Genomic DNA, 56192 nt, shown 5'->3' with positions numbered 1-56192 from the left:
ACGACCTTGTAGTTGTTCTTCTTCGCCGCCTCGATCAGCGGCGTCGACCAGTGGTCGGCATGCGAATCGCCGAACAGCGCGATCGAGTGCTCGGCATTCTTGGCGCCGAACACGCAGGGCTTCGGCGTGACGGTTTCGTAGTCGAGAACGCAGCCGTCCTTGGCGCGCGCGGTGGAGGGCTGTGCGGCAGTTTCGGCAATGATGCGTTGTGAGGGGTCGAGATCGTGCACGGCAAGGCGCGCATTGGCGTAAGTTGCCACCACGCCGGCGCCGGTCAGCATTGCGGCGGGAATAAGCGCACGCGCCGCGTTCGCCATCAGCCAGACGTTGCGGCGGATCGGGTTCTCGATGAAACTATAGGTGAGGATCGACAGCGCCAGCGTCAATGCTGCGCAGGCAAGCCGCCCGGGCCAGGAGAGGTCGGGAACCATCATCGTCGCATAGACAATGACCGGCCAGTGCCAGAGATAAAGCGAGTAGGAAAGTTTCCCCACCCATTGCAAGGGCGGCAGCGCCAGCATGGCGCTAAGCCCACTTTGGACATTGCCGGAGCCGCTGAGCAGCAGCAGCACGGTGCCGGCCACCGGCACCACCGCCGCGACGCCGGGGAAGGGGGTGGCCTGTTCGCTGAAGGTCAGATAGGCCCCGGCGATCAGCGCCAGGCCAAGCCATGCCAGTGCTGCGCCCAGTTGCGGGCGCTCGCGCCAGAATTTTGCCGGCGCCATCGTCGCCAGGCCGCCGGCGGCGAATTCCCAGGCCCTGAGCGGCGAGAAATAGAAGGCCCAGGGCTGCGCCACGGTGGTGAGCCAGGCGCAGACGGCGAACGACACCGCGGCGGCGAGGCCGATCACCAGGATCGCCGTGCGCTTGCCCGGGCGCAGCCATGCCGCCAGCAGAAGCAGCGCCGGCCATACGAGGTAGAACTGCTCCTCGACGGAGAGCGACCAGAAGTGGATGAAGGGGTTGTTCGCCGCATCGGGGGCGAAATAGTCGAACGACCAGCGGATCAGCCATAAATTGATCGCATAGGCCGAGGCGAACATGGCGCCTTTCGAATAGAGCGCCTGTTCGTCCGGCGACAGGATGAAGTAACCCGCGACCAGCGTGGCGAAGATGACGAACAGCGAGGCCGGCAGCAGGCGCCGGGCGCGTCTTGCGTAGAACCGCCACAGGTTCAGCCTGCCGTCCTCGGCCATTTCCCGCAGCAGCTGGCCGGTGATCAGATAGCCGGAGATGACGAAGAAGATGTCGACGCCGGTGAAGCCGCCCGGCAGGTCCGACAGACCGAAATGGAACGCGACGACGCCCGACACCGCCAGTGCACGCAGCCCTTCGATATCAGGCCGAAACGATGCTGACACGGCAAAACCTCGTGTGGTCGTTGAAAAAGCCACCCGTTGCGAAGACTCGACGCGATGTACTGATATTGCAATGCAACAAATCTAACGCAGTGCAACATGAGTGGAGTTGGCGGAGTGCAGGGGTGTGCTCGTCGGCGGCTCGACCAGGAGGCGCCGCGGCGACGCTGCCATATGCACCCGGCGCGGCGGGGTGTTTTTTGAGCACAAGGAAGACAATTGGCCCGGCTAGCGGGCCCGCGTACCGATCTCAGGCTTAGAAGGAGCTCGCCGCTCGCGCGCCGGGCTCCTCCCCTTGGTCGTCACCATCACGCATGCGCTGGCGGATGATGACGAGAGTCCCAGACCGCCCAGGCCGATGCCGCAACCACCAGCACGCCGAGGACAACATGGGTCGCCATCGCGTTGGCGTTCGCCACGAAGCCGAGCAGCCAGGGCGAGGCGATCAGCCAGAGCCCGACGACAAGGTTCACCCACTCTTCCCATTCGGCGAATACCGAAAGCGCCGCGAGGGCCAGGGCGCCGAGCACGACTGCGGCAATCCAGGCGTTCCACGCAGGAGCGGTTTCAGCAGCGAAGCCGATGACCCAAGGTGAGATGAACAGGCACGCCGCAAGGATCAGATTGATCCAATCCTGGGCCTTCTTTCCTTCCATCAGATTGTTTGCCATGACAACCTCCATAGATGAAGCTTGACCAAAGCACTACGTCGCGTGCAACGCACGCTTAGTCATTGATATATCGTACTTTCGACGGCTTTCAAGGAGTGGCCCCGGAGGGCCGGCCCTGGCGTCGGTTCCGTACCGCGGCGATGCCGCGTCTGCCACCCGCCTGCGCAATTCAGAAGCGCCGGTTCCCGGAGGCTTCGGCTGCTCGGGAGGATGAGGGCAACGTCAAGCGTAGCGGCACGTGGCAAACCGTGCCATTGCTGCTGATAATACGGGCGGGCCCGCGTTGCTCATGTCAGGTGCTTCGGCTATTGACCGGCAGCCAATGCCGGCACAGTTCCAAACGGAGCCCGACCATGACAGAGAAGACCATCCTCAAATTCGGCGCAGTCGAAAACGCCGAGGCGGGCGATCTCGCGGGCTGGGTCGTGGTCGACGGCAACCCAACCATGAAGACCGCCGTCCAGCACACCACAGAGGACGGCAAGGTCATGTCGGGAACATGGCAGGCTACTCCCGGCACCTATCACGCGACCTACAGCGACTATGAATTCGTGCACATGATATCAGGCCGCATCGTCATCACGCCCGATGGCGGCGCGCCCGTCGACGTCGGTCCCGGCGATGCCTTCGTGGTCGAGGCCGATTTCAAGGGAACGTGGAAGATCATCGAGCCGGTGACGAAGCATTTCGTCGTCAGGGTCGGCTGAGGCCGGAGGCGAACCTATCGCGGCTTGCCGCGCCGCGTCTATTGATCCCGGGGCCTGTCGATCCCAGGGCCTGTCGATCCCGGCCACCGCAAGCGTGGTGCGGTCGAAATAAAAGGATAGAGTCCCCCCATTAGAAATCGAAATAGATCGCCGGCGGATACGGACTGGACGCATTTTTGTCGGCCGGCGCCGCCATCGTATCGGACGAGGCGTTGATCCCGCCGGTGGCCTTTTTGTCGAGCGGCGGCCGGGTTTTCTCGGCTGTGGCCGCTTTCGCATCTGTCGCAACGACTTTCGTTTTAGCCTCCACGGTTTGCGAAAGTGCGAGCACGGCGAGAAGTGCAGACAGGGCAAGTTTCATGGCGGCGTCCCTCAATGGTTAACGTAAGGTTAACCCCAGCCGCCGGCCCGAACACCGGCGCTGTGTGGAATGGCGTGGAATTCTCCGGAATTCCTGGAATATGGCTTGTGAAAAAGCGCGGCTGCAAGGAATCGGCGCGAGTTAGGCTTACGCAGCCGCGCCGACCGTAAGTTCAATCCTTGAAGCCGGTCGAGTCTAGCAGGGCGACCTGCTTGCCGTCGATGTAAAAGCGTACCACGTGCGCGCCGCCGTCGACTTCAATGCGCGTCGGCTCGATGGCCGGCGACGCAGAAGCCGCCTTGCCATATGTCGCTGCCGCGCGCGAGCCGGCAGCAGCACGCGACGGTCCATCCGGCCCGAAGGTCAGCAGCAGCAGTGCGGCGGATCCAGCCGCAACGGCAGTGAAGGGGATTTTGGGAGTCCGGGACATCGAATTATTCCTTCCTTGTTGCGGCGGCATCTACGCTGGTTTGTGCTGGTTGCGAGAGCTTGGCTTCGCCGTCGTTCAAATGACTGAGGAAGGGGATTGGTATTCAAGCCTAGATAGCGTGAGTTTCATAACTTGCCCTTGCCCTGCGCGACCTTAGTGCCGCCCGGCAGGGCGAAAAGGGTAGGCGCGTGGAGCGGCGTGGAATTCTGCGGATTTCCTGGAATATGGGACTTTAGGAGACGTCCGGCCCGCAATGAATGCGGTGGGAGCAAGTGCTGGCACATGTTATGCCTCGCGGTGGCATAAAGGGGCGGGTGGGATGGCACAGCATATCGCGCAGAAACTACGGTTGACTGCGGCCCTGCTGGGAACCGTCGCTCGCAAGGATTTGGCGGCGGCGTTCCGAGGCGTCAACCCGAAGACGGCGTTCGATCTCGGCCGTGCCGACAAATGGCTGCAGGGCCGCGCCCAGCCACGCGAGCTCAGCGTCTACGACGATTGGTCGAAGCTTCTCAAGCTGGAGCAGCCCGGCGCCTGGATCGCCGAGAGCGACCTGCCAGGTTTTACGGCGGCGATCTGCGCCCGCCACGGTATCGAGAGGGCCGAACTGGAACGCCGCGCCGGTGCGCAGTTCGAGACGGCATCCGGGCATGAGGAGCGAAGCCTTGGATTGGCCCTTGTCGGAACCTATGCATGTTATTCGCGCGCCTTGTCGCCCTATTATCGCGGCCAGTTGATCAGGGGCAGCCTGTCGATAGAAGCTGGGCCGGGGGCGCACCGCCTGACTGCCGCCTATCGCGAGGCATTGCCGACCGGGCAGCTGCTGCTCGGCGGGCCGATGACGCCGGCAAAACGCGGCCTTTATGCGCATCTGAAGGAAACCAGCGGCGAAGCCCAATTCTTCTTCTGCCTGTTTCCGCACTCGCGGCCCGGAAGCGTGCTTGGCGGCTATCTGTGCGGCACCTCCATCATCGGCCCGGAGCCGCAGCCGTCCCTCACCAGGATCCTGATGATCCGCTTGCGCAATCCGGCCCCTGAGACATGGGGCGGATATCTGCCGTCCGACGGGTCGATCGCCAGGGATTTGGCATCGCTTGGCCTGTCCATCGAGCAGACGGAAGCGGTGGACGGGCAGTTGGCGCAATTCCTCGCCGGAGACAGCGACGGCGGCGCCAACCAGATCCCGCCGGCCGAATTCCGGTCCATTCTCGACGTGTTCGACCGCCATTGGCTGCGTCAGTCGGGCCAGGCCTGACCACAGCAACGCGCCCGCCGGTGTCGTCCATCACTGTGGGGGGCCGCACCAAAGCAGGCGCGACGCCACACCGAAAGGCGGAACCTATCGCCATGTTCAGCGGTTGTGTCGAGGAAAGCAGCCCATGTCCCTCACGGTCCGAACCACGCTCTGCATCATTCGAGATGATCTGCACGCCCTGCGCAGGACGGTGGCAGCCCGTGGTCACATCGAGACGATCCAGGCCATCGATGCGCTGATCGGCGTCGCCGAAGCAGAGGCGGTCCAGGCCATCCGGCGTATCGACCAGCTTGCCTGATCGGCAGCACGCCAATTGGTGGGGGACCGGCTCGCTCAATCCGGGCGACGTCGGTCACTGCGGCAGCCATCTGTTTTACCAGATCAAGATCGAGACATTTCCGGACCGCAGCGTTCGGTAGGACCTATGGGCGGGTAGCGCCCAGCGTTTATGTCAAATGACTTATCGGGCGGAAGACGCAAAAAAACCCGCATTCCGGAGGGGGGTCGGGAAGCGGGCTCTTTAACGACCGAACGCTCGGGGCGTTCAGTATGTCAATTAACACATTGGCGAAGGGTTGGTTCCAATCGAAGCAGAGTAATTCGACAAGCTGGACTATCTTGCGTTTCAGCCCCCTTTGCGACCTAGCCGGCGTAACCTCGTCTTTGTGGGCGGCGAAGGCTGTCAGGATCTCGGCCTTCTCCGGCTTCGGGATTTTGAAGAAGTGCAGGTCCGCCCGAGTCCGCTGCGAGGACGCAGGCCGATCGGATCTACGGGGCAGTATCCGGAGATATTGCTGCCGGTGCGTGAACTCTTGACTTGGCTGGGATGATGTATCGAAACGACAAGCGGCTGCCGCGACGACGCCAGAAGTTCGCCTCGTCCGTGATTCCGGCCATGAAGTTGGCGACGATTCGATGACGCCAGTGCTTCTCGATGAGCTTCAGAATCACCTTTTCGCTTCGCCCGTTCGAACACGCGTCCAAAAAGCCCTACCTCGGAAGGCGTGAAAATGAGGGCCTTCTCGGATCTTGCGATTGATCGGCATGTCCACCCGCCTTTTTCGGGTGCGAAAACAAGCGCCGATCCTGACGTGCAGCTATGGGGACTAGGGTGGGCCGGCGCTCAGGGCCAAGTCAGTGGTTTCGATGCCGTTTTAATACCAGCGTCCACGGCCGTAAAAGCCGCCGCCGCCTAGCAGTAAAACAATAAGAACGATGACCAGTATTGTGGTGATATCCATGTTCGTCTCCTATGAGCGCGCCCGGCGGTGCTCGCCGTTCGCCGCTCTTGCCCTGAGCACTGGGTGAGTTGCGTCTGTAACCTCAACCAACGTTCCGCAAGCGTTCTTGTTCCAATGGACGGATCAAGCACAGCCGCTTCGCTCTTGGTTCGACACTTCATCGATCAATGAGAAAGAAGGCTTTCGAGCTTGGTGGCCAGCTCGTCAAAGCTGAACGGTTTGCGAAGGACGGCACGGTTGCTGAAGCCTTCGCGCATGTCGCGACCGCTGTTGCCGGTCGAATAGATGAAGGGCACACCGCGCTCGGCAAGCGCGTCGGCCACGGTATTGCTGTCGTCGCCGTCCAGATTCATGTCCAGCATGGCGGCATCGAAAATCTTGGCTTCGATCAGGGCGATCGCCTGTGCGATCGTGGCGGCTGAGGTGACGGACTCGCATCCAAGATCGCCCAGCATGTCCTCGATCATCATCAGGACCAGAATTTCGTCTTCGACAACGAGGAGACGGCGGCCAGAAAGCAGTTTATCCATCGCGAATTCCCGGTACCGGAATGTTCATCGTGCAGATCAACCCGTCCGGGCGATAGTCGAGTTGCACAGTGCCTTCGAGCTCGTGGGTCAAGCCGCGCTCGATCACGCGCGAGCCGAACCCCTGTCGCAACGGTGGCGCAACCAACGGCCCGTCCTTCTCTCGCCAGGAAAGGATAAGTCGGCGGCCCTCCGACATTGGCTCGGTCGTCCAGTCGATCCGGATAGAGCCCTTGCCATTGGAAAACGCACCGTATTTCACCGCATTGGTCGCGAGTTCGTTGAACGCGATGCCTAGCGCCAAGGCCGCCTTGGTTGTAAGGCGGATGTTCTCGCCGGCAATCACCAGGCGCTCCGCCCGCCCGTCGGTAACGCCGAACGGTTCCAGGGCATCGTGGAGTACATCGAGCAGCCCGGCGCTATGCCAATTTTCGCGCGTCAGCAGGTTGTGCGACCGGGAGAGTGCAAACAGCCGGGACTCGACGGCCTCGCGGATCACCTTTGGATCGGAATTCGCTCGCGATGCCTGCCAGACAATCGACTGCACCGTTGCAAGCGTATTCTTCACGCGATGGTTCAGTTCGTCGATGAGCATCCGCGATTGCGCCTGCTCCTCCTTGTGTTTGGTCAGATCGACGAAGGAGGTAAAGTACTGGACGATGGCGCCACTCTTGTCGTGGACAGGACTGGCGAAAAGGGCCGCGCAGAATTCGCTGCCATCCTTGCGCCTGTAAAGTATTTCCGTACCCGCCGCACCCGCCGCCGAACTGGCTTCGAACTCGACCCGGATGCGTTTCAGCGTGCTGACGTCGGTGCCGTCCGCCATCAGGAAATTGAAGGGCTGACCCAGGACTTCTTCCCTGGCGTATCCGGTCAAGGCGAGGAAGGCGTCATTGGCGAAAATAATGGGATTGCCGGGTTCCTTTGCATCGGTGAAAACCATAGCCATTCGCGTTGTCTCGGCGGCAACCACGAACGGGCCAAGGTCGTTGTGAAAGCCCTCGACTTCGGCTTCGGCGCCCTTCTGCTCTTCGGACTTGTCGACTATGCTGGACATGTTGAAGATCAATCCCGCCCGTTAGCTCATGGCAACGCGCCGTTCTTTCCAAGGCTTCTTTGATAGCTTGCTACGGGACCGAAGTGTGATCGACTCTTCGATCGCCAGCGTTCATACACAGGCTGACGACCCTGCTTTGTACGCTTCCGACAGTCGGTTAGCGAGTCATTCCGTCGCCGGGTTGCGGCTTGCTGCGTCATCTCGATCTTGATCACGACTCGCTGGAACGATTGGCTGGAGCCGGCGTTCCCTGACCGCTGGGACCGCGTCAATCGCGGCGAGTTTCCCAAATTGGGCGACCTTGCACCGAGCGGCGCCGGCACGCTACGCTGCCCGCGGTATGCGCGAGGTGAACGTCGCCCTGGTCACCGACACGCTGGTGCCCTTGGTGTCGCTGATGACCTCGATCTTGGCCTCCAGCTGCTTGACCAGCGCCTCGACGATGGCTGTCCCCAGCCCCGCGCTCGAAGGCTCGCCGGCGGCTTTCCCGGTGCCGTTGTCCGAGACCGTCAGCTTCCAGTCGTCGCCGTCGGTTTCGTAAGACACCTGGATCAGCGCGTTGGCCTTCTCCATCGGAAACGCATATTTGATCGCGTTGAGAACGAGCTCGGTGACGATGAGGCCGAGGCTCACCGCCTTCTGCGAGTCTATCCTACCGCCTTGTGCCGTGACGTTGACCGCGATCGGCTGGTCTTCACCAACCATCGAGACGGCCAGGCTGCTGCACAGCTTCGACAAATAGGACACGACGTCGATCTCTTCGACGCCGGTCGAGGTGTGGAGGTGGCGCTGCACTTCGGCGACCGACAGGACCCGCTGATGGGCATCCTTCAAATGCTGACGAGTTTCCTCCGATGTGACGGAGCGGGCCTTCAACAAAAGGATGCTGGCGATAATCTGCAGGCTGTTGGCGACCCGGTGCTCCATTTCGCGCAGCAGCACATCCTTTTGCCGCAGCAGGTCTTCGGTGCGGCCGAGAAGCTCTTCCTTTTCCCTCTCGATGGCACGGCGGGCCGTGATGTCGTTGAAGGCGAGCAGGATGGTCACGGCTGAACTGTGGTCGTAGAGAACCTTTCGGGCGTTGAGCAGCATTGTTCGCGGGCCGATATTCGGGAAATCATGCTCGACCTCAAAGCCGTCCATGGCGGTCTTCTCGGGGATGATCGTCTCCAGGAGCAGGCGCAGTGCCGGAATGTCCCACTGGCCGTCGCCGAGCGCATAGAGCAGCGAGCCGCGCGTCTGCTCGGGGTCGACCTTGAAGGTCTGGTAGAAGGAGCGGCTGGCCTCCAGCACGCGAAACTTCTCGTCAAGCACGAGGAAGGGCTCAGCGATCGTGTTGACGATGGCCTGGGCCAGCGTCTGCACATCTTCGATATTGGCAATTGGATAAAACAAGGCTTGCAGCCGATCTGGGGATTTTGCCCCTCTTGAGGGCCTATATACTGTTGCCGGGCCGATGTCGCGAAATGAATCAGCTGAACACCGGCCTGCCTCTGCCCTTGTGGAGTGAGCAGCCGGTTGGCGAAGCGCGCCCCCTGCTGCTCGCCGTCTGGCCTCCGGTGTGAAGGCGTGAAGGAAGCGAAGTTGCGCGCCGGCTCAATATGCCCGATCATGGTGATTGGCAGGGTGGAGGCATCAAGTGGCGGCCAATCGTCGAAACGGCATGCACCCGTCGGAGCCCGGGCTGGTGGGGATTGTTTCCGGTGCCATGGCCCTCCCGCGCATGTCACTGCCCACAGTCGCGACCGTCGTGGCGGCGGTTGCGGCCCTGTATTTCGGGCGCGAGGTTTTCCTGCCGATCGCAATCGCTCTGCTGCTTACCTTTGCGCTTGCACCCATGGTTTCCGCACTCAAGCGAGTCGGCATTCCCCGCCTTCCGGCCGTCATCACCAGTGTTGTGGGCGCATTCACGGTCCTTGCGCTGTTCTCCTTCATTGTCGCCACGCAGGTCAGCGAACTGGCGCAGAACATCCCGCTTTACCAGTCAAATATCCTGACCAAGATCCGATCCCTGAAGGAGACCGGCGTCGGCGGCGGCATCATCGCCAGGCTGGGCGAGGTGATCGAACGCGTTGGCCAGGAACTCGACAGGCAGGAAGCCTCACAGCCCGCCGCGGATCAGCCGCGGCGCGAGCCGGTGCCTGTCGAGATCATCGCGCGCGAAAGGCCGCTCCAGGTTCTCCAGAACCTGATCGGCCCGCTGATCAGCCCGCTGGCATCGGCCGGTCTGATCATCGTCGTCGTCATCTTCATGCTGCTCGAGCGCGAGGACCTGCGCGATCGTTTCATACGCCTCGTCGGCTATGGCGACCTTCATCGAACCACCGAGGCGCTCCAGGATGCCGGCAAGCGCGTCGGCCGGTATCTTCTCATGCAATTGGTCGTGAATATCCTTTATGCCATACCGATTACAGCAGGGCTTTGGGTCCTGGGCATACCGAATGCACTGCTGTGGGGATTGCTGGCACTGGCGCTGCGCTTTGTTCCCTATATCGGCCCTATCATTGGTGCGCTGCTGCCTCTGTTCCTGGCGCTTGCCGTGGCGCCCGGCTGGTCGCTCGTGCTGTGGACCGCCGGGCTGTTCGTGGTCATGGAAATGATCACCGGCAACATCGTCGAACCTTGGCTCTACGGTTCACGAACCGGGCTTTCACCATTGGCCATCATCGTTGCGGCGATCTTCTGGACCTGGCTCTGGGGTCCGCTGGGCCTGGTTCTGTCGACGCCGCTCACTGTCTGTCTCGTCGTGCTCGGCAGGCACGTGCCGCAGTTCGAATTCCTCGACGTTCTGTTCGGCAACGAACCGGTGCTCGAACCGCATGCTCGGCTCTACCAACGGCTGTTGGCCGGTGATCCAGAGGAAGCCACAGATCACGCCGAGGAGATCCTGGAGGAAAGATATCTGTTCGAATTCTATGACAAGGTCGCCATTCCCGCACTTCTGCTCGGCGAACAGGATCGGGTGCGGGGTGTCATGGGCGATGAGCAAAGACGACAGGTGGCGGCCAGTGCGCAGACGCTGGTGGCGAACCTCGACGATAGCGCACGGGAGGAAGCAGAGGAGGACAATGATCCGGCTGCGGCCGAGGAGCCTGGCTCGCGCAAGGACAAGGAGCCTCAGGGGGAGGACGAGGACGAGAACGACATCGAGTTGCCGGATGGCACCGACATGTCGGTGCTGTGTGCCGGCGGCCGCGGGGAACTTGATGATGCCGCCGCCGCCATGCTGGCGCAGGTGCTCGAAATCCAGGGGGCGACGGTCTCGAAGGCGAGCTTTGCCGATATGGATCCGGCGAGCATTCGCCGGCTCGAACTCGACGCTGTCGACACCGTTGTGGTCGGATTCCTGAACCGCGACTCCGTCAAGCACGCCCGTTTCCTGGTTCGTCGGCTGAAACGTGCCAAGTCGGCGCTGCGGGTAGGCATCGTGTTCTGGTCGGAGGGCGGCGACGACAAAGAGGCAGCCGTCAAATTGGCCAATGACATCAACGCCGATTTTGTCGCGCATGGCATGGTCGAAGCCGTTCTGGGCGGGTTGTCGAGCGATCCGCCGGTTGCGCTGAAGGTCGCTGCCAAGCGCCGCATGCGCCGCCGGCCGCGCCCTGCCAAGAAAGCGCCGCTTGCCGCTGCAAAATGAGCGCGGAACAGGGCGGCGAGAGCGCGGGCCTCATAATCATCTCTCGGCGCATTCAACGGCGATCAGAGCGTCCGCGATCGCGCCGGATGCTCCTGGCAGGGCAGCTTCTTCACGAAAAATGGCTCGAAGGCGAACTCTGCCACTCCGAGACTCGCGACAAACCGCGCATCCTGCTTGAAGGATCAGAGGTGGCATTAGTTGCCGATTTCGCGATACCCAAACTCGTCGTGATTCGGCGCTTTGTGCTCAAGGTCGCCTCGACGTGCGCCGGTCTGTCGGCAGTTACGGCGACGTGCAGATCGTCAATTTCGATTGGCAGGGACGGGATTTTGTCACAACGCTGTTGGAAAAAAGGTCGCGGCCGTGCAAAGTGACGCAAGGTTGAACTGAACTCTCAGCAAGACGGCCTGTGTTGCCGATGGCTCTGCCGCTCCGTGACGCGGGCTCGTCCTACTCCTGATATCGCGCAGCCGCTTCCAGCGTTGGCGGTGTCGAGCGAAGTGCATGACTGAGACTGAGGCTCCCACGCAAAGCACAGGCGACCAAGATGACATCAGATTCAGACAAGGCCGAGGCAGTTGAGCAATTGCTCGATACGCCTGACCTTGCCACCGCGCTGGAAAGCGAGCAGTTCAAAAAATTCCTTGACCAGGTTCCGATCGCTATCGCCGTGTCGGATTTGGGCGCGAAGGAGCGCGTCGTCTATGCTAATCCAGAATTCGAAAAAGTGTCAGGCCTGAAGGCAGCCGAGCTTACCCGGCAAAACTGGGGAGCACTTTCCGGCATTGGCATCCACCAGCAGAAGGGCCGGCCTCTGCCCGAGGCCTTGGTCGAGGAAACCGATTTCGTCGGCACCTTCCGGCTGGAGCGCGTCGGGGACAACCCGGCTCTTGTCGACGTTTATTCAAACATCATCGTGGACGACAACGGCACGAACTGCTTCCGACTGGTGGCTCTGGTCGACGTCTCATCCCATGGCGAAACTGAAGAAGCGCGCTTGGTGGAGGAGCGCGTCCGCGAGAAGGACACCCTGCTGCGCGAACTGCAGCACCGGGTGAAGAACAACTTACAGATGATCACCGCATTGATCCGTCTGGAAACCCGTAACGCGACCGAGCCCGACCAGAAAAGGTTTGAGAGGCTCGCCGGGCGCGTCGACGCTCTGGCGATCCTCTACCAGACGCTATCGGCAGACGAGCAGAAGGATGATGTCGATCTCGGCGTTTATCTTAGCCAGATCGCGTCCGCGGTGATGGGGTCGCATGCAGTTGAGGGGATCCGCCTCGACATGAAGGTGGATACCTATCCGGTGTCGATCAACGTCGCCATGCCAACGGGATTGGTCGTGAACGAATTGCTCACAAATGCACTCAAGCATGCCTTTCAAGGGCGTGAAGGCGGGACGATAAAGCTGCACAGCATCGCCGATGGCGACGGCTGCCTGGTCATAGTTGCGGACGACGGGATCGGCCTGCCGGAAGGGGAGACATGGCCCAAGCCCGGCAAGCTCGGCGCGCTGATCGCGCGCTCGCTGACCGAGAACGCCAAGGCACAGTTCAACGTCGCCTCGAGCCCCGGCGAAGGGACGAAGGTCACCATCGTCTTCACGCGATCGGCGGCAGCAAGCTGACAATTGCCAGAGGGCGGAACTTTTATGTCGCGGCCACCCGATTAAGGTGCCGTCATAGCCTTGCCTGCCGAGCCGCCTCCGTTTCGTGGGCATCAATGGCGCAGAGCAATTCGCAGTTTTCGCCCCGCACGCGCACAAGCCAGCCGGATGATCGTCAGTGCCGGAGTCGGCCACGACGTCGATCGCACATCGAATTGCTTCCTCCGAGCGGCGTGGAAGCTTGGCATCTTGGATGGAGGAACCAGCCGGCTGCTGTCGATACTCAAAGATATAAAGCCCGCCGCTTTTGTCGTTCGCCGCAGTAACCGCCACTTCGTCGAAATTGCGGTTGCAATGGGCAGCGTAACTGTTGGCCGCCACGCCGAAGGTAGCAGTCTGAACAAGTGTTGCTATCGCCCGACCGATAGCAATCTCGTCATGTCCAGTAACACCTCCAACTTCAGATACTCATCCACTCATCTGTGTGATCGGCTTTCGCCCCAGTGAAGATCAGCGCCCAATGCAAAAGATCCGCCGCACCTTGCAGCACGACGGGCCTCGATCGATTTCCAATCTGTTACCGCGACGCCTTGTAAAGCTTTGTGGCGATCTCGAACATCTCCTCTGGAGCGTAGTCAGGCGTAAACGCTGAAGGCTCGCCGACTAGCTCCTGAATCTTGCCGCCATCCGGCATGCCTTCGACCACCTCCAACTCGCCGGGCGGGTCGTCGGGAAGCGCCATTTCCCCGCTTCCCCAGATGCTCGCTATCTCCGCATAGTCTTGCGGGCTAAACGTATAAAGGCGGCGATGTGAGCCTTCATCGAGATACTTCTGGCACTCTGGAATATTGCCCAGTGGGATGTTTGGTGTCGGCAGCATCTTTTCGATTTCCACCCCCGTTAGATGTTTCAGCGCCAAGGCGTAAGCGTGCGCGTGAACCGACCCTCGGACTAAGAGATACCCACAGACCTCACGCCCGGTGGGATCGGAAACTGTCTCATACACTCTGAGCTTGTGAAGCCGCGCTCCGCATTCGAGATGGAAATTGTGGAGCAGATCGAAAATCACATTGCCCGTCGTTGTGACAAAATCCTTGTTCCAGCTAAGCCCATTGCTGTCGATGGGAACAGCGCCGCCCCCATGCGACAAAAATCCAGCCGCCAAGCGCATATCCTTCATGATTTCAAACGGAGTGTCACTGATGTCGGTGGGCCCAATCATGTCGCCGGGAAGGGAGTCCGGTCCGTTATTCAGCATTGCCACGCCGTTGCTGACGAGCTCGACGTGCCCAAGTTCCTCGGCCGTTATGGCCGCGACCAAGCTGTAAAATGGCCTTAGCTTGCTCTTTGAGCGGAAGTTGAAGCTCTGAAACAGGTAGTTTCCGAGCGTGGACATTTCACCATATTTACCGCCGAGCAGCTCCTGCAGCGCTGCTGCGGCGTTCGGATCCTGTTGTGCGGGGGGAGGCAGTTCGATCTGAAGTTTGTCAACTCGCAAAAACATGTCGTTCTCCTGTTAGATGCCTGCCGACCAACAGGAGTGATCGAAAGATGTTCCGTCGACTTATGAATTTCCCCCGTTTCGCGTCGCCGAGTCCGACAGCCACGGAATTCGCGGCACTACGCCGATCATGAGCTGCTGGCCCAACGCGGCGAAGCTTGTTACACCTCGAACGGGCGAAGGCCGCTGACGGGCGCATAGAAGCAAGGTTGCATCCGAAATGGCGCATCTAAAGGGAAAGGAAGCAGGTGGCGTTGCGAAGCACGGGTCCGTCAGGCCCTTCAACCAGCTCGGCCCCTTCGACACCCCCAATTCGTAATCCGGGTGCTCACGGGCATTGGGATAAGGCAGTCTGATGGGGGGGTATCTTGCCGACCGCTTCCATGGCGCCAATCAGGGATCGTACGACGACGTCCTCGCCGGTGCCAAAGCGAAGAACTCCAACTGATCGGACGTCAAATCACGCTCGGCAGTTTCAGATCGACGGCGACAGCACGCGAAGATTTATTCCCAAGGGCACCCGCTGCACACCAATGTGAAAGTGCGATTGTTGCAAGGAAACAGCGTTCCCCGGTGCAACCAGTTTGCGAGGGTCGCGTTGTGTCGATCTCGCAAAACGGCGTGTGTGCATGATGGGCAAGTTTCTACCGCTTTTGGTCCGCTTTGTAGATGGACGATCGATGCAGGTGACATCGATCAGCGAGGCTGAGCAAGCACTGGCCGGGCAATGGCCGAATAAAGAGGCAGACGTCTACAGGGAGGCTGCTCGCCTTCTCGCAGCGGCAGGGGAAGGAATCTGTAGGCCAGACATCGCCTTCAGTGCGTTTGAGAAGGCGGCTCGGCAGCAACGTCTGCTTAGACCCCATAAGCCAAGTGCGAGTCTTCGGATATTGGATTCTCTTAGCGCGCCAAACTAGTCGCGAGCTTGTCTGCGCGTGCTTCCGTTTCCGGGAGGAGAACGGTGTGTCATGGAGCCCTGAGTGCTCTCCGAGTGCTCTCCGTGACGTAGGTGAAACGGATGGATAATCACTTCGCAACGCATTCGGTCCTTTAGTCGATCTCGTCGCTGGCGATGCTCTGCACCCGCCCCCTCATCGCCTCATCAGCCAAGTCGGTCACTACGACCGCTGGATCACCGATTGTCTTGAGGCATGTGCGTAGAAGTCCAGGATTAAGAAAACGCGCGCCGCGTTTCCTCATGGGCCCCGTCATAGTGCCGCGCCAATCCGCTTCAGCGTTAACATTTGATATAGCCAGGATTTATACTCGGCGTACAAAGTTCGTATGGTCAAGATAAAGAGAAACCCCGACCCCGCCTCCGAGAACCACTCGTATGAGGTTGAGTTCTTCGCGAAAAAGCATGGTCTTTCGCTAAGGGCCGCCAAGGTCATTCTTTTTTCCAACGGGCCTTCGCGGACGATGTGTGACGCGGCGGCGAAGGCGTTTGTTGCGGCTGTTGCTGCGAGGGGGCCAAGACAAAAACACCGCGCTTCGAGCAGCAATGGTCTGGAGGCGTGACGGTAGAGGTGCAGTATCAATGCAGGCCTTTTCCTGGCCAATGGGCTTTGGCTCATTGTAGTCGCCGCACGGGTGAGAATTTGGCGTGCGACTCTGGCCCTCAGACATATCTCTTTGCCGCCGGAACAAAGCGATCATTGGCTTGTTAGCCTTCATTGCACACTCGTGCACTAACAAGGAAAAATCCATGAAAACGCGACACCTACTCGTTTCACTCGCTTCTGTTTCCATTGTTCTGGCAATGCCCGCTTTCGCTGCTGAAAACGCGCAGGACTTCGTCGACAAGGCCGCTGTCGGCGGCAGATTCGAAGTCGACTCGAGCAAGATCGCTCAGGACAAGGTCACCGACCAGAACGTCAAAGAATTCGCACAAAAGATGATCGAGGATCACAACGCAGCTAACGCCAAGCTGGAGTCGATCGCCGGCGAGCAGAAGCTGCAGCTTCCCGTCGACCTCGACGCCCGCCATAAGTCGGAGTTGCAGAAGCTTCGGGACGCCGCGGCGCCCCTTGATCAGCCTTACGTCGAGATGCAGCGGAGTGCGCATGCCGACGCGGTTTCTCTGTTCGAACAATATGCGAAGGACGGCGACAACGCACCGCTTAAGGCATTCGCCCAAGAGACATTGCCGACGCTCAAAATGCACAAGGAGATGATCGAAAAGATTGCCACAACAAGCACCGATTCTTCCTCAGCAGCGAACTCAACAACGCCGGCGGTCAAAACGACCGACACCCCAAGTCCATCCGCCCCAGTACCCGGCGCAAACAGCTTCACCGAGGACCAAGCGAAGGACCGTATCCAGGATGCAGGCTACTCGAACGTATCCAAGCTCACCAAGGATGACCAGGGCATTTGGCGCGGTCAGGCGAGCAAGGACGGGAAGAACACTCCAATAGCGCTCGACTATCAGGGCAACATCGTTTCTGGCAAGAACTGAAAAATCCAAGGAGAGACGCAAATGAAAACAGTAACTGGACTATTCGACAACTATGACGACGCATCCTATGCCGTCGACGAACTGGAAGCAGCGGGAGTCCCGGCTTCTGATATCAGCATCGTCGCAAACAATTCGAGCGGTTGGTATGGTGAAGACCGCTCTGAGGCCGCTGAAGATGCCGCCGGAGGCGCGGGAATAGGAGCGGTGGTAGGTGGCGCTGGGGGGTTGCTGACAGGGCTGGGCATCATGGCCATTCCGGGCGTCGGACCGGTCGTGGCGGCAGGATGGCTTGCCGCCACCGCCGTAGGTGCACTTGCCGGAGCTGCGGTGGGCGGTGCTGCCGGCGGAATCATCGGCGCCCTTACGGACGCCGGCGTGCCGGAAAGCGATGCACATGTTTACGCAGAGGGCATCCGACGTGGCGGGACCCTGGTCACGGCCAAAGTCGCGGACGAGCTCGTGCCGAGCGTCGAGCAGATCCTCAGTCAATCCAGATCTGTCGATGTAGCCGAACGTCGCAGGGACTACGAGGCGGGTGGTTGGACGGGATTCGACGCCGATGCGGGAGACTATACCCCCGACGAGATCGAGCGCGACCGTGCCCGTGACGGCAACCGCCTTTGATCGAGGAACCCCGCTGCCGAGAGGTAGCGGGGAATTCTCTCCCTCTTCATAGTCCTCAGAGTTGACTTTGCGGCCGCTGGATCCCTCCTACTGCATCAAGCCAGCCGCCCGCAGCGCGTCCTCGATGACTTTCGTAACATCGGCTTGCGAACCAACCGCATTGAGCGGCCGTCTTTCTTGCCGCGACAACGTGGTCCGCCCGCGGTTTTTCCTCCGTTTCGCGGCCGGCTGGAGTATGGTTCCAGAAAGGGTTGCGGCATCGGCGGAGATCTTTGTCCTTGAGCCTTGCGCTCCTGTCTCCATAATGCCCCAGAAGCAGGCGATATGGCGGGTCGAGGATATCCCTACATCCAGCATGAAAGGCCCCGCGCTGCCGAGGCCATTGTCGCCGGGCGTCTTCAGTGGTGCGCCATGGCCCATGCCCGCGATGCTGAATTTTTCGATCAGCTCTCTCCCGCTCGTGTCACACCAGACCTGCCGCATATGCCCATCGACGGTTTCCGAGCGTTTTGGGTTAGCGTCTGTGGAATGAACGCCTTGCCATTGCACCAGGATTGCATCAGCGTTGAAAGGGACAACGGTGTTGTCCGCTGTCCCATGCCAGATCGATACTGTCGGCCACGGACCTTTGTGTGATGAGGCCGCACGCACAAGCCGTGGCAGTTCCTGTTCAGACGGGCCGCCATGGCCGCGCACACGGTCGAAGGCCTCAGGAATCGTCGTCGCACTGCCATAGGCAAGGCCGGCGATGATCGCGCCGCCGGCGAACACATCCGGATAGACAGAGAGCATCACGGACGTCATGGCGCCTCCCGCAGAAAGTTTTGTAACAAAGATGCGCTCTCGATCGATCTTGTGCGCGACGACCAGTGCCTCAACCATCTGGCGTATGGATAGCGCTTCCCCGCTGTCGCGTCGGATGTCTCCTGGGACAAACCAGTTGAAACAGAGATTTGCGTTGTTGGCGCGTTGCTGCTCGGGAAACAGAACCGCGAACCCTTCCTGCTCAGCCAGTAGCGACCATCCGGAACCATGATCGTAGCCGGTCGCGCTCTGCGTACAGCCATGCAACACGACGACGAGTGCGGCGCCCTCGGGCAATTTGGCGGGAACATAGACGCGAGCCCGCAAAGCACCAGGATTGGAACCGAACCCGGTCAAATCGGATAACCGATCCTTATCGTTTGTCGCTTCCCACAGAGGTTGACGAGCGCGAAGGATCGTAAGACGGGCGATTGTATCCGGTATGTTTCGCAAATTGCTATCCTTGGTTGCCGTGGCCGACACAGCGGCGGTGGATTCAACGTAGATGCAGCAAATTGCTGCACTGCACAATGTTAATGAGAAGTCAGGAATTTTCGTAGGTATGCCTTCGGCTACCGGCGCGTTCACGTGCGCCGCGCATTTCTTGCGGGTCATGGAACTTACGCATCAAATGTAATTGCCCACCCGCTACGAGAGCCTACAAATCCCATTGTCGCCGGGCGATGTCGTGGCATCCGGTGAGCGAACATCGTACTTTTGCCAATTCGAGGCCGGAGGTTTTGATGAGATTGTTCGAGCAAGCCCCGGTTTCACCCGAAGAGCTAAGCTCCTCGCAAAGGGTTTTCGACCGGATATGTCCGGCCTTTGATAAGAGTGATCCACCCGAAGGCGTCGAGTCCGTAACCTGTACGTTGATAATGCTTTTTCAGAACGGGCTGAAGGGTGAAGCGATGCTGTGGCTGAGATGGAAAAGCGAGGGCGTTTTTCGGAGGAGCGTCGCAGCGCTTGAGCTAGCGCCGTTTGGTCGCATCGACCACAAGTAGTGCTCCAGGATTTATCCCTTCCCCAGTGCACGGGCTTCGCACAGTGATCCACATCGGCCGTTTTGGCTGCAACGACATAGATGAAGTGCCTTTTCAGGCGATGCCCAGGGTGGGAGAAAGCGTCTCGATGGCGATCGACGGCGACACCCTTACCTTGCGCGGTTCACGAGCGGTGCATGTGCCCGAACGTACTACACCAGATGGCGGCTCGACCGTCGTCGGGAAAGCGCATTCCATATGTGCCATCGATATAGGCGCTGCCGCGCTAACGTGCAGCCGCGATCGTCCCTGGGAGGCACTGTATAGCCGGCTTCGGCCGCATAGGCCGTGAAACCTGCATCGTTACCGTATCCAGCCACGCCGCTTGCCGCTGCAAAGTGAGCGCGGAACAAGGCGGCGAGAGCGCGAACCTCATAATCATCTCTGGCGCATTCCTGACGTCTGTCCGCCGACCTGGCGTCTGCGTAGCGAGACAGCGGCGCCGACTGGGCCGCAAGTCAGTATCACCGCCGAACTGGGCTAGAGCCAGCCGCTGACTGCCAAAGGAAGGGGCCATGGCGCTCTTGGTTGGTGAGGCGCAAACTTGCCGCAGGTACAGAGCAGAAATGCCAAGTTGGCGGGTCGCCCGCCCAACCAGAAATATTTCAACCGAAGGGGAACCTCACGGTCGCAGGCGAGTTCGGTACGCAATGTGGGGGAGATTGCGCCATCTCATCGGCTTTATCGTTGTCGTGCTTGCGATCTTCTCCTTCCTCGGATTCCGTTAGGAGGGACTATGGAGCGCGACGACGATCAACGAGGCTCGGCTTGAGAGCGCCAGTCTGTCATCCTGAGGTCGACCTCTGCTCACCGACAACACCTGGACTCGCCCCCGCTCGCGCTCGCTTCGTCAACATTCGACGCTTGCACCCGTACCACTCAGAGGCGACGCGATGGCGGCCCGAATGAAATTGTGGTGGGGGCCGGAACTGGCAACGGTCGATCGCCTAGCGGGAGCGCTGGCGCGAGCCTTGGCCGACGGGTCGCACGGATGAGCGACGAGCCGGCGCGTCCGCCGGGCGAATATCCGTCCGAGTTTGCCAGCTTCTTCATGGCTGGCTTCGAATGTTCCTCGCATCGGCGCGGCGACGGAGTGCGCCTCGATTTGATTCGCGCAACCGCACACGACAAACACGCTCTCGGCGACTATCGCAGCTGTGCTGCCCTTGGGCTTCGCACGATCCGCGACGGCTTGCGCTGGCACCTGATTGAAACTGCGCCAGGAGTGTTCGACTGGTCGGGTTGGATCTCAATGATCGAAGCGGCTCACGCGGCGGGGGTGCAGGTCGTCTGGGATATCTTCCACTATGGCTCACCAGATCACGTAGACCAAGGCGCCCCAGACTTTACAGAAGCCTATGTCCGCTTCGCCGCTGAAGCTGTCCGGGTCCATCGCTCCATCACAGGAGTGGCTCCCTTGGTGTGCCCGATCAATGAGATCTCATTTTTCGCATGGGCGATAGAGGTCGGCTATTTCCCACGCGTGGGGCCGAAGAAGCGGGGATGGTTCAAGCGACAGCTTGTGAGGGCAGCGGTTGCGGGCGTCAAGGCGATGCGCGATGCCGAACCTGATTGCCGGTTCATATGGGCTGAACCGCTAATCCATGTTGCTCCCCGTGACCGTAGTCGTGCCGAGCAGCGGCGCGCGGAAAATGTTCGTCAGGGCCAGTTTGAAGCCTATGACATGCTGACGGGCCGTGCCGAGCCCGAATTGGGCGGCACCGAGGACTGTGTCGACGTCATCGGGCTTAACTTTTATCCGCACAACCAATGGTACTTTCAGGGGCCAACGATACCGATGGGCCACCACGAATATCGGGCGCTTTCCGACATGTTGGTCGAAGTCGCACAGCGCTACAGAAAGCCCATGTTCATCGCCGAGACAGGCGCTGAAGGATCAGGCCGGCCGGCATGGCTCCATTATGTTTGCGACGAGGTCCGCGACGCAATGAGCCGTGGTGCCCCGATTCAGGGTATATGTCTGTACCCGGTGACTGCGTATCCCGGCTGGGACAATTCGCGCCACGCGGAAGTCGGCTTATTCTCCACGATTCATGCCGACGGTTCGCGCAGTCTTCGCCAGCCGGTTGCAAATGAATTGGAGCGCCAGCGCACACTGTTCGCGGCGGGTGTTTCGTAGCGGTCGAAGAAGGGGCGGGCCACGTCAGTAGGTGGGGAACTGCTCCGAATGTTGGCCGAGCATCGTCCGCTGCGTAAGCATCGGCACCGTGCCGTTTGCCGGCAGGCTCTGTTGAATGCGCGCGAACGTCGCCAGACCCTGACCGACGACCTGATCCATATTGTAGTAGCGGTACGTGGCCAGGCGCCCGACGAACCACACTTCGGGGCACGCCGCTGCCAGTGCTTCATAGCGTTTGTACAGCGCCTCGTTTTCCGCCCGCGGCACTGGGTAATAGGGATCGCCGATATCGGTTGGATATTCGTAAGTCAGGCTGGTCTTCGGGCTCTGCTGACCGGTCAGATGCTTGTACTCGGTAATGCGGGTATAGTTTTCCGTCTGCGGATAATTGATAACGGCGACCGGCTGAAACTGCTCGCAATCAAGCGTCACGTGCTCGAACCGCAGTGACCGATAAGGCAGACGACCAAGGCTCCAGTCGAAATATTCATCGATCGGCCCGGTGTAGATCATCCGCTGAAAGGGGATCGTGTCGCGAATTTCGCGATAATCGGTTTGCAGCATGATCTTGATCCTTGGGTTGTCCAGCATGCGATGAAACATGCGTGTATACCCGCCAGCCGGCATATTCTGGAAAGTGTCGCCAAAGTAGCGATCATCGCGGTTGATCCGCGTAGGGACCCGCGCAGTCACGGACTTGCTTAGTTGGGCCGGATCGACACCCCACTGCTTCCTTGTGTAGCCGCGAAAGAATTTTTCGTAGAGCTCCCTGCCAACGGTGCTCACAACCACATCTTCGGCGGTCCGGACTTCCTCGACCGTTTCTCGCCGGGATGCGAAGAACTCCTCCAACTGCTCGGGCGTCAATTCAAGATCGTACAGGCGATTGATCGTGTCCAGGTTGATCGGTATCGGCAGCAGTTTTCCGTCGACCGAAGACAGTACGCGATGTTCGTAAGGCCTCCATTCGGTGAACTGCGAGAGGTAGTCTATGATCGATCGGGCGTTGGTGTGGAATATATGCGGCCCATAGCGGTGGACCAGAATTCCAGCTTCGTCGTAACAGTCATAGGCGTTGCCGCCGATGTGATTTCGCCGGTCGATGAGCAGGACGCTTTCCTGCCGTTGCGATGCGATACGTTCGGCGAGCACGCTGCCAGCGAAGCCGGCGCCGACAATCAACCAATCGAACATGGTCAGGCTCCCCGGCGCAAAGGCACAATGCTTTTCATTGCATAGGCGCGCTGGATATGGGCAGCCATTGCGTCCCACGTTCGTTCCCAGGACATGTTGGCGAGGTAGGCATCGACTTCCTTCAACAGGAAATTCCGGGGACGTGACAGAAGGGACCGAAGCTTGGTTTCGATGTCTTCGGCGTCAACAATGTCGACCAGGCCTTCGGCGCCATAGGTGCGCACGACGTCCACAATCGCCGTGGAGACCACCGGCAGTCCGGCGGCCAGGAACTCAGGAGTTTTGGTCGGGCTGATATAGCGTGTCGCCTCGTTGAGCGCGAAGGGCATCCAGCCGGCGCTCCAGTGCCTGAGATAGCGAGGCAGGTCGGCGTAGGATTTGGCACCCAGCCAATGCAAGTTGCTTGCGCTCGGCAGGCTGAGCGGGTCGATCTTGACCACCGGGCCAAGCATGACGAAATGCACGTCGGGCATTGCCGCAGCCGCCTGTGCGATCATTTCAACGTCGAGCCGTTCGTCGATCACGCCGAAGAAGCCCACTCTCGGGTGAGGTATGTCTGCCTGGTCTACAGGGTCATCGCCGGGCTCTCTTGCTTTGTGAAAATGCGCAACGTCGATGCTGCTTGGGAAGGGAAAGATCGACTTATGGAGGCTTCGCTTGGCCTCGTACAGACTCTGCCCGCCCGTGAACACGACATCAGCGCGCTGGAACAGCGCCTTTTCCATCTGCGTCAACTCTGCCGGTGCGTTCTTGAAGGCGGAGAGTTCATCCATGCAGTCGTAGACGCATACATCGCAAGCTATATGGTCACTGAAACGCAGCGCCATGGGCGTGTAGTACCATTTAGTCAGCCGGTCATGCGGAGTTGAGTTGACGATCTGGTCGACGAATCTGCGCTGGATAGCGTCTGCCTTTGTTGCGGAAATGCCGGCCGGAAGAACCGGGGTTACGATTGTGATCATTGCAGATCGATCGTTCACCCGCATCGAAGGATAGCGTATTTCCTCGTAGACCGGCTCCTCAAAGTAAATTAGCTGCTGCTGTTTTGAGGCGTGCGTCAGAATATGCTGCGGGCGTTGGTGTACGAAATCCCACCTGAGGTGAGAGAAGCAAAGTATAATAGACGATTTTATGGGCATATTCGATTTATTTTTTTTGCAACCCGCTATTTTCATGTAAGAAGCCTCTTTAGTTATAGCTTTTAATCTCCAGATTAACATATGTTAATCGAAGCGCGCTCCTGATGAAACCTTTATCCGCACATCTAACTTTTATTTGAGTAAGTTGTTCCACGGATTTTAATTGGCTGTAGCCGCCGAGCCGGCCACTTGCGCAATTGTTCGAAGAGAAGCGGCGCTGCTACCAACACCCGACGGACACGTCGCCTCGGCCAAGGCGGAGGCGCTTGCAGCTTCATATCTCGCCAAATGTGGCGCATTGCCACAGAACGGCTGAAATCCGCTCAATCGTTCAACAACCATTCATGAGCGCAGGTATAAGAGTTAATGAGCCGCGCATGATTCGTTTTGGTCGCCACAGATGGCCGAAGAGGGCAGCCACCGTGAGAGAGCCGCAAGGAATGAAGTTCAACTTTGAAACCAACGTCTTTCCGTTGTTTCACCCGCAGTCCGTGGATGATCTGAAGGATCCTTGTCCAGTGTTCGACGGCGAGGTTTGGCACGTCTTCGGTTCCAGCGGCACTGTCACGACCGAGAGCTGGAAAATACTACATGCCACGGCTCCGGACCTTTATGGGCCGTGGACTGAGCATGAGGCGCTCGACTTGCCGGTAACCGGATCGGGCATAGCGGCGCCCGGCGTCATTCATGAATGCGGCGTCTTCCATATGTTTATCCAGACCGAATTCATGAAGTCGGGCGGACGTTGTGAACATGCGGTTTCCAATGATGGCTTCAACTGGGTGGTGCTGAAACCGGCGATATTGTCCCTGCCGGGCACCGATGAGGACGGGATCTATGATCCCCATCCGGCGATCATCGGCGGCAAGCGCTACATCGTCTATTCAGGCATGCCTAAATTCACCAGGGTGCCGCAGCCTGACGTCTATCTGGCGCGCAGCCAATCCGATTCCTGGTTCGGGCCGTGGAAACGTCTCGGCAAGATATTGGACCATCTCGACGTTCCCCATCACAATGCGCGCGAGCATCCGGACTACGAATGGGGGATCGAGGGCGCCCAACTGGTCGAACTGCCCGACGGTCGCGTGCTTCTCAACGCCACCTGCTTCCTTCCCGAGGGTCCGCGCGGAAGTCGTCAGCGCGTATTCTTCGCCATCGCCGACGACGTCCAGGGTCCCTACGTGTCGGTCGGCCCCGTGCTGGATCCTGGTGAGCCTGGGGAGAACGGCCATTCGACGGTAATGATCGAGGGCGGGAAACTGACCTTGTTTTACCAGAGCAGACGTGAGGCAACGAACCATCGCTGGCGTTTCGGACTGGCTAGGTGCGACCTGGATCAGCAAGTCCTTTCACGAGTCGCCTAACAGGGACGACCGGGGCCGAGGCGTCGTGGCTGTGCCATGACTATTTCATTCGCGTTCCTGCGATCGTCCATAGCGATAGTCCATAACGTAACGGTGATCGCAAGGCCGGCTCTGCCGCAAGGGCGCAGCAAACTACGGGCCATGATCGCGTCCTGGCTGGTTCTTCGTCAGGATCGACCGAGACCTGGATTGCCTGGGGATCAACCACGTCGAGGGAGCCTTAGCAACTCATGACTGCCTAAGAGGGGGCCTGAGTGGAAGAAAGCGATCAGTTCCTGCATAGATGGGTTTGGGACGGGGTAGCCCCACCGGAGGTGCGTCAGGCCTTCGAGGCCGTCGCTTAGGAGAAGGAGATGTTCCTTCCCTGCGACTAGGGCAGGCATCCTTGCACTGCAAATAGATGACAGTCCGTTGGCCTGCCAACCCGGCGAAACATTTTGCCACCGCGGCAGTTATACCGCTCCGGGGACGAAATTCGGGGCATGCCTTTGAACGATATTAGATTGGCGATACCGCTGGTCGGGGAAGTGGAAGACTCTGCGCCGAGATCGGCTGCCGGCCTGCCTTGGATCAAGTTAGCCGGTTCCTATTTCGCAACCGAGGACGGCGAGGCATGGACGCCGATCGGGCACAATGATGCGGTAAGCTGGCCCGAACTCAATGGCCTGTTCCGGCGCGCTGATATGGCCGGCGTGGAAAATCATCTCCGTTGGCTGAAGGAAAGCGGCGTCACCTGCCTCAGGCTGATGCTGGAATATGCCCAGGTTCGCCACCGCTACTTCGAGAAGCCGCAGGGCCGCTTCGTGCCGGCAATGGTGCAATTGTGGGACGACCTCTTTCGTCTTTGCGAAAAACAGGGCTTGAGAATCCTGCTCACCCCCTTTGATACGTTCTGGCAGTGGCTGCACTGGCGCCACCACCCCTACAACCGCAATAACGGAGGCGTGCTGGACCACCCGTCGCGATTCCTGATCTGCGTCGAGACGCGCCGCGCAATCAAGGCAAGGCTGGAATTCGTGGTTCGCAGATGGAGCGGCAGCGGAGCCTTCTTCGCATGGGACCTCTGGAACGAGATCCATCCCGAGCAGGCTCAGGGCAGCGCGGATGGCTTCGGCGCCTTCATCCATGATCTCAGCGATTTTGTGCGCCGGCTGGAAACGTCACTTTACGGCCGCTCTCACCCGCAGACCGTCTCGCTGTTCGGACCTGAGCTTCGCTGGCGGCCCCACATGCCGCTGCCCGGGCCGATCTTCCGCCACCCAGACCTCGACTTCGCCTCCCTCCATCTCTACGAGGAGGGCACGATCGATGACCCCAGTGACACGGTGGCGCCGGCGCTCGGCATGGCGCGGATCGTCGGAGAGGCGCTCGGCGAAATCCGTGACGGCCGCCCTTTTCTCGATTCCGAGCACGGCCCGATCCACTCATTCAAGGACAAGAAAATCACGCTTCCGGAACCTTTCGATGATGAATATTTCCGCCATTTGCAATGGGCTCACCTGGCGGCGGGGGGCGCGGGTGGCGGCATGCGGTGGCCAAACCGCACCCCGCACGTGCTCACCCCCGGCATGCGGCGGGCGCAGCGTTCGCTGGCCGATTTCCTCCCTCTGATCGACTGGGTTTCGTTCCGGCGTGCCCATCTCGGCAACAAGATGCGGATTTCCGGTCCCGACGCCGCGGCTGTTGCCTGCGGGGACGATTCCCAGGCAGTGGTCTGGCTGGTTCGCCGCGACACGATCGGGGGGAACGGTATGCTTCGCGCCGGCGCTGCGCCGGTTCCGGTCAATTTGGAGCTGCCCGGGTTGGCTCGCGGCACCTATCGCGTCATCGCCTGGGATACCACTGCCGGCAGGCAAACGGCGGATTGGCAAGCGAATTCGGACGGCTGGCTGAAGCTTGATGTGCCGCCGTTCTCCGCCGATGTCGCCCTTGCCATCCGCCGAGGCGTTCTGGCTGCGCCATAACTATTTCATCCGCGGTCCCGTTGGTCCAAGCAGAGCCACGGGAAATATCTCGCACGACCTGCGACAGGACTCGAAGGGGTAGCGTGGTCGAGGGATCCGCAGGTTGCGGCAGGCAACGTATTCGCCGCCGGCTGTCAAGAAAGCGCCGCTTGCGGCTGCAAAATAAGGCTGCAGGCCGCTGTCACGTCCAGAAATAGCGCACGGTGTGGAAGAAAACCGGGGCGGCGAAGACCAGGCTGTCGGCGCGGTCCATCATGCCGCCATGTCCCTCGATCAGATGGCCCCAGTCCTTCACCCCCTGATCGCGCTTGATGGCGGAGGCGACCAGTCCGCCGAGGAATCCCATCAAGCAGGCCATGAAGGCGACGCCCGCCGCCTGGAGCGGCGAAAACGGTGTCAGGAACGACAGCAGCGCGCCAAGCAGGCTCGACGTGGCCAGCCCGCCGACCAGCCCTTCCCAGGTCTTCGACGGCGAAACCTTCGGCGACATCAAGTGCCTGCCGAACAGCTTGCCGAAGATGTATTGCAGCACGTCGCTGCCTTGCACGGTGATGATCAGGAATGCGATCAGCAACAAATTGCGGCCCTCGAAGCCGGGCACCTCGAGCGTCAGCAGCGCCGGCACGTGGCTGACGCAGTAGACCGAGATCATGACGGCCCATTGCTGCGCCGAGACGCGCTCGAGAAAGCGCTCGGTGTCGCCATGAAGCGCGGTGATCGCAGGCATCAGCAGGAAACAGTAGACCGGGATGAAGATGGTGAAGAGGCCGTACCACGCGGTCCACACCAGCCAGTACTGGAACGGGATGATGATGCCGAACATGCCGAGCAGCACCCAATGGTCGCTGCGGCGGCTGTGCGTCAGCGTCACGAATTCACGCAAGGCCGCAAACGAGATCAGCGCGAACAGGATGGTCATGCCGGAGCGGCCGAAGAAGAAGGCGACGGTGATCGCCACGACCATAACCCACCAGGCGTTGATGCGCTGGTTGAGGTTGACTAGCGTCGAGGACAGCGGCTTCGGCGCGCGCCACGACAGGATGCCGGCAACCAGGCTTGCGGTGGTCAGCACCGCAGTGAGGCCGACAACCAGAATGAGGGTCTCGTGCATTGGCATGTTGTTCTAGTCGTCTTTTAGCGGGCGGGGATTGAGCGCAAGCAGCGCCTTGCGGGCGCGGTCGAGAAAGGCCCGGCGTTCCTCGCCGGGCGCAATGGCGATCGGCGCGCCGAAGACCACGCGGCAGAGCAGCGGCACCGGCACGAATTGGCCCTTGGGCAGCACCCGCGACATGTTCTCGATCCAGCACGGGATGAGTTCGACGTCGGGCCGCGCCATCGAGAGATTATAGAGGCCGGAGCGGAACGGCAGCAGTGGCTCGTCTGTCATGTTGCGCGTGCCTTCGGGGAAGATGATTAGCGAATGGCCCTCGTCGAGCACCGACAGCATGATCGAGATCGGATTCTGAGCCTCATCGATCCACTGCCGGTGGATGAGCACCGAGGAAAGCATGTCCTGCGCGATGAACCGGCGCAGCCGTGATTTTCCCCAATAGTCGGCGGCAGCGACGGCATGGGTGCGGGCGCGCTCCTTCTCGCTGAGGCAGGCAGACAGCAGGATGAAATCGCCGTGGCTGGCATGGTTGGCGAAGTAGATGCGCTGCCGGTCCGACGGCTTGCTGCCGTTCCAGATCGGCCGCACCCCGGTCACCGCCCAGGCCAGCGCCGATAGGCCGACCGAGGTCACGGTCTGCAGCAGGGTGAAAGTCCTTGTGCCGAGCTTGCTCATCGTCCGGCTCAGAAAGACAAGGCGACAGCGGATGCCGCCACGAACAGGCCGAGTGCGATGCGCTCCTTCATCAGCAGGCGCTGCGTGCCCGCGATGCGCCGGTCGAGCGAGCGGATGCCGGCAGCGGCCGGTTTAACGCGCATGCGCGCCAGCACGTCGTCGACCGAGGCACCGCCGGCGGCTTCGCTGATGTGGCTCGCCATCAGCCAGAACAGCAGCGCGTCGAAGACAAGCAGGGCCGAGACGGCGAGGGTGACCATGCCGCTCGCTGCCGCCACCAGCCAGGCCGCCGACGCCAGCGTCGTCGTCTGCGGCTGCGCTGCCACGGCAATGAACGGCGCGGCCACCAACGCGGTCAGCACCAGCAGCAGCGGCCACACCGCCTGCGTCATCAGGCTGGCGGCGAAGGCCTCGGCTTTGTCTCGATGGGCACTCATGCCGGCTCGTCCGCCGCGATCCGAAGATGCACCGGACGGCCCGATGCCGTTAGCCGCTTATGCGCCTGCGCCGGCGTTGGCGAGCGACCGCTCGCAACCAGCCAGTTGGCGACGATGGCGGCGCTGCGCTGGAAGCCGAGCGCGCAGCAGACCAGCACGGTGCCGTGGCCGCGGGCCGCCTCGATCGCCGCCACCGCTTGCGTTTGCGCCGCTTGCGAGGGCGGCAAAAGATCGACCATGGCGACAGCCGTCCAGCGGCAGGTGACGCCGCGCGGGCTTTCCAACTCGCCGGCAAGGTCGATTACCGTGCCGAAAGCGTCGGCCTCGGCGGCAGTCGGAAAGCGACCGAGGAAGACGCCGTCGGCGATCGCGACATGCGGCGGCAGCTTGCGCGTCCACGCCCACACATTGATCCTGGCGCCAAGCCGGTAAGGCAGCAGCAAAACACGGCTGGCCAGCGAGACGCTGCCATCGGCCGCTTTCTGGAACACTTTGGCGCCGGCTCCGACATAGGCGAAGGCGACGATGGCCAGCGCCAGCGCCGGCCACAGCAGGATGAGCCACAGCGCCGAGACGAAGGCGCCGGCAACGGCGCCGGCCAGTGCCAGCGCTGCGACGAGCGCGTAGAACAGCGCCAGCCGCCGTGCATTGGGATCGGCGGTCAGCCGGAAGCCGGCGAACGGCAATTCGCCGTCGCGCGGGAACAGCCACAGGGCGAAGAAGCCGAGCAAAGCGCCGGTCGGGATATCGATGACATGGTGCTGCCATGTCGTCAGCACCGAGGCGCCGATCAGGAAACACCAGACGTGCCAGACGATGGCGGCCAGGCCTTTGAGCCGACAGCGCCAATGATCCCAGATGATGACAAGCAGCGCGATGTGCAGCGACGGCGCCTGGTTGAACGGCTTGTCGAAGCCGCCGAGCACCGCGAACATGAACCCTGGCAGGCCTGATGTCTGCGGCCGCATGAAGGTCGCCGTCAGCGGGAAAAGGATGAAACAGGCGACGGCGATGATCTGCGCCGTGAGGTAACGGCCGGCGAGCCGGTCGACGCCGCGCTTGGTGTCGTTCAACAGCAGCGACAGGCCGTAGAACAGGTTGATCGACCAATAGGGCACGATCGTCCAGGCGATGAACGGGATGCCGCGCTCCCAGGCAAAGACGATGCTGCCGACATCGTCGCGCTGCGAGGCCAGCCAGTTGGCGAAGCCGTAGGTCACGTAGAAGAACGGCGCCAGAAACGCCAGCCACAACGCAGCGCGCAGCACGATTCCGGCGTACGGCTCGCGCTCGGAGGCAGAAAGGGCAGGGGCCGCGGCAACGGCGGCGCCAAGGACTGGCAAGACCATGCTCAGACGCGCCGCGCGATCGAGACGGTGAAGATGCCCCACTGGTCGATGCGCTGGTCGAGCTTTTCGAAGCCGGCCGCCGCCGCCAGCTGGTCCATCTCGCCTTGCGTGCGCCGGCGCATCACCCAGGCCTGGCCGCCGCGATGCGAGGTCAGGCTGCGCGCGATCATTTCGAGCTGCGGATGCCAGGGCTGGTTGGTGTAGAGAAGCAGGCTGCCGGGCTGCATCGCCTTGGCCAGCCCGCCGAGCGAGCGGGCGATCATGGCGTTGTCGGCAAACAATTCGTAAAGCCCGGAGACGATGGCCAGGTCCGGCGCCGGATCGAGCCCGGCCAGCATTTGGGCGTCGAATGCGTCGGCCTGGTGGAACGAGACGCTGGTCGGCAGGTGCCGCTCGGCGATCAGCTTGCGGCCGAGCGAAACGTTGAGGTCGGAAAAATCCTGCAGCCGCACGCTGGCCGGCGGCTCAGTGCATTTGGCGACGGCGTCGAGCACATAGCGGCCGTGGCCGGCGGCGATATCGACGATATGGACCGGCCGGCCGGCCTTCAGCGTCCGAGTGGCGCTGCCGATCAGCTCTTCCAGGTGCAGCTTGCGCTGGCGGATGCCGCGCCAGCCGATGGCGTCGAGAAAGGTGCGGTCGATCATGCGGCCGAGCGGACCGTGGCCCCGCGCCTCGTTCTCGTAGACATAGTCGAGAGTCGAGCCGGAATCGAAGCCGGTGGCAATTCCCGTCTTCATGCCTGACGACAGCCAGGCGCCCATGCGGATCGAGGCGCGGCTCATTGCCCAGTAGAGGCCCCTCGGCGACAGCAGGGCGAGCGGCGAGGCGAGCCGGTCGGCCTCGTCGCGTGTGAAGCCGGCGCGGTCGGCCGCGGTCAGGTCGACCGGCTTCTCCGGGGTCGCGAACTGTCTTTCGAGGAACGGCTTGATCAGATCGAGTGCCTTGCGGCGTTCGCGTTCGCCGAGCGTGTCGTGGAAGAAGCCGGGCAGCACATGCCGCTCCTTGGCCGGGCTGGCGAGATTGACGAAGAACTCGTGCTGAGGTCCATGCCGCACCACCCAATCGCTGCCGGAGATCAGCAATTGCGTCGGCACGGTGATGGCGCGGGCGTCGGCGACGATACGCGCGGCGTGATCGTAGAGCTCGACCAGGATGTTGGACGCGATCGGCCGCGTGATCAGCGGATCGGCCTCGAAGGAGACGATGCGCTTGGGGTCATGCGTCAGGAACTTGGCCTTGACGTAGGAATTGACGAAGAAGCGGCCCTTGATCTTCTGCCACAGCGCAATGCCTTGCTTGGCGAAGGGCACGTAGAGCTTGACCGAAAAGGCCGGCGAGGCCAGCACCACAGCGCGAATTTGCGGTGCATAATCATGCACCCAGGCGGCGGCGAGCACCGCGCCGAACGATTGGGCGATCAGCGCGATGTCGCGCTGGCCGAACCCGTCTCTGCCGATCTCGCGCACGAAACAATCGATGTCGCGCACCAGCGCGGCAAAGGACGGCGCATAGCCGCGTTCGCCGGCCGAGCGGCCATTGCCGCGCGCGTCCCAGGCATAAAAGGCATGGTCGGGCATGTCGAGTTCGTCGACCAGATGCGCCATGCGGCCGCCATGCTCGTGGCCGCGGTGGAACAGCAGGACCGCGCCCTTGGCAGGTCGCCCGACCGCCGGCCAGTAGCGGTAGAAGATCTCGGTGCCGTCATGCGTGCGGAAGGTGCGCTCCTGCGCCACCCGCTGCTCACTTGCGGAAGCGGCAATCGTTGGTTCATGAAGCATGTTGTTCCCCTGGCGGATGCGACCGGAATTTCAGCCACCGCTCCCGTTAAGGCCGCTGCGTATCCGGTTGATGGCGGTCACCAGCGAGAGTGTAGCCATTGCCGGAAACACAAACGGCGTGATCGCTTCCACCCATAGGCCGCAGGCGATGAGGAAGGCGACGATGCCGAGCGCCAGCGCCCGATCGCTCTTGCCGAACGGCCCGGCATAATTGCGCCCCGTGCCCGCCGCGATGCCGAGCACACCGGCGAATTCCACAAGCACTGCCGTGATGGCAAAGGCGACGACGCCCCAGGCGGGGAAGAGAGCGGCAAAGGCCAGGATCAGCGCGAGGTCTGAGACGACGTCGCAGAGTTCGTTGAGGTACATGCCAGGCTTCGAGGCCTGACCATGTTCCCGCGCGAGCATGCCGTCGATGGCGTTGAGCGCCATGCGCGCAAACAGCACCGCCGGCATCAGGATGAAGATCGCGCGATGGCCGGCAAGGGCCGCGACCAGAATGCCGGTGGCGACCGACAGGGCGGCAGCCAGTAGCGTGATCTGGTTGGCGGTGACGCCGGCCCCGGCCAGCCGGTCGGCGAGCGGCCGCAGCTTCGCCTGGAAGGCCGGTTTGAGCGCATAAAGCGTCGGCATGTGCGAACCCCCCGGCCGCGGTGCAACTAACGTCTGCAAGGATGGTCAATTGGCGCGCAAGACGCAAGGGCGGCGAGCGCGACCAAGCTGCTGACGGCGGGCTCGACATTCTAGTGGGAGTAACGGAGCCGGCAGCATAGATTAACTTCCGCGCCCACTTGGTCTCCGTTCGATGTTGGCTGCTCTTACGGCTCTCGTCTTCCTTTCAATCGACGGCACTATCTCAAGCCCGGTTGGAGCCGGGTGTAATGATGATTCACAGTAGTGGAGAGCTACGGCGTACTCTGGCGTGCAAATCGGCTGGTTTGGCCGGCGCCAAGGCAGCTTGGCGCGTCTGCTTGAGGTCTCGACGTGACCCAAACGAGCCATTCCGGCAGGCAAGCTCTAATGTCTCGAATGTGGTAGAATACGACATTGGTCAACCGTCGCCGCATCAGCCATCAATGAACGCGCGGAAGGTAGGGATTTGCTGAGTACTGGTGAGGCCAGGTTTCTTATCGGAACAACCAATACTATGATCCGCCGGGGCTAGGCCACCAATGGACCGCAAGCTTGCCGCGATTCTAGCCGCAGATGTAGTGGGCTATTCGACTCTGATGGAGCGCGACGAGGCCGGTACGTTTGAGCGACTAAGTGCCGGACGCAAGGAACTGTTCGAGCCCGAAATTGCCCGCCACCACGGCCATATCTTCAAGCTTATGGGAGATGGGATGCTGGCCGAATTCGGCAGTGTCGTCGATGCCGTCGAATGTTCAGTGTCGTTGCAGCGGGGCCTGTCCGAGCGCAACGTCTCGCTTCCCGCAGTGGAACAGATCCTGGTGCGGATCGGCATCAACCTCGGCGAGGTGATCGTCGACGGCGACGACCGGTATGGCGATGGGGTCAACATCGCGGCCAGACTTCAGCAGTTGGCGGAACCGGGCGGCATCTGCATCTCGGGAAAAGTGGCCAAGGAGGTCGATAGGAAGCTGGCGTTCGCCTTTGAGCCAATGGGCGAACAGAGGGTCAAAAACATCGCCGAACCAGTTCAGGCGTATCGCGTGTTGCTTGATTCCGCGGCAGCGGGCAAGACCCTCCATGCTCGCCGCCAGCCACGCGCCTGGCGTTTTCCGGTCGCGGCGGGTGTTCTCTTCCTGGCTCTCGGCCTTGCTGCAGCATGGTGGCAGCTGTGGGAGAGGCCTGCACAGCCTGCTGTTCCGGCAGGCAGCGAGGCTGCCGACACCCGGTCCTCGCTAGTCGTCCTGCCCTTCGACAATCTCAGCGATGACAAGGAACAAGAATATCTCGCCAACGGCTTCACAGAGGACCTGACGACCGAACTGGCGCGCGTGCCGGGTCTTTTCGTCGTCTCCCACAGCGCGGCCTTCGCCTACAAGGACAAGGACCCGAAGCCGGAGGAGATTGCGGCGGCATTGGGCGTCAGGTACCTGCTGAAAGGCTCGATTCGCCGCGTCGGCGACGACATGCGCATCAATGCGCATCTGATCGACAGCTCGACGTCCGGACATCTTTGGGCGGAGCGCTTCGACGGCCGGTGGGCGGACGTGTTCGCGCTGCAGGACAAGGTCGTCGGCAGCATCGCAGGCGCGCTCCAACTCCGCCTGGTGAGCGTCGCGCCGGCCGCCCGCTCGGGAGGCACAAACAGTGCCGAGGCCTATGATGTCTATCTCAAAGGGATGGACATCTATAACCGTATCAACACCCCCGAGGAGTTTGCGCAGGCTGTGAAGCATTTCCAGCACGCGGTGCAACTCGACCCCGATTTCGGCGCGGCTCATGCCCAACTCGCCTGGGCTTATTGGGACGCGGACATCGCCCGGGCCGTGGTGATGGGGCTTACGCGAGCCGAGGCCTATGACAAAGTCCACGAAACCCTGAAGCTCGCCGCCCGACATCCATCGCCCGGCTACTATCAGCTAGTCGCCGAGTTGATGGTCCGCGAACACAACTCGGACGAAGCAGTCACCGTTCTGCTGAAGTCGGTGGCGCTCGATCCTAGCGATACCTGGAATTATCTCTCGCTGGCCAATGCCCTGAATTTCAACGGCAGGCCGAAGGAAGCGCTGAGCTGTCTCGAGGCGGCCGCGCGCGTCGACCCGATCTCGTGGATGGACTACCGGCACTACCAGGCCGGACTAGCCGAGTTCGGCCAAGGGAAATTCGAGGACGCGGTTCACTCCATCGAGAAGATGGATCTTGAATCGCCCGACCCACGGGCGAAATTCTATGCCCTGCAAGTTCTTGTTTCTGCCTATGGGCATCTTGGGCGCAGCGACCAGACCGCGGCTGCCTTGGAAAGGTTTAGGAAGGTTGTTACGCAAAGGCTACTATGGGAACCAAACCAACTGATCACCCAGGACTTCATGGTTTTCAAGAATACGGCCGATATCGAACGCCTTTTGGCCGGCCTGACCAAGGCAGGCGTGCCCGATCTGCCGGCATTGGCAAGGGCAGGCATGAATCCGAAGGACCGGCTCACAGGCGCGGAAATAAGGTCTCTCATGTTCGGCCACGAAACGCGCGGAAAATTGGCATTTGACAAGTTCCTGCCGATACAGCGCACGACCTCCGTCGACGGCGCCATCAGCGAAACCATTGGCCTGAGGACCCGAACAGGAACCTCCTGGGTGCAAGGCAATTTCTTGTGCGATGCCTTTCCCGGAGAGCTGACAAGCTGCGGAGCAATTTATCGCAATGTGTTCAGGACGCCGGGGCGCGACGACGAATACAAGGCCGTTTACCGCTGGGAACAGTTCGAGTTTTCAGTCGTCAATTGAGCTCCCAAAATGCCGCAAGGCCGAAATCCTGCTTGCGGGATATAGATGCGACCTTGTTCGCCATAACTGCAAACGACCGCTCCTGGCGCTAACTGCACGTTCCTGGAACGAGAAATTCGGAGGCCGTCCACTGACCCGGCTCGTAGCCAAATCGCATAAGATTGCTATCTCTAGCTGGCGCGTAGTCAATAGCAATGCAGCCATTTGAGGGGCGAGCCCTAACTTGCAACCAGCGTGACGACTGATATCTTATCCTCGGATAACGCGCCTGGTGTCCGAGATTAGTAACAATTCGCCCGCATCGAAATGCGCCGCCAATAGCAGACATGACGGTCTGGTCCGATTGAGAAGCCTTGGCGCGAAATGTCCGCTATCGTCAGCTATGATGTCGTCGCTTTGCGCACGAAGTCGGCGAGTTCGCGGTTGAAACGAGAGGAGTCCTCGATGAAGGGTGCGTGTCCGGTCTCGCGGTACCAGGAAGCGGCGCTCGTCGGACATGTCTTGAGGATGTGATCGCCCATTGCCGGGAGGACCACCGTATCGCTGCGGCCCTGAGTCATAAGCACAGGTCTCTTTAACATGGTCAGAACGTCGTCGGAGTTGATCGCGCGCGTGACAAGCGCAGACCGGACTCTTGGGGCCACAACGATGTTCCAGCACAGGGCCACCTCGTATTCGTCTCTCGGTAGCGGTCGCGCGGTGCAGCCCTGCACGAAGTCGCGAATGGCCTGGACGTTGGAGGGGAAGTCGTCGCCTGCGGTCGCGCCCGGCACGTGATCGAGAAAGCCGGGGCCGATCAAAACGCCGAACGTGGCCCTGTCAAGCGTTACAGCCGCACCGACGAAGTTGATCCCGGCAATCGCATCCTGGCCGTACGCGCGAACATAGTCACAGATGATGAAGCCCGCATAAGACCACCCCACGAGAACGGGCCGGTTCAGGCCGAGCTGGCCGACGATGGCCGCAATATCGTCCGCCCATGGCTTGGGCTCCGTGTACTGCTGCTGTGCCTCGGGCGCTTCCGACATGCCATGGCCGCGAAGATCGAAGGCGACGAGGCGAAACGCGTCCGCAAGCTCACTCTCGTACTGTTTGCGCCAGCAAAGGTGGTTCTGCGACCACCCGTGAATGAAGAGGATGGCTGGTGTATCAGCTTTGCCCCATTCGCACACATGCAGCTTCACGCCGCCGCCGCCGATCACAGAATGAATCTTCATCTCGATCCTCCATTTGCTGACCAGGGCGCCGATGATCACCGGTCTGCGTTGGAAGGAGTGTTGTTGCAGGCGTTAGAAAAGAGCGGCCGAAGCGTTGAAATTTGCCGGGGGTCCGGCCATGAAGGATCTGACTTCACGCAGGAAATCGGCGAAGGCAGGCTCGTCGCCGAGGAGGATATGATTTGCGCTGTTGAGGTCGACGAAGCGCGCCCCCGGTATGCCGGCCGCGAGCACCTTGCCTTCGTCGAATGGAACCACGGCATCGTTCCTGGCATGCAGCACCAGCGTTGGAACGCTCACCTCTCCCAGCATCGCCGAAACGTCTATGTCGCCGAAAGTGGAGTGAAGCAGGCTGGCGTTGAGCGGCGATGTGGTCTGCCTCTGGAGATCGTTGAACCAAGCCATCTGCTCGCGGCTGGCACCCGGAATGAATGCCTCGGTGAACAGCTGGCGGAACGCGGCATTGTCCTTGCCCCATCCTTCACGGATCAGGGTGGTCATTGCTTCATGGGTATCGAGCTGGTGGGCGTCGCCGCGCTTTCGCCGGCCCCTTGCATAGCCGCCGTAGAGAATGAGGCGCGACACGCGCTCGCGGTGCCGGAGGACATAGGCGATCGATACCGCACAACTTTGCGAGACACCGAGCAGCGGGAAACGGTCCAGGCCGCTTGCGTCGGCAACGCTTTCCAGATCAGTGACCATGGCGTTGAAGGAGAAGTCGCCGACGTTCCAGTCGGAGAGGCCGTTGCCGCGCTCATCGTAGCGGATCAGCGTATTCCTGCTCGAAAGCTGATCGATCCAGTGTCGCCACACCGGGCTTTCCCATTCGTATTGCAGATGCGACATCCAGTGCGCCGCGCGAAGCAGCGGCGGGCCGTCGCCCGAAACCGCGTAGGCGATCCGGACGCCATCGGGGCTGCTGCAATAATGTATCTCCTGGGAACGCCGGTGCTCATTTTGGCCGCCACCCGGAGCGGAACGGACGGCTTCACCTGATGCTTGTTGCCCGGCTTGCTCGCTGACCGGTCGCAGTTGCGTTGCGCGCTCTCGAGCCGAAGCCTCGAGTGATCGTATCTCCAGCGAAACCTGCTTGTTGGCCCGGTCCAGAGACTGTAGCGTTTCGGCATAGGAAAGGGCCCGCTCAGGTTCGCAGCGCAGCCGCTCGACAAGCGCCTGCAGGATCATCGATCTGGTGCGATCCAGTGCGTCGCCGTGGAATGTGCGCCAAGCCTCGAACACCGGGCAGCGCGGCAGTTCCAGATCTTCGAGGAACTGCCCCCGGAACATGGCAGCCAGGGTTTCCAGGCGTGAGGTGTCGAGAAAGCGTACCTCGTTCGCCGTCATGTGGGCGACTTGCAGCAAATCGACATCAAGCTTGGCGGTGTCGAAAAGCACGCTCTCTCGATCGGCCTTCAGGCAGCCCTCGTCACCGTTCTGGTTGATGATGTGCCTTAGCTTCGAGAGACTCCATCTCAGCGAAGCTCTTGGATCGTCAGGCACCTCCCAGAACATTCGGCACAAATGATCGCGCCGCTGACGCCGGTTCGCCACCACTAGGTAGGCGAGCAGAGCGCGCGTTTTCTTCGACGGTGGCAGCGCGATCTCCCGGGCGCCCCGCAGGACCACCAATTCGCCGAGCACCTTGATCTTCAGTGGGCCCTTCATTTGGGACGCCGATCGCTTGCAAGCAATTTTACCCGCGATACTGCTCTGTGTAAATTTACTTGATGGTCGGCGCCTACTGCCCGGAACCTTACTATTCGCGAGGCCCTATCGTTTCGGCGCGGCCGCCGCGTTCTTCAAGGTCGAATTCCGAAGGGTCTCTTTCCAGTTTTCGGATAGCGCGGGCCAGCGTCGGCAGGACGGTTTCGCGCGCGTCGTCGTCAACCTGGGATAGACCTTTGCGTATGGCATCCTTCCAGGCCGGGCCGCGGTCGTAAGCCTCCATGAAAGCATCGGCCAGATCTTCCGACTGCCGTTGTTCAATCATGGCTTCCATGATGGTTGCAGCCTGCATCCTGTCCTTGCGGCTCTTGGCGGTGCCGTCGCTGTCCGTCCGACGGCGACTGGCGACGATGAGTTTGTGGATGGCGTACCGTTCGGGCGACGGCACGTTCACCGGCACGCCGGCACCGTGAAGGAGAACGGCCCGGATCGGCTCATATATCAGGAAATCGAGAAACCGCAGGGGCTGCGCCGACGCGCCACCAAGCGCGGGCATGGTTGTTGGACGACCCTCGTAGTCGGCCGAACCGGTGTTCGGAGTCAGGAATTCGACCTTGTATCCGGAGCGGGAAGAATATTGCGTGGTGAAGCGGCCGTCAGCCTGGTGCGGAATCTCCCGGAAAGTCGGGTCGACTTTCCTCAACGTATCGAGCACGGGTGGCATCCTGTCATCGACGGCCGTCGAGATCGAATGAAACTGTGCAAAATCGGCATCTCCCGTGACCATCGACGTACTGGGCAGGCGAACGCCAAGGATGGCTGGATAGCATTGATAGGCGACGGTACCGACCAGGACGCCACGAAGCCTGAAGAAACCGGCTTCGGCGAGCGCCTGGACAATGTCGCCGGTCTTCCTTTCCGGCCGTGGCAGGTAGGCCTCGCGAATGAGGGTCGAAACCAGCTTTCGCCGCTCTTTGATGTCGGCTTTCAGGTCCTTGAAGTTTTCGACCCTCCTGGTGATTTCGGGATCGTCGACGGGGCCGACATATGTGCGTGTTTTGCCGCCGTCAGGGTTCGGCAGGTCGAGATACCAGTAACGGCGGCCTTTCACCTCGGCTGTGACAAAGCGGCCGCCGACGTTGAATTCCGTCGAAAACGAGGCATCCAGCGACCGCTGCGCCAGCTCGGAATAGAGCGTCTGGTATGTGTGGGGAATCTGCTGCATATGAGTTGTTACCGTTTTCGCGAAAAGGGTAATAACACAATTTCATCGCACCGTCATCATAAATTGTTACCGCTTTCGCGAAAGCGGTAACAACTGCGCTCAAGGCACTTCCCGGGCCCCCCGGCTCCCACGATTGAATTAACAGCGCTCTCTACTTTACAAGTAAATTAAAATACGTGAAGTTATGTCCACCAAAGGATCATCCATGACAGCCAATCGTTTCGCCACACGCCTCAATTCCTTTGCCTCGCGGCCACAGGCCGAATGGCCGGATCTTATCGGCAAGCCGTCCATGCTGCAGATGGCGGCGCGTGCGGCGAAGGTTGCGGGGCTGACCGACCTCGACCTCAACTTTCCCGATCATGTCGATGAAAAACCCGCGGGAATGGCGCGAAAGCTCGGCGACATCGGCCTTTCCGTCAATGGTTTTGCCATGCGCTACTACTCCAATCCGGCCTTCAAGCTCGGCGCCTTCACCAATCCTGATCCCGCGGTTCGCCGCGAAGCCATCGACCTGACCAAGGCTGGCATCGATGCCGCTCGTGAGGCCGGCACCAATTTGATGACGCTGTGGCTCGGGCAGGACGGCTTCGATTATGCCTTCCAGGCCGATTACGCCGCGCTCTGGCAACACGAGATTGATGGGATTCGTGAAGTTGCAGCGCACGACCCCGATTGCCAGATCAGCCTGGAATACAAGCCCAACGAGCCGCGCTCCTACAGCCTGATGCCCGACGCGGCGACGACATTGCTGGCCATCCGCGAGATCGCCCTGCCCAATCTCGGCGTGACGCTTGATTTCGCCCATGTGCTCTATGCCGACGAGCAGCCGGCCTTTGCCGCAGCACTCGTCGCGCGCCACAGCAAGCTGCTCGGCGTCCATCTCAACGACGGCTACGCCAAGCGCGACGACGGCCTGATGGTCGGCGCGGTGCATACGCTGCAGACGATCGAGCTGCTCAGGCAGATCCGCCGCGACGGCTACGCCGGCGCCATCTACTTCGACACGTTTCCCGACATGACCGGGCTCGATCCGGTCCACGAATGCGAAGTCAACATCGCGACCGTCAAGCGCATGCTGCGCGTCGTCGATCGGCTGGAAAAGGACAACCGCCTGTCCACCGCCGTCGAGCGTCAGGACGCGGTCGCATCGCAGGCCATCATCCAGGAAGCCATGCTCGGACCGGACAGCTGAGCCGGCGCCGTTTTCAACAAGGGAGGAAGACCATGAAATTTCTGCTTGCCACCGCTGCCGCTGCCCTGATGGCGCTGTCCATCGGCTCGGCTTTTTCCGCGGACCTTGCGCCGCTCAATTCCGACACCGAGAAGGATCGGATCGACTGGTCGCAGCTCGAGGCCAAGTTCGGTGCGTTCCCCAAGCTGCCCGACGGCACCAGGGCCGGCGCCGTCTCCAAGACGCTGACCAACGAATACTGGCGCTCGCTGGGTGAGGGCTACAAGTCGTTCGGCGACCGTGTCGCTGTTCCCGTCGTCTACCAGGCGGCGCAGAGCGAGGGCGACCAGCTCGGCCAACTCACAATCGCCGAAGGCCTGGTCACGCAAGGCTACAACGTGCTGCTCGTCTCGCCGCAGACCGACTCCAACCTGCAGCCGATCATGGAACAGGCCAAGGCCGCCAACGTGCCGGTGGTCAACGTCAATGACGCGGTCATCCCGCAGGCCGAGCACTATGTCGGCAATGTCCAGCGCGACAATGGCGTGCGCGTCGCCAGATGGTTCATCAAGAACCGGCCGGATGGCGGCAAGGTCGCCATCGTCGAAGGCCAGGCCGGCGTCTATGCCGCCGTCCAGCGCACCGACGGCTTCAAGACCACGATCACCGAAGCCGGCAAGTTCGAGGTCGTCGCCAGCGTCCCCGGCAACTGGGATCGCCAGACCTCCTACGACGCGGCCACCAACATCCTGCAACAGCACCCCGACCTGATCGGCTTCTATGCCAACAACGACGGCATGGCGCTGGGCATCGTTGAGGCAGTCAAGGCCGCCGGGCTGCAGGACAAAGTCGCCGTCTTCGGCACCGACGGCATCTCCGACGCCTATGCCTCGATCCGCGCCGGGGAGCTGACCGGCACCGTCGATAGTTTCCCGGTGCTGACCGGCGAGGTGGCGCTGGAATCGGCGCTGCGACTGGTGGCCGGGCAGAAGCTGCCGCGTGTCGTCGCCACGCCGCAGGCGCTGATCACCAGGGACAATGCCGACCGTTATTCCGGCGCCGGCGACGCCGTGCGCAAGGCGCTGCTCGAGGACGCGGCAGCGGGCAATTAAGGGGTAGGACTACGGGTGCCGGCCCTTCGGCTGGCGCCCTTTGCCTGGAGAATAGAACCAATGTCCGTGATCCCCCGGCTGCAATTCGAGGGCATTTCCAAGATGTTTCCGGCCGTGCGGGCGCTGGGCGATGTGTCTTTTTCGGTCGGCGGCGGCGAAATCCATGGCCTGCTCGGTGAGAACGGCGCCGGCAAATCGACGCTGCTGCGCATCCTGTCGGGGGTCTACAGGCCGACAGCCGGACGCGTGCTGATCGACGGCAGACCGGTAGCGCTGAACAACCCGGTCGCGGCGCGCGCAGCGGGCGTCGCCATGATCCATCAGGAATTGCAGCAGGTGCCGCACCTCAGCGTCGCCCAGAACATGTTCCTCGGCCATCCGCTGACGCGCGGCGGCATCTTCGTCGCACGGCGCGAGCAGGAACGCCGCGCCGCGGAAGCCCTCGCCGCCATAGACCCGACGATCGATCCGGCAGCTCCACTCGGCAGCCTGAAGGTCGCGCAGCGGCAGATCGTCGAGATCGCCCGGGCGCTGCTCGATCGTGCGCGCATCGTGGCGATGGACGAGCCAACATCGAGCCTGACGCCGAGCGAGTTCGAACGGCTGGCCGAAGTGATTGCCGGCCTGGCCCGCGACGGTGTCGCGGTCGTCTATGTCTCGCACAAGCTGGACGAGGTGTTCGGCATCTGCCACCGCGCCACCATCATGCGCGACGGCGTCGTGGTCGATTCGGTCAATCTCGCGCGGGTGTCGGAAAAGGCCGTCGTTTCGATGATGGTCGGCCGCGAGCTTGCCCAGGAACAGCACCGCTCGCACGCATCCAGCGAGGTCAGGCTGAGCGTGCGTGGCCTCGCCTCGGCAACCAAGGTCCATGACGTCTCGTTCGACCTGCATCGCGGCGAGGTGCTGGGCATTGCCGGCCTGGTCGGCTCGGGCCGCACCGAACTGCTGCGGCTGCTGGCCGGCGCCGACCGCGCCTCGTCAGGCACGGTCGAGATCGACGGCAGGGCGATCAAACTTTCCAATCCGCGCGACGCCATCGCCGCCGGCATCGGCCTGGTGCCAGAGGAGCGCAAGCGCGAAGGCATCGTGCCGTTGCGGTCGATCTCCAGCAATATGGCGCTGGCGTCGATGGGCGTGTTCGCGCCGCGCGGCGTCATCGATCACACCAGGCTGAAACGGGTCGCGGCCGAGAAGATGAAGCGGGTCAATTTGAGGCCGTTCCTGCTCGACCGGCCGATCCGGCTGTTCAGCGGCGGCAACCAGCAGAAGGCGATCATAGGCCGCTGGCTGGCGGCGGGAACGCGCATCCTTTTGTTCGACGAGCCGACGCGCGGCATCGATGTCGGTGTCAAGGCGGAGATCTATCATTTGATCGAGGAGCTCGCCGCCGAAGGCCATTCGGTCGTCGTCGTGTCGTCCGAGCTTCCCGAGGTGATCCGGCTCGCCGACCGCGTGCTGGTCATGCGCGACGGCACGGTTGCCGCCGAACTCGGCCGGGCTGATCTCAGCGAACAGGCGATCGCGGCGCATGCCATACCCCAATCGGAAGCGAGGGCCGGCACGGCGCGCCACGTCGGCGTAACAGACAGGACCAGCGGATGACTGATGTAACGGAACATACAGCAGCCCGGCCACGGGCGGATTTCCTGCACCGGTTTTCCGTGCGCGACGCCGGCACGCTGATCGGCCTGGTGGTGATCCTCGCCGTCTTCGGTGCGCTGGTGCCGGGCTTCTTTGCCGAGCGCAATCTGATCAACATCCTGCAGCAGTCGAGCATCAACGCCTGCCTGGCGTTGGGCATGACGCTGGTGATTATCTCGGGCGGCATCGATTTGTCGGTCGGACCGACGGCGGCTCTTTCGGCCGTCATCTCGGCGTCTATGCTGGTTGCCGGCGTGCCGTTTCCGCTGGCCATCGCCGCCGGCTTCGCCATCGGCCTCGTCTGCGGGCTGCTCAACGGCGTGCTGGTCGCCTATGTCGGGCTGCAACCTTTCATCGTCACGCTGGGAACGCTCAGCACCTACCGGGCGCTGGCGCTGATCTATACCGGCGGCAACCCGGTGCTCGGCCTGCCTGCCGGCTTCCGCGCCATCTTCAACGGATCTCTGTTCGGATTGCCATTGGCGGTCATCATCGTTGCCGTGGTCGCGCTGATCGCCTGGGTCATCCTCAAGAAGACGCCGTTCGGCGAATATCTGCTCGCCGTCGGCGGCAACGAGGAGGCCGCCTATATAGCCGGCGTGCCGATCGCCCGCACCAAAATCGCCGCCTACATGATCTCGGGCCTGCTGGCGGCCCTTGCCGCGCAGATCCTGATTGGCCGGCTGGGTGCTGCTGAGCCCATTCTCGGCAATCTCTGGGAGCTCGATGCGATTGCCGCGGCGGCCATCGGCGGCGCCTCGCTGATGGGCGGCAAGGGCAGCGTGGTCGGCACCATTCTGGGCGCCGTCATCCTCGGTACCATGCGCAACGGCCTGACGCTGATGAATGTCCAGTCCTTCTATCAGCTCCTGGCAACTGGCCTTATAATCCTCGCCGCGATGCTCATCGATCGCGTGACGAGGGGACGTGGATGACCTTGACCAGCCTGGATCTGAAAGCAGTAGGACCGCGGATTCGCATGATGATGCCGCATCTGACGCCGCTTGAGGCCAAAGTGGTGGAAACCGTGTTCGGGCGACGCGGCTTCGACGAGAGCATTCCGCTCAAGCAGATCGCCGAGGAGGCCGGCGTGTCGGAGGCGATGGTCGTCAAGATCGCCAAGAAGCTGGGTTTTTCCGGCTATCGCGACTTCCGCACCGCGGTCTATGAGTACAGCCGCCTGCCGACCGCCGAAATGCACCAGGAGCTGTCGGTCGACGACAGTTCGGCCGAGATCGTACAGAAGGTATTCCGCACCTCCATCCAGGCGTTGGAGGAAACGCTGGCCATCCTGGACATGGACGATTTCGACCGCGCCGCCGATCTTCTCTACCGCGCCAAGAACCGTGATTTCTATGGCGTCGGCGGCTCGGCGCAGATCGCACGCGATGTCTCGCACAAATTCCTGCGCATCGGCATCCGCGCATCAGTCTACGACGATTCGCACATGATGCTGATGTCGGCATCGCTGCTTGGCGCCGACGACATCGCCGTCGGCTTCTCGCATTCCGGCAACACCAGCGCCGTCATCGACGCCATCCACCTCGCCCGCAAGAGCGGGGCGCGGACGCTGGCGATCACTAACTACGCCAACTCGCCGCTGGCCGCCGTCGCCGACATCGTGCTGTGCTCGACCGCGCAGGGTTCGCCATTGATGGGCGAGAACGCGGCGGCACGCATTGCCCAACTCAACATTCTCGACGCGCTGTTCGTCGCGGTGGCGCAGCGCGACTACCAGGCGGCGGAGCGCAATCTCGGCCGTACCATGTCGGCAGTGACGTCGAAACGCCGGGACAGGGGCACATGACGGCTTCCCCGCCCCTGGTCACCGTGTTCGGCAGCCTGCATTACGACATCATGGTCGAAGCCCCCGACCGCCCGCGCAAAGGCGAAACTGTGACCGGCCATGCCTGGCAGCCGAAATGTGGCGGCAAGGGCGGCAATCAGGCGGTGTCGGCCGCGCGGGCCGGCGTGCGCTCGGCGATGATCGGCGCCGTTGGCGATGACGATTTCGGCCGCGTGCTTCTCGGCAATCTCGAATGCAAAGGCGTCGACAGCCGCTTCGTGCGGGTCGCGCCTGGCGCCGGCTCCGGCATGAGCGTGGCGATCTTCGACGACGGCGGCGACTATGGCGCCGTGATCGTCTCAGGCAGCAATCTCACCTTGGGCGAGAAGGACATCGCCGCCGCGACCGAGATGGTTGCGCACACGTCGGTACTGCTGCTGCAGAACGAGGTGCCTCAAGCCGCCAACATTGCCGCAGCGCGGGCGGTGAGGAGACACGGTGGTCGGATCGTGCTCAACGCCGCGCCCGCGCGAAAGCTGACCGGCGAACTGATCGCACTCACCGATATCGTTATCGTCAACGCCATCGAGGCGGAATTTCTGGCCGGCATTCCGGTCGTCGACACGCTCAAGGGCGCTGCCGAGGCGGCACGCATGCTGGTCGATTTCTACCCGGCCGCGATCGTCACGGCCGGCGGGGAGGGCGTTGCCTATTGCGACCGCGACGGTCAGGCGTTCGCGCTGGCGGCAATCCCGGTGAAGGTCGTCAGCACCCATGGCGCCGGCGACGAGTTCGTCGGCGCGTTCGCGGCAGGCCTTGCCCGCGGGCATCAGGTCGAGGTCGCCATCGCCGCCGCCAACGCCGCCGCGGCCTTGCTGGTAGCCACGCCGGAAACGGAAGCGCGAGGCGATCTGAGACAAGGCGCTGAGACAAGGCCCTGAGAAGGGGGCGCTGAGAAGGGGGCGCTGAGAAGGGGGCGCGCCCATCTCAGCTATAGGGCGACCAGCACTGCTGGCGAGGGCCGGCGGTGCAACGACGCCCTCAGGATGGCAGCTCGGCATAGTCGGGCGGGGCTCATTGGGGATGATGCTTTGTTAGCATCGGACTGGCGAGCCACTTACGGCAACAAGGTTAGTTGGGTGCATCACCAGCAAGAAGGTATCGAAAGCCGTTCGTCGTCATCCAGCGGCACGTGCCAGATGCGTTGCCCACGCGCGGAATGGCTCCCGGTTCGGGGTCTACATGCGGCTTTAGCATCGCGACTTGCCGGCAATGGCGCGCGTGATAGGCGATAGAAAGGCCCGCGCCGTTTAATTGGAGGACGCGGGGCAGGGTATTGCGGCCCAGGATTGCTCACGCCCGGTCACACGACGACCGGGCCGGCCGCAAACGGGTGCACTTTAGTGGAACCTAATTTAAATGACGCTATTATCGTGCATGGGGAAACGCGAGGTCCAGACCGTTACTGAATACCGAATAGCTGGAGATCAGCTGACCGATGATCCAGTGATCGCTCTCGATATCGCGGAACGGATATTGCAGGCAGCCGAGCACGACCGGATTGTCTATGTCGTCGCGACAGCAGAGCCACCCCAAGCCGACCTTATCGAGAAAACAGAGCCTCAACAGATCAGGGTTACCAGAACCTCTTTCCGCGACCTTGAAGATTTGCTGCTTGTTCTCTATGCGGCCTATGCACTCGTCGTGCTGGGTGTCACCGCTTTCGTGGTAATGGAGTTAGGCCCTGTTCTGTAGACGTGCTTCAGCAGTTCGATAATCGAAACGAAAGCCCGCCACCCTTTCGGATGACGGGCTCCGTTGCCTGGATGCCAGGAACGCCACGGTAGCGACTTCTGCTACTAATGCTCCCGTAGATATTCAATATGCGGCCTCCGCGCCGCCTGGCGCATCGGCTGAACAAATGAAGCCCGCGCCTCTGGCGGAGAGCGCGGGCCCGATCGGGTTGCAGCCCGATCCGCAGCAGGAACCCGGAGGTTCCGCCGCTCGGGAGTAATTATTAGAACTTTCTAATATCCATGCATCGTCCGGATGAATGATGTAACCGCCCTCGTAAAGGAACACCTTGTCAGAGATTCTTTTGCCTGAGTCATGTTTGCTCCCTCTCCGCCGGGCCTCAAGCAAACTTTTGAGACAACGTTCGTATTGGTGGATGGGTGCGCTTTCAGGGAGAAAGCCGTGGGCAGACAGCAACGCACCCTCCTTTTGGTCGCGGTCTTTGCGTGTGTCCTTGGCTTTGTGTTGCTGGTCCTAATCCTGCAAATAGTGAGTTTGCTTGACTAGATAAGACGCTGAAACCGGCTGCCGGTGTGAATTTTTCGCCGGCGCGCATAGGGGGCTTCCTGCGTCTCGGTCGCTTCCGTGGCCGCTCGGCCCGCAGTTTCACCGGCCCGGACAGCAACACGGTTTTTGCCCGAGGTGAGGAAGGAATTTCGCAGCATCCGCCTCGCAAATCGTCCGCGCACCTTGGCGGGATTGCGCGAGCTGCGCATGGCGCGGGCCAATCCGGCGGCGGCGCAGCAGGCTTCGCCCTTCGACGAAGCGGCGATGAAGGACGCGATGGCAGCGGTGCGCACCGCCACGACAAACCTTCAGGCGACGATGCAGGACTATCTGTTGACCGCGCTGGAGAACGTCAAGGCAAAGCCCGCTGCAGGAAGTTGATGCTGGTAAGGCTGTCGTTCTAAGGTGTCCGGCGCAGCCGAGCGCTCGCGCGTCCGGCTGCCGATGTCGTCAGTGCTTGCTTCCGCCAGAACCGACTTTGCTGCCACTGATGGCGATGCGCTTGGCCTTCGTCTGCGCGCGCTGGGTCTTGGGCAGCGTCACGCTGAGCACGCCGTTGTGGAAGGCGGCGTTCACCTTGTCCTCCTCGACCTCGTAGCCGAGCGGGATGCGGCGCTCGAAGCGGCCGTAGAACCGCTCGGAGAAGTGCCTGTCCTTGTCCTCGGTCTCGGAGCGCTTCTCGCCGCGCAGCGTCAGCACGCCGTCATCGAGCAGCACCTCGACGTCCTTCTCATCCATGCCGGGGATTTCGGCGGTCACGCGGATCTCCTTCTCGCTGTCTGAGATTTCAACACTCGGCCAGCTGGCGCGCGCCGACGAAAATCCGCTGAGCGACGGCATGCGCGTTTCGAAACCGCGGAACGCGTCGTCGATCATGCGGTTCATCTCGCGATGCAACGCCATGAACGGGTCCCGGTCATCGTCACGATAGAAGCTGGGAACCGGACTGTTCTCCCGGCCCCACGGAATGAGATCACGAATAGCCATTGATGTTCTCCTTTCGACTGGTTGTGCCAAAGGCGACGTCAGAGATCGCCTTCGCTCAAGCGGCCTGCTTCGGCTTCTCGACCTGCCCGGCCTTCGGCGCACCGCCTTGCTTGGCGATTGCAATGCGACGCGGCTTCATCTCCTCGGGCACTTCGCGCACAAGGTCGATCGTCAGCAGGCCGTTGTTGAGCGAGGCGCCGGTGACCGTCATGTGATCGGCAAGCTCAAAGCGCCGTGTGAACGGCCGCACCGGAAGGCCGCGATGCAGATATTCCACTGTGCCCAGTTCCTTGCGCTCGCCCGAGACGATGAGAAGGTTGGGCTCGTGGCTGATGTCGAGATCGTCTTCGGAGAAGCCGGCGACGGCGATCTTCACGCGATAGGTGTTCTCGTCGCTTCGCTCGATGTCATAAGGCGGCCAGCTGTCGACTGCCTGAGGCGCGTTTTCCAGTAGGTTGAAGACGCGGTCGAAACCGATGCTCGACCGATAGAGCGGGGAAAAGTCGAATGCGGTTCTCATAGCTACATCCTCCATGGAGCAACATAGGTACGAGGGACGCCAAAGAGCTTGGCGCTCCCTGGATTCTGTCGGTCCCATTCGGCAACCGGCAATTCCGATTTGGTTATTGTCAGGCCGAAATCAAGACCCAGATTCTGTCCCGCTGCCAGATTTTTGTTGCCAGATTGTAGCAGGTATGCCGGTTTCAACCGTCATTTGAGGGTCGCGCCGGCACGCCGCATGGAGGATATCATGACCATGACACGCGACGACATCATTTCGGTGCTGGGCCCGGTGGACGACGCCGTTATCGCCGACATCGCCTCGACCGGCGCGACGATCGAAGAGTTGCGCGAGGCCTTTGCCTGGGTTGGCGCCGATGAGGCGCTGGTCAACGAGGGCCGCCCCCTGCCGTCGGCAAGGGTGGCGACGCTGATCGGGCTTCTCGAACCGCCGGACGACGACATATAACCGCCGTTGCGCCGGGACAGGGGCAGGGTTTGGGACAGGCAGAGTTTGAGACGGTCTTGAAGCGCGCAGGCAGACGAACCATCTCGTTTGCCGGCGCCGATTCGGGTCGCCCTCCTGCTTATTCGAGGATGTTACTTGCTCAAAAAAAACAGACAACAGAAAGAAGGAGGAAGTGATGAACGATGTCCCATTTTCCGAGCCGATCACGCTGAAGCTCCAATCCATCGGAGAGCGCAAGGTCGCCAGCAGCTGGGAAGCCATCGAATGCATGCAGCAGTGGCCGGTCCGGGCACGGGGCCGGAGCTGGCGCGCAGCCTATCGCGCCTGCCGCGACGCGCTCGACGGCTGGCGCACCGCCCGCGAGGCTCGCACGGCGTTCGTCAAGGCGGCTCGCACGGCCGGACTGCTTGTCACGGGACGTAAATCCACCTGAGCATCAATCCACCTGAACGAATCCACCTGAGCGTCGGCGCGGACGCGCTATGCGGCAGAGGCGGGCACCTTCATGAAAAGCGCCGCCTCTGCCTGTGTCACTGGAGCGTAATGACGCCACCCACCGCCCGCCATTCAGAGGGCTGGATAAGACGATGATGGGCGACGCGCACGGAATGCAGCGGGCCTTCGATCTCACGCTCCCAATATTCGAGGAAATGCTTCAGCGTCGGGAAATCCGGGGCGATGTCGTATTCCTGCCAGATGAAGAGCTGCAGCAGGTTCCGATAATCGGGAAGACGATAATGGATCTCGGCCGTCGTCAGGCCAAAACCCTGTATCTGGAGCCGGAACGCGTTGCTGACCTGGAATTCATTGCTGACCATGCCATCTCCTTTTCGAACGTTCAGGCGTCCATCCCGCGCATGGAAAAACGCCTCCGCTTCCTCATCGGTTCCGGCCGCCGGCAGGCGGTGCCGGGATCGACGACGAAGTCGGAAGGTGGCGCCGCGATTTCAAGCTGCGTTCGTCGTTTCAAGTCCTGGAATAGCGTTATTATTACAGCGCGTTGGCACTCGACCACGGCGAGTGCTAAAATTTTTTCGGCATCCTCTTGAATGCCTGGATCGGCAGACTAACTCGATATGCGCGCTGCCGAACAGGAGTCGCGCACCGTCGCATCGGCCGGTGTACCGGTCGGCTGCGAAGGGAGGTCCAAGAAAATCTGTTTGTCCTATGAGGAGAACGACATGGCGTTCCGTCCATTGCATGACCGTATCCTGGTCCGCCGCATCGAGGTCGACGAGAAGACCGCGGGCGGCATCATCATTCCCGACACTGCCAAGGAGAAGCCGCAGGAAGGCGAGGTCATCGCCGCCGGTCCCGGCGCGCGCGACGATAGCGGGCAGTTGCAGCCGCTCGACGTCAAGGTCGGCGACCGTATCCTGTTCGGCAAATGGTCGGGCACTGAGATCAAGCTCAATGGCGAGGACCTGCTCATCATGAAAGAAAGCGACGTGTTGGGCGTAATCGAAGCCACCGACAAGATGCAGAAGGCCGCCTGAGCGGGCCTGGACGAGCAACCAGTCAACGAAAAGCTGCCTGTTTGAAGGAGTTATCCAATGGCTGCCAAGGAAGTGAAATTCCATACCGAAGCCCGCGAAAAGATGCTGCGCGGGGTCGATATCCTCGCCAATGCGGTGAAGGTGACGCTCGGTCCTAAGGGCCGCAACGTCGTCTTCGACAAGTCGTTCGGCGCTCCCCGCATCACCAAGGACGGCGTGACCGTCGCCAAGGAAATCGAGCTTGAGGACAAGTTCGAGAACATGGGCGCGCAGATGGTCCGCGAGGTCGCCTCGAAGACCAGCGACACCGCCGGCGATGGCACCACGACCGCGACAATTCTTGCTCAGGCCATCGTCAGGGAAGGGGCCAAGGCGGTCGCCGCCGGCATGAACCCGATGGACCTGAAGCGCGGCATCGACAAGGCGGTCGACGCCATCGTCGCCGACCTCAAGTCCAATGCCCGCAAGGTGACCAGGAACGACGAAATCGCCCAGGTCGGCGCCATCTCGGCCAACGGCGATGCCGAGATCGGCCGCTTCCTCGCCGAGGCGATGGAAAAGGTCGGCAATGAGGGCGTCATCACCGTCGAGGAAGCCAAGACCGCCGAAACTGAGTTGGAAGTGGTCGAAGGCATGCAGTTCGACCGCGGCTATCTCAGCCCCTATTTCATCACCAACCAGGACAAGATGCGCGTCGAGCTCGAAGAACCGTATGTGCTGATCCACGAGAAGAAGCTGTCCAATCTGCAGGCCATGCTTCCCGTACTCGAAGCCGCCGTGCAATCCGGCAAGCCGCTGCTGATCATCGCCGAGGACGTCGAAGGGGAGGCGCTGGCGACGCTGGTCGTCAACAAGCTGCGCGGCGGCCTGAAGGTTGCAGCCGTCAAGGCGCCGGGCTTTGGTGACCGCCGCAAGGCTATGCTGGAAGACATTGCCATCCTGACCGGCGGCACGGCGATCTCGGAAGACCTCGGCATCAAGCTTGAGAACGTCACATTGGAGATGCTCGGCCGCGCCAAGAAGGTGCTGATCGAGAAGGAGAATACCACCATCGTCGACGGTGCGGGCCGCAAGGATGAAATCCAGGCGCGCATCAACCAGATCAAGGCGCAAATCGAGGAAACCACCTCCGACTACGACCGCGAGAAGCTGCAGGAGCGGCTGGCCAAGCTCGCCGGCGGTGTCGCCGTCATCCGCGTCGGCGGCTCCACCGAGATCGAGGTCAAGGAGCGCAAGGATCGCGTCGACGACGCCATGCACGCCACACGCGCGGCGGTCGAGGAGGGTATCCTGCCCGGCGGCGGCGTGGCGCTGCTCAGGGCGGCGAAGGCGCTCGATAACGTCGCCGTTGACAATCCCGACCAGAAGACCGGTGTCGATATCGTGCGTCGCGCCATCGAAGCGCCGGTGCGCCAGATCGCCGAGAACGCCGGTGCGGAGGGTTCGATCATCGTCGGCAAGCTGCGCGAGACAACCGACTTCGGCTATGGCTGGAACGCGCAGACCGACGAGTTCGGCGACCTGTACGGACAGGGCGTCATCGATCCGGCCAAGGTCGTGCGCACCGCGCTGCAGGGTGCCGCCTCTGTTGCCGGCCTGCTGGTGACCACCGAGGCGATGGTGGCCGAGAAGCCGAAGAAGGAAGCGGCCGCTCCGGCGATGCCCGGCGGCGGCGGCATGGACTTCTGACGCCAGGCTTCTAAGGACAAACGGCCGTGCCCGCCGACGCGAAGTCGGGCACGGCCTTGCCCGGATCATAAGCAGGTGTTGCCATGGACATGATGAACAGTTTTGGAAAGATCGCTGCGCCGACTCTTTCCAGGACCGATTTCAACTATGAAACGGAGTGCAAAACAGCGCTGGCGCCGCTAGTCGACGGATTGTTGGACGCGGTCGAGTCGGCCGGCTGGGATCGTCGCAAGGCGGCCTACACGCTGATGTTCCTGTCGGCCCAGCGATTGGGGGCCGACAAGGAGGAGCGCAAATGATTGCGGCGCGGATGCGTGAGTGCCTGCGCCTGCTGAGGTGGTCGGAAACCGATTTCGCCGAAGAGGCGGGCTATCCGGTCGCTAAGGCAAAGCACTGGCTCTACGGGCGTGAACATCCGCCCCTTGTCGTAATGGCCTGGCTGGAGACGCTCGCCAAGGTGCACCAGCTGCTGCCACGGCCGAGCATGCCGCCGCAGCCGGCCGCGTTGCATTCGCAGATCGGCGCTGTCATCGCGCAGGCCGTTCTTGAGGATCGCAGCGGCCGGACAGTTGAGTCCCGAAAGGAGCTAGTTGAGCTTCCAAAGGAGAGTGTCATGGATCGTTCTTCTTTCGCAAAGCCGGTCACCATCCTCACCGGCCTCGGTAACCCGACCAAGATAGAAAGCGCGGCTGAGGCCTATGCGCTGCTGTCCGACTGGCCGTCGGCGAGCCGGACGGCCGCGCATGACATCGCCGCCAAAGCCTGCCGGGCCGCGATGGAGGGAGAGATCGACGCCGAGACGGCGCGGGCAACCTTCGTGGCGTTCGCCCGCCGCAACGATCTTCTCGCGCCGCAGACGAGCTCTACGGTTGCGGGCGGAACAGTCACCGATTGGACGCGTTCGCAGCGTGTGAACGCACCAGCGTGAACGCACCTTTTCCTTCTCCCACAACAGGGGGGAAGGTAAGATTGCTTTGAGCCGGATCCTCAATCCTCACCGCCTTACCCGCGATTTCAGCCAGCGGTCGAAGGCCACGGCGAGGATCAGGATCAGGCCGATGACGATGCTTTGCGTGTAGGACGAGACGTTGTTGAACTGCAGCCCGTTCTGCAGCACGCCGATCAGTGCTGCACCCACCACCGTGCCGCCGACCGAGCCAATGCCGCCGAATAGCGAGGTGCCGCCGATGACGACCGCCGAGATCACCGTCAGCTCGTAGCCGATGCCGGCGACGGCTTCCGAGGAATTGAGCCTCGCCGACAGCACGAAGGCGGCAAGGCCGGCGAAGAAGCCGACGATGACATAGACCGAGATCAAAATGCGGTCGACGCGCAGGCCGGACAGCCGTGCCGCTTCGGCATTGCCGCCGACGGCGTAGACGGCGCGGCCGTAGCGCGTGTAGCGCAAGACGATGTGGCAGAGGATCGCCGCCGCGGCGAAGATGATCGCCGGCACAGGGACCGGGCCGATCAGGCCGGTGCCGAACCAGCGCATCGAGGCATCGAAGCCGGAGATCGGGCCGCCATTGGAGATCGTCAGCGTCAGGCCGCGAAAGACGGTGAGACCGCCGAGCGTGACGACGAAAGGCGGCACCTTCAGCCTGGTGATGGCAAAGCCCTGGACGCCGCCGGCCATGGCGCCGACGACGACGGCAGCCAGGAGGGCTGCGAACCAGCCATAGCCTTGCGTGCCGGACGTCGACAGCGACAGCGTGTTGGCGGTGCCGCCCTTGGCCACCACCGCCGCGACCATGCCGCAAAAGGCCAGCAGCGAACCGACCGACAGGTCGATGCCGGCGGTGAGGATGACGAAGGTCATGCCGAGCGCGATCAGGCCGGTGATCGAGATCTGCCGCATGATGTTGAAGATGTTGATGGGGTCGATGAAGCTCGGCTTCAGGACGGTAAAAACGACGATCAGCAGCGCCAGGAACATCAGCGGGCCAAAGCTCATCAGCAGCCGCGCGACATTGATGCCGCCGCGCTGGCTCGGTTCGGTCGTGCTGGTCATTGCGTCGCTTCCTGCGTTTGGTCGAGCGCCATCAGTTCCATCAGTTTTTCCTCTGTCGCCTCGATGCCGGGCATCTCGCCGGTGATGCGTCCGCGCCGCATGGTGACGATCCTGTCCGACACGGCAAGCACCTCGGGCAATTCGGACGAAATCATCATGATGGCGATGCCGCGCGCGGCGAGCTGCACCAGGATCTGGTGCACCTCGGCCTTGGCGCCGACATCGACGCCTCGCGTTGGTTCATCCACGATCAGCACCTTGGGGTCGCGCGCCAGCCAGCGGGCGAGGATGACCTTCTGCTGATTGCCGCCGGACAGCCCCTCTATGGGCTGCTCGGGCGAGGCCATGCGGATCGACAGCGTCTTTCTGTAGCTTGCCAGCGCCTCGCGTTCGCGCCTCTCGGCCATGAAGCCGGCCGTGTTGGAGTAGCGGCCGAGCGCGGCGATAGAAAAATTGGTCAGGATGCCGAGGGTGGCGAAGATCGCCTGATGCTTGCGGTCTTCCGGCACCAGGCCAATGCCGAGCGCGATGGCGTCGGCGGGTGTTTCAGGTGCGATCGGCTTGCCGTCGAGCGTGATGGTGCCGGCGGCGATGCGGTCGGCGCCGAAGATGGCACGGGCGAGCTCAGTGCGGCCGGAGCCGACGAGGCCGGCGACCCCGAGAATCTCGCCTGCCTTGAGATCGAGGTCGACGCCTTCGAGCACGATGGCGTGCGGCGCCTGCGGATCGCGCACTGTGCGCAGGCCGCGCACGGAGAGCCTGACGTCGCCGGCGACGTCGCGCAGCGTCGGTCTGGCGTAAAGCTCGGATGCAGCGCGGCCGACCATCTTCTCGATGATTTTCGGCAGTTTGATCGGCCCGCCGTCGCGGTCGAGATGGCCGGCCAGCCTGCCGTCGCGCAGCACCGTCATGCGGTCGCAGATGGCAGAGGCCTCTTCCAGCCGGTGGGTGACGAACATGATGGCGACGCCGTCCTTGCGCAGCCGGCCCATGATCGACATCAGCTTCTGCACTTCGGTTTCGGTCAGCGCCGAGGTCGGCTCGTCCATGATGATGAGGCGGCTCTTC

52 protein-coding genes (2 of these 52 only partly in view) are annotated in these 56192 nt (G+C 61.7%); 27 read left to right on the top strand and 25 right to left on the bottom strand.

Annotation, left to right across the window (positions count from 1 at the left end; translation table 11 throughout):
• Both CIT31_RS26055 and CIT31_RS26050 read right to left on the bottom strand, forming a co-directional pair.
• Positions 1-1361 carry the 5' portion of an acyltransferase family protein gene (locus CIT31_RS26055; protein ID WP_095520945.1) on the bottom strand. Its footprint begins 604 nt before the window's first position, so only the first 1361 of its 1965 coding nucleotides appear in the window; it begins with the start codon at positions 1359-1361; its stop codon lies beyond the left edge, outside the window.
• Positions 1362-1666: 305 nt separating this feature from the next.
• Entirely contained in the window at positions 1667-2029 is a 363-nt protein-coding gene (locus CIT31_RS26050) for an SPW repeat protein (RefSeq protein WP_029351215.1), read from the bottom strand.
• 353 nt (positions 2030-2382) lie between these two features.
• Here CIT31_RS26050 and CIT31_RS26045 point away from each other — a divergent pair, with 353 nt between their 5' ends.
• Entirely contained in the window at positions 2383-2736 is a 354-nt protein-coding gene (locus CIT31_RS26045) for a cupin domain-containing protein (protein WP_095520944.1), read from the top strand.
• A 130-nt stretch (positions 2737-2866) separates the two neighbouring features.
• Here the strand turns inward: CIT31_RS26045 and CIT31_RS26040 are convergent, their stop codons facing one another.
• Positions 2867-3097: a hypothetical protein gene (locus tag CIT31_RS26040; protein WP_095520943.1), complete on the bottom strand. Its 231-nt coding sequence runs from the start codon at positions 3095-3097 to the stop codon at positions 2867-2869.
• A gap of 172 nt (positions 3098-3269) precedes the next feature.
• Positions 3270-3527: a hypothetical protein gene (locus tag CIT31_RS26035; protein ID WP_095520942.1), complete on the bottom strand. Its 258-nt coding sequence runs from the start codon at positions 3525-3527 to the stop codon at positions 3270-3272.
• Between the two features lie 319 nt (positions 3528-3846).
• Here CIT31_RS26035 and CIT31_RS26030 point away from each other — a divergent pair, with 319 nt between their 5' ends.
• Positions 3847-4782 carry a hypothetical protein gene (locus CIT31_RS26030; RefSeq protein WP_095520941.1) on the top strand — a complete coding sequence of 312 codons (936 nt, stop codon included), beginning with the start codon at positions 3847-3849 and terminating at the stop codon, positions 4780-4782.
• Positions 4783-4906: 124 nt separating this feature from the next.
• Positions 4907-5080, top strand: coding sequence for a hypothetical protein (locus tag CIT31_RS34430; protein WP_165778555.1), 174 nt, complete (start codon positions 4907-4909; stop codon positions 5078-5080).
• A 1107-nt stretch (positions 5081-6187) separates the two neighbouring features.
• Here the strand turns inward: CIT31_RS34430 and CIT31_RS26025 are convergent.
• The 3 genes from CIT31_RS26025 to CIT31_RS26015 all read right to left on the bottom strand — a co-directional run bounded on the left by CIT31_RS26025 (position 6188) and on the right by CIT31_RS26015 (position 9002).
• Positions 6188-6553, bottom strand: a complete 366-nt coding sequence (locus tag CIT31_RS26025; RefSeq protein ID WP_095520940.1) for a response regulator — start codon at positions 6551-6553, stop codon at positions 6188-6190.
• Entirely contained in the window at positions 6546-7607 is a 1062-nt protein-coding gene (locus CIT31_RS26020; protein ID WP_206073415.1) for an HWE histidine kinase domain-containing protein, read from the bottom strand. The genes CIT31_RS26025 and CIT31_RS26020 overlap by 8 nt, the downstream gene beginning before the upstream one ends.
• Positions 7608-7931: 324 nt before the next feature.
• A complete protein-coding gene (locus CIT31_RS26015; protein ID WP_095520939.1) occupies positions 7932-9002 on the bottom strand; it encodes a sensor histidine kinase in 1071 nt (356 codons plus the stop codon).
• 244 nt (positions 9003-9246) lie between these two features.
• Here CIT31_RS26015 and CIT31_RS26010 point away from each other — a divergent pair, with 244 nt between their 5' ends.
• Together CIT31_RS26010 and CIT31_RS26000 are read left to right on the top strand one after the other, a co-directional pair.
• A complete protein-coding gene (locus CIT31_RS26010) occupies positions 9247-11244 on the top strand; it encodes an AI-2E family transporter (RefSeq protein ID WP_165778554.1) in 1998 nt (665 codons plus the stop codon).
• A gap of 547 nt (positions 11245-11791) precedes the next feature.
• Positions 11792-12874, top strand: coding sequence for a sensor histidine kinase (locus tag CIT31_RS26000; protein ID WP_095520937.1), 1083 nt, complete (start codon positions 11792-11794; stop codon positions 12872-12874).
• 556 nt (positions 12875-13430) lie between these two features.
• Here the strand turns inward: CIT31_RS26000 and CIT31_RS25995 are convergent.
• Positions 13431-14357 carry a manganese catalase family protein gene (locus CIT31_RS25995; RefSeq protein WP_095520936.1) on the bottom strand — a complete coding sequence of 309 codons (927 nt, stop codon included), beginning with the start codon at positions 14355-14357 and terminating at the stop codon, positions 13431-13433.
• 626 nt (positions 14358-14983) lie between these two features.
• Between CIT31_RS25995 and CIT31_RS25990 the strand changes: the two genes are divergently transcribed.
• From CIT31_RS25990 to CIT31_RS25975, 3 genes are all read left to right on the top strand, one after another.
• A complete protein-coding gene (locus tag CIT31_RS25990; protein WP_342586957.1) occupies positions 14984-15271 on the top strand; it encodes a DUF982 domain-containing protein in 288 nt (95 codons plus the stop codon).
• Between the two features lie 788 nt (positions 15272-16059).
• Positions 16060-16812 carry a DUF4142 domain-containing protein gene (locus CIT31_RS25980; protein ID WP_095520934.1) on the top strand — a complete coding sequence of 251 codons (753 nt, stop codon included), beginning with the start codon at positions 16060-16062 and terminating at the stop codon, positions 16810-16812.
• Positions 16813-16833: 21 nt separating this feature from the next.
• Positions 16834-17436, top strand: coding sequence for a general stress protein (locus CIT31_RS25975; RefSeq protein ID WP_095520933.1), 603 nt, complete (start codon positions 16834-16836; stop codon positions 17434-17436).
• An 87-nt stretch (positions 17437-17523) separates the two neighbouring features.
• Here CIT31_RS25975 and CIT31_RS25970 read toward each other — a convergent pair whose 3' ends face one another.
• Entirely contained in the window at positions 17524-18693 is a 1170-nt protein-coding gene (locus CIT31_RS25970; protein ID WP_165778561.1) for an extracellular catalytic domain type 1 short-chain-length polyhydroxyalkanoate depolymerase, read from the bottom strand.
• 290 nt (positions 18694-18983) lie between these two features.
• Between CIT31_RS25970 and CIT31_RS25965 the strand changes: the two genes are divergently transcribed.
• Positions 18984-19244, top strand: coding sequence for a hypothetical protein (locus CIT31_RS25965; RefSeq protein ID WP_095520931.1), 261 nt, complete (start codon positions 18984-18986; stop codon positions 19242-19244).
• A gap of 1030 nt (positions 19245-20274) precedes the next feature.
• Positions 20275-21423, top strand: a complete 1149-nt coding sequence (locus tag CIT31_RS25955; protein ID WP_095520929.1) for a glycoside hydrolase family 1 protein — start codon at positions 20275-20277, stop codon at positions 21421-21423.
• 24 nt (positions 21424-21447) lie between these two features.
• Here the strand turns inward: CIT31_RS25955 and glf are convergent, their stop codons facing one another.
• Both glf and CIT31_RS25945 read right to left on the bottom strand, forming a co-directional pair.
• Positions 21448-22617: a UDP-galactopyranose mutase gene (gene glf, locus CIT31_RS25950; RefSeq protein WP_095520928.1), complete on the bottom strand. Its 1170-nt coding sequence runs from the start codon at positions 22615-22617 to the stop codon at positions 21448-21450.
• 2 nt (positions 22618-22619) lie between these two features.
• Positions 22620-23792, bottom strand: coding sequence for a glycosyltransferase (locus CIT31_RS25945; RefSeq protein WP_095521010.1), 1173 nt, complete (start codon positions 23790-23792; stop codon positions 22620-22622).
• Positions 23793-24196: 404 nt separating this feature from the next.
• Here CIT31_RS25945 and CIT31_RS25940 point away from each other — a divergent pair, with 404 nt between their 5' ends.
• Positions 24197-25120: a glycoside hydrolase family protein gene (locus CIT31_RS25940; protein WP_095520927.1), complete on the top strand. Its 924-nt coding sequence runs from the start codon at positions 24197-24199 to the stop codon at positions 25118-25120.
• Between the two features lie 482 nt (positions 25121-25602).
• Entirely contained in the window at positions 25603-27084 is a 1482-nt protein-coding gene (locus CIT31_RS25935; protein ID WP_206073414.1) for a glycoside hydrolase 5 family protein, read from the top strand.
• A 181-nt stretch (positions 27085-27265) separates the two neighbouring features.
• Here CIT31_RS25935 and CIT31_RS25930 read toward each other — a convergent pair whose 3' ends face one another.
• Genes CIT31_RS25930 through CIT31_RS25905 form a run of 6 tightly spaced genes read right to left on the bottom strand, consistent with a single transcriptional unit; the run spans position 27266 to position 33070 of the window.
• The gene (locus CIT31_RS25930; protein ID WP_095520926.1) at positions 27266-28195 is read right to left on the bottom strand and encodes a phosphatidate cytidylyltransferase; all 930 of its coding nucleotides are present in this window, start codon (positions 28193-28195) and stop codon (positions 27266-27268) included.
• Positions 28196-28207: 12 nt separating this feature from the next.
• Positions 28208-28870 (bottom strand): lysophospholipid acyltransferase family protein, encoded by a 663-nt coding sequence (locus tag CIT31_RS25925; protein ID WP_065008659.1) that lies wholly within the window; start codon positions 28868-28870, stop codon positions 28208-28210.
• A gap of 8 nt (positions 28871-28878) precedes the next feature.
• Positions 28879-29307: a hypothetical protein gene (locus tag CIT31_RS25920; RefSeq protein WP_095520925.1), complete on the bottom strand. Its 429-nt coding sequence runs from the start codon at positions 29305-29307 to the stop codon at positions 28879-28881.
• On the bottom strand, positions 29304-30656 hold the full coding sequence (locus CIT31_RS25915) for a phosphatase PAP2/dual specificity phosphatase family protein (RefSeq protein WP_095520924.1): 1353 nt from the start codon (positions 30654-30656) through the stop codon (positions 29304-29306). The genes CIT31_RS25920 and CIT31_RS25915 overlap by 4 nt, the downstream gene beginning before the upstream one ends.
• A gap of 2 nt (positions 30657-30658) precedes the next feature.
• A complete protein-coding gene (locus CIT31_RS25910; RefSeq protein ID WP_095520923.1) occupies positions 30659-32437 on the bottom strand; it encodes a bifunctional alpha/beta hydrolase/class I SAM-dependent methyltransferase in 1779 nt (592 codons plus the stop codon).
• 30 nt (positions 32438-32467) lie between these two features.
• A complete protein-coding gene (locus tag CIT31_RS25905; protein ID WP_095520922.1) occupies positions 32468-33070 on the bottom strand; it encodes a CDP-alcohol phosphatidyltransferase family protein in 603 nt (200 codons plus the stop codon).
• 539 nt (positions 33071-33609) lie between these two features.
• Here CIT31_RS25905 and CIT31_RS25900 point away from each other — a divergent pair.
• Positions 33610-35847, top strand: coding sequence for an adenylate/guanylate cyclase domain-containing protein (locus CIT31_RS25900; protein WP_095520921.1), 2238 nt, complete (start codon positions 33610-33612; stop codon positions 35845-35847).
• Between the two features lie 380 nt (positions 35848-36227).
• On the opposite strand, the gene CIT31_RS25895 is transcribed toward CIT31_RS25900, so the two are convergent.
• The 3 genes from CIT31_RS25895 to CIT31_RS25885 form a co-directional block, all read right to left on the bottom strand.
• Positions 36228-37064: an alpha/beta fold hydrolase gene (locus tag CIT31_RS25895; protein WP_095521008.1), complete on the bottom strand. Its 837-nt coding sequence runs from the start codon at positions 37062-37064 to the stop codon at positions 36228-36230.
• 72 nt (positions 37065-37136) lie between these two features.
• Entirely contained in the window at positions 37137-38729 is a 1593-nt protein-coding gene (locus CIT31_RS35355) for a bifunctional AfsR/SARP family transcriptional regulator/alpha/beta hydrolase (RefSeq protein WP_245316465.1), read from the bottom strand.
• Between the two features lie 91 nt (positions 38730-38820).
• Positions 38821-39954 (bottom strand): nucleotidyltransferase family protein, encoded by a 1134-nt coding sequence (locus tag CIT31_RS25885; RefSeq protein WP_095520920.1) that lies wholly within the window; start codon positions 39952-39954, stop codon positions 38821-38823.
• A 205-nt stretch (positions 39955-40159) separates the two neighbouring features.
• Between CIT31_RS25885 and CIT31_RS25880 the strand changes: the two genes are divergently transcribed.
• The 8 genes from CIT31_RS25880 (at position 40160) to CIT31_RS25840 (ending at position 48352) form a co-directional block, all read left to right on the top strand.
• The gene (locus CIT31_RS25880) at positions 40160-41149 is read left to right on the top strand and encodes a TIM barrel protein (protein ID WP_095521006.1); all 990 of its coding nucleotides are present in this window, start codon (positions 40160-40162) and stop codon (positions 41147-41149) included.
• A 32-nt stretch (positions 41150-41181) separates the two neighbouring features.
• Positions 41182-42240 carry a sugar ABC transporter substrate-binding protein gene (locus tag CIT31_RS25875; RefSeq protein WP_095520919.1) on the top strand — a complete coding sequence of 353 codons (1059 nt, stop codon included), beginning with the start codon at positions 41182-41184 and terminating at the stop codon, positions 42238-42240.
• Positions 42241-42300: 60 nt separating this feature from the next.
• On the top strand, positions 42301-43845 hold the full coding sequence (locus CIT31_RS25870; protein ID WP_425350655.1) for a sugar ABC transporter ATP-binding protein: 1545 nt from the start codon (positions 42301-42303) through the stop codon (positions 43843-43845).
• Entirely contained in the window at positions 43842-44819 is a 978-nt protein-coding gene (locus CIT31_RS25865; RefSeq protein ID WP_095520918.1) for an ABC transporter permease, read from the top strand. Before CIT31_RS25870 ends, CIT31_RS25865 begins: the two co-directional genes overlap by 4 nt.
• Positions 44816-45691 carry a MurR/RpiR family transcriptional regulator gene (locus CIT31_RS25860; RefSeq protein WP_095520917.1) on the top strand — a complete coding sequence of 292 codons (876 nt, stop codon included), beginning with the start codon at positions 44816-44818 and terminating at the stop codon, positions 45689-45691. The genes CIT31_RS25865 and CIT31_RS25860 overlap by 4 nt, the downstream gene beginning before the upstream one ends.
• Entirely contained in the window at positions 45688-46611 is a 924-nt protein-coding gene (locus CIT31_RS25855; RefSeq protein ID WP_095520916.1) for a ribokinase, read from the top strand. Before CIT31_RS25860 ends, CIT31_RS25855 begins: the two co-directional genes overlap by 4 nt.
• A 478-nt stretch (positions 46612-47089) precedes the next feature.
• Positions 47090-47425, top strand: coding sequence for a hypothetical protein (locus CIT31_RS25850; protein ID WP_245316464.1), 336 nt, complete (start codon positions 47090-47092; stop codon positions 47423-47425).
• A gap of 624 nt (positions 47426-48049) precedes the next feature.
• Positions 48050-48352 (top strand): periplasmic heavy metal sensor, encoded by a 303-nt coding sequence (locus tag CIT31_RS25840; protein ID WP_342586956.1) that lies wholly within the window; start codon positions 48050-48052, stop codon positions 48350-48352.
• A gap of 69 nt (positions 48353-48421) precedes the next feature.
• Here CIT31_RS25840 and CIT31_RS25835 read toward each other — a convergent pair whose 3' ends face one another.
• Together CIT31_RS25835 and CIT31_RS25830 are read right to left on the bottom strand one after the other, a co-directional pair.
• Positions 48422-48958 (bottom strand): Hsp20/alpha crystallin family protein, encoded by a 537-nt coding sequence (locus tag CIT31_RS25835; RefSeq protein ID WP_029351261.1) that lies wholly within the window; start codon positions 48956-48958, stop codon positions 48422-48424.
• 55 nt (positions 48959-49013) lie between these two features.
• Complete coding sequence (locus CIT31_RS25830; protein WP_095520913.1) at positions 49014-49478, bottom strand: Hsp20 family protein; 465 nt, start codon at positions 49476-49478, stop codon at positions 49014-49016.
• 231 nt (positions 49479-49709) lie between these two features.
• Between CIT31_RS25830 and CIT31_RS25825 the strand changes: the two genes are divergently transcribed.
• Together CIT31_RS25825 and CIT31_RS25820 are read left to right on the top strand one after the other, a co-directional pair.
• Entirely contained in the window at positions 49710-49928 is a 219-nt protein-coding gene (locus tag CIT31_RS25825; RefSeq protein WP_023799042.1) for a hypothetical protein, read from the top strand.
• Between the two features lie 175 nt (positions 49929-50103).
• Positions 50104-50361 (top strand): DUF982 domain-containing protein, encoded by a 258-nt coding sequence (locus CIT31_RS25820; RefSeq protein ID WP_095521004.1) that lies wholly within the window; start codon positions 50104-50106, stop codon positions 50359-50361.
• Between the two features lie 97 nt (positions 50362-50458).
• Here the strand turns inward: CIT31_RS25820 and CIT31_RS25815 are convergent, their stop codons facing one another.
• Positions 50459-50746 (bottom strand): usg protein, encoded by a 288-nt coding sequence (locus tag CIT31_RS25815; RefSeq protein WP_095520912.1) that lies wholly within the window; start codon positions 50744-50746, stop codon positions 50459-50461.
• A 363-nt stretch (positions 50747-51109) separates the two neighbouring features.
• Between CIT31_RS25815 and CIT31_RS25810 the strand changes: the two genes are divergently transcribed.
• The 4 genes from CIT31_RS25810 (at position 51110) to CIT31_RS36150 (ending at position 54041) form a co-directional block, all read left to right on the top strand.
• On the top strand, positions 51110-51424 hold the full coding sequence (locus tag CIT31_RS25810; protein WP_065009117.1) for a co-chaperone GroES: 315 nt from the start codon (positions 51110-51112) through the stop codon (positions 51422-51424).
• Positions 51425-51481: 57 nt separating this feature from the next.
• Positions 51482-53113, top strand: coding sequence for a chaperonin GroEL (groL, locus tag CIT31_RS25805; protein WP_095520911.1), 1632 nt, complete (start codon positions 51482-51484; stop codon positions 53111-53113).
• Between the two features lie 83 nt (positions 53114-53196).
• Entirely contained in the window at positions 53197-53412 is a 216-nt protein-coding gene (locus CIT31_RS25800) for a hypothetical protein (protein ID WP_095520910.1), read from the top strand.
• Complete coding sequence (locus tag CIT31_RS36150) at positions 53409-54041, top strand: DUF982 domain-containing protein (RefSeq protein WP_425350654.1); 633 nt, start codon at positions 53409-53411, stop codon at positions 54039-54041. The genes CIT31_RS25800 and CIT31_RS36150 overlap by 4 nt, the downstream gene beginning before the upstream one ends.
• A gap of 66 nt (positions 54042-54107) precedes the next feature.
• Here the strand turns inward: CIT31_RS36150 and CIT31_RS25790 are convergent, their stop codons facing one another.
• Together CIT31_RS25790 and CIT31_RS25785 are read right to left on the bottom strand one after the other, a co-directional pair.
• Positions 54108-55124 carry an ABC transporter permease gene (locus tag CIT31_RS25790; protein ID WP_095520909.1) on the bottom strand — a complete coding sequence of 339 codons (1017 nt, stop codon included), beginning with the start codon at positions 55122-55124 and terminating at the stop codon, positions 54108-54110.
• Positions 55121-56192 carry the 3' portion of a sugar ABC transporter ATP-binding protein gene (locus CIT31_RS25785; RefSeq protein ID WP_095520908.1) on the bottom strand. The gene runs 506 nt beyond the window's last position, so 1072 of the gene's 1578 nt are visible here — the last part of the coding sequence; the start codon falls outside the window, past its right edge; its stop codon occupies positions 55121-55123. The genes CIT31_RS25790 and CIT31_RS25785 overlap by 4 nt, the downstream gene beginning before the upstream one ends.

Source organism: Mesorhizobium wenxiniae (assembly GCF_002284535.1).
Lineage (GTDB): Bacteria > Pseudomonadota > Alphaproteobacteria > Rhizobiales > Rhizobiaceae > Mesorhizobium > Mesorhizobium wenxiniae.
Note: the sequence above shows the minus strand (reverse complement) of the source record. Positions and strands in the feature narration are given on the sequence as shown.

Bases quoted from the DNA above. Each gene is read 5' to 3' on its own strand.
- CIT31_RS26050 (WP_029351215.1), bottom strand. From the start codon at position 2,029: ATGGCAAACAATCTGATGGAAGGAAAGAAGGCCCAGGATTGGATCAAT.
- CIT31_RS26045 (WP_095520944.1), top strand. From the start codon at position 2,383: ATGACAGAGAAGACCATCCTCAAATTCGGCGCAGTCGAAAACGCCGAG.
- CIT31_RS26040 (WP_095520943.1), bottom strand. From the start codon at position 3,097: ATGAAACTTGCCCTGTCTGCACTTCTCGCCGTGCTCGCACTTTCGCAA.
- CIT31_RS26035 (WP_095520942.1), bottom strand. From the start codon at position 3,527: ATGTCCCGGACTCCCAAAATCCCCTTCACTGCCGTTGCGGCTGGATCC.
- CIT31_RS26030 (WP_095520941.1), top strand. From the start codon at position 3,847: ATGGCACAGCATATCGCGCAGAAACTACGGTTGACTGCGGCCCTGCTG.
- CIT31_RS34430 (WP_165778555.1), top strand. From the start codon at position 4,907: ATGTCCCTCACGGTCCGAACCACGCTCTGCATCATTCGAGATGATCTG.
- CIT31_RS26025 (WP_095520940.1), bottom strand. From the start codon at position 6,553: ATGGATAAACTGCTTTCTGGCCGCCGTCTCCTCGTTGTCGAAGACGAA.
- CIT31_RS26020 (WP_206073415.1), bottom strand. From the start codon at position 7,607: ATGTCCAGCATAGTCGACAAGTCCGAAGAGCAGAAGGGCGCCGAAGCC.
- CIT31_RS26000 (WP_095520937.1), top strand. From the start codon at position 11,792: ATGACATCAGATTCAGACAAGGCCGAGGCAGTTGAGCAATTGCTCGAT.
- CIT31_RS25995 (WP_095520936.1), bottom strand. From the start codon at position 14,357: ATGTTTTTGCGAGTTGACAAACTTCAGATCGAACTGCCTCCCCCCGCA.
- CIT31_RS25990 (WP_342586957.1), top strand. From the start codon at position 14,984: ATGATGGGCAAGTTTCTACCGCTTTTGGTCCGCTTTGTAGATGGACGA.
- CIT31_RS25980 (WP_095520934.1), top strand. From the start codon at position 16,060: ATGAAAACGCGACACCTACTCGTTTCACTCGCTTCTGTTTCCATTGTT.
- CIT31_RS25975 (WP_095520933.1), top strand. From the start codon at position 16,834: ATGAAAACAGTAACTGGACTATTCGACAACTATGACGACGCATCCTAT.
- CIT31_RS25965 (WP_095520931.1), top strand. From the start codon at position 18,984: ATGAGATTGTTCGAGCAAGCCCCGGTTTCACCCGAAGAGCTAAGCTCC.
- CIT31_RS25955 (WP_095520929.1), top strand. From the start codon at position 20,275: ATGAGCGACGAGCCGGCGCGTCCGCCGGGCGAATATCCGTCCGAGTTT.
- glf (WP_095520928.1), bottom strand. From the start codon at position 22,617: ATGTTCGATTGGTTGATTGTCGGCGCCGGCTTCGCTGGCAGCGTGCTC.
- CIT31_RS25945 (WP_095521010.1), bottom strand. From the start codon at position 23,792: ATGAAAATAGCGGGTTGCAAAAAAAATAAATCGAATATGCCCATAAAA.
- CIT31_RS25940 (WP_095520927.1), top strand. From the start codon at position 24,197: ATGAAGTTCAACTTTGAAACCAACGTCTTTCCGTTGTTTCACCCGCAG.
- CIT31_RS25935 (WP_206073414.1), top strand. From the start codon at position 25,603: ATGCCTTTGAACGATATTAGATTGGCGATACCGCTGGTCGGGGAAGTG.
- CIT31_RS25930 (WP_095520926.1), bottom strand. From the start codon at position 28,195: ATGCACGAGACCCTCATTCTGGTTGTCGGCCTCACTGCGGTGCTGACC.
- CIT31_RS25925 (WP_065008659.1), bottom strand. From the start codon at position 28,870: ATGAGCAAGCTCGGCACAAGGACTTTCACCCTGCTGCAGACCGTGACC.
- CIT31_RS25920 (WP_095520925.1), bottom strand. From the start codon at position 29,307: ATGAGTGCCCATCGAGACAAAGCCGAGGCCTTCGCCGCCAGCCTGATG.
- CIT31_RS25915 (WP_095520924.1), bottom strand. From the start codon at position 30,656: ATGGTCTTGCCAGTCCTTGGCGCCGCCGTTGCCGCGGCCCCTGCCCTT.
- CIT31_RS25910 (WP_095520923.1), bottom strand. From the start codon at position 32,437: ATGCTTCATGAACCAACGATTGCCGCTTCCGCAAGTGAGCAGCGGGTG.
- CIT31_RS25905 (WP_095520922.1), bottom strand. From the start codon at position 33,070: ATGCCGACGCTTTATGCGCTCAAACCGGCCTTCCAGGCGAAGCTGCGG.
- CIT31_RS25900 (WP_095520921.1), top strand. From the start codon at position 33,610: ATGGACCGCAAGCTTGCCGCGATTCTAGCCGCAGATGTAGTGGGCTAT.
- CIT31_RS25895 (WP_095521008.1), bottom strand. From the start codon at position 37,064: ATGAAGATTCATTCTGTGATCGGCGGCGGCGGCGTGAAGCTGCATGTG.
- CIT31_RS35355 (WP_245316465.1), bottom strand. From the start codon at position 38,729: ATGAAGGGCCCACTGAAGATCAAGGTGCTCGGCGAATTGGTGGTCCTG.
- CIT31_RS25885 (WP_095520920.1), bottom strand. From the start codon at position 39,954: ATGCAGCAGATTCCCCACACATACCAGACGCTCTATTCCGAGCTGGCG.
- CIT31_RS25880 (WP_095521006.1), top strand. From the start codon at position 40,160: ATGACAGCCAATCGTTTCGCCACACGCCTCAATTCCTTTGCCTCGCGG.
- CIT31_RS25875 (WP_095520919.1), top strand. From the start codon at position 41,182: ATGAAATTTCTGCTTGCCACCGCTGCCGCTGCCCTGATGGCGCTGTCC.
- CIT31_RS25870 (WP_425350655.1), top strand. From the start codon at position 42,301: ATGTCCGTGATCCCCCGGCTGCAATTCGAGGGCATTTCCAAGATGTTT.
- CIT31_RS25865 (WP_095520918.1), top strand. From the start codon at position 43,842: ATGACTGATGTAACGGAACATACAGCAGCCCGGCCACGGGCGGATTTC.
- CIT31_RS25860 (WP_095520917.1), top strand. From the start codon at position 44,816: ATGACCTTGACCAGCCTGGATCTGAAAGCAGTAGGACCGCGGATTCGC.
- CIT31_RS25855 (WP_095520916.1), top strand. From the start codon at position 45,688: ATGACGGCTTCCCCGCCCCTGGTCACCGTGTTCGGCAGCCTGCATTAC.
- CIT31_RS25850 (WP_245316464.1), top strand. From the start codon at position 47,090: ATGACGCTATTATCGTGCATGGGGAAACGCGAGGTCCAGACCGTTACT.
- CIT31_RS25835 (WP_029351261.1), bottom strand. From the start codon at position 48,958: ATGGCTATTCGTGATCTCATTCCGTGGGGCCGGGAGAACAGTCCGGTT.
- CIT31_RS25830 (WP_095520913.1), bottom strand. From the start codon at position 49,478: ATGAGAACCGCATTCGACTTTTCCCCGCTCTATCGGTCGAGCATCGGT.
- CIT31_RS25825 (WP_023799042.1), top strand. From the start codon at position 49,710: ATGACCATGACACGCGACGACATCATTTCGGTGCTGGGCCCGGTGGAC.
- CIT31_RS25820 (WP_095521004.1), top strand. From the start codon at position 50,104: ATGAACGATGTCCCATTTTCCGAGCCGATCACGCTGAAGCTCCAATCC.
- CIT31_RS25815 (WP_095520912.1), bottom strand. From the start codon at position 50,746: ATGGTCAGCAATGAATTCCAGGTCAGCAACGCGTTCCGGCTCCAGATA.
- CIT31_RS25810 (WP_065009117.1), top strand. From the start codon at position 51,110: ATGGCGTTCCGTCCATTGCATGACCGTATCCTGGTCCGCCGCATCGAG.
- groL (WP_095520911.1), top strand. From the start codon at position 51,482: ATGGCTGCCAAGGAAGTGAAATTCCATACCGAAGCCCGCGAAAAGATG.
- CIT31_RS25800 (WP_095520910.1), top strand. From the start codon at position 53,197: ATGGACATGATGAACAGTTTTGGAAAGATCGCTGCGCCGACTCTTTCC.
- CIT31_RS36150 (WP_425350654.1), top strand. From the start codon at position 53,409: ATGATTGCGGCGCGGATGCGTGAGTGCCTGCGCCTGCTGAGGTGGTCG.
- CIT31_RS25790 (WP_095520909.1), bottom strand. From the start codon at position 55,124: ATGACCAGCACGACCGAACCGAGCCAGCGCGGCGGCATCAATGTCGCG.